Here is a 57,671-nt window from a genome sequence, read left to right on the forward strand (position 1 = left end):
TGGTAACCCACAGAACGCATTGACACGTGTCATTGTTGACCTAGGTGCAACTGCGCAGGATATGAGAACGGCCTTCATTGCTAAAAATGGGGTGTCGGGAAGCTGGGCCACGAATACAACGCTTCCGTTATATACCGCTGGTAGCTGCTTTGGTGTGATGTATTGGCAAGGGACAAGTAATAATGCTAACTTTAGCGGCCGGGTCATTCCCGGCTCTTATTGTGGCACGGTTCCACCGACCCCAGAAACCTGTGAAATTACTGGTGATGTCTATATCAATTATGGTTCACTTAATCAGCAAAACGTTGATGGTGCAATAAAAAGTGAGCCATTAAACATCAAATGTACGGTTAGAACATCGGTGATATTGACACTGGTAGGTGGCAAAAGTATCAACCTTGGACAAAATGGTAAACTGACCTCAACATTAAAAGTGTCAGGTCAAGATTTGTCCAGTGGTGTCACAGTCACCGCCCCCGTTGGGCAGACAGGTTTCCCGATTGAATCAACACTTCATTCGGTGGGATTACCTGATGCGGGCACCTTTAATGGTAGTGGAGTGGTGATTATGACCTACCTCTAAATACAAAATTATATGTACTCATTGTCTGAGTACATGATTATTGTGAATATAAAATAGCGTTTTAAATTCGCTAATTTTATATTTATAATTTGGGTGCCTTACTGTTATTTAATTATGGCAGCGGGCTCCCTTGGTATTTATATATTATTTTAAATTAAATAAATGTTATATTTTGGTTGTAATGCATTACGTTAATATAGTATAAATTCACTGCGTTAGATTAATGGGGTGTTAGCAATAAAACCTGAAATTCAAAACGCATACTTCAATGGGCTATTAGATAATAGGCTATAAATTTTTACTTTCCTTTAAGGACTTTTCTCATGAAAAAAATGAACATGGCTGAAGCAAATACAATCGTTGGCGGTACTGGTGTAACTTGTAAAGATACTTATGAGTGGCTGTCAGGTAGTACTACTTTGACTTGCCAGGCTGTTACTACTTGTACTGACAAGCACGGTAAAGTAACTAGCCGTACTGCTACAGCTAGCAATATTGCTAACTGCAAATAAGATATAAATTAAGTATTCGTTAATTTTTATCGATATTTAATAGTATCCCAGGCAAGTGCGGGAGGGATTTCTGTACTTGCCTGACTTATTTATTCAAATGTGTCATCGATGCTTAAATTCAAGAATTTTCGCATTAATTGAATGTTAGAAAGATTATTTCGTGGGCATAAATGTTATTTGATTCTGTTTATGTCTTACCTGAACTCTGATTGTGAATAGAACTGAATCTATGTCTACTGAAAAAAATATGTTTAGGAGTAAGGGATTTTTTATAGGCTATACACTGTTAGTTATCCTTATTTCTTCATTGATAACAACGGCCTATTTCCACTATTTCGTTCTTAATCAGGATGAACAGGAAACCCTATTCGCTGTCAGCAACAGTGAAGTTGAAAACAGCCCAATCAAAGACGATAAAACTATTATTGAGATCTTCTCTTATGGCTGCCATTACTGCGCCATCAATGAAGAGAATGTCACCCAATTAGAAAACCGCATGCCAGAAGGGACGCGTTTTGTTCGCCTGCATATCAGCAGTGATAAAACCACCGGCTTGGGGCGTTTTGCACCTATTTTCGCCACTTTATCCGTCATGGGTATTGAACCGCAGCATCGCCAAAGTGCCTACAAAGCGGTACTGGAAGACAACATTGACCTGAGTGATAACAGCCAACTCGAAACCTGGCTAAAAGCCAATGGCATTGATGTTGCCCAATATCAGCAAGTCAGCCAATCCGCTGAAGTGAAAGAGTTACTCGCCTATATGACGGCAGTGACTGCGCATTACAAGATAGACGCCACCCCGAGCTTTATTGTCGGCAAAAAATGGATAGCGTTACAGGACAGGGAATTCCCAGCGTTCTCAGATCATCTCTTGTCATTACTCGAGCACGATAAGGCGCTGGAGAAATAATGAGACTGTTAGCCGTATGGGGTTACTTTGCCTGGAGAAACCAGCTCGACAAGCTGGCTTTGAGTGGGCGGTTACTTGCCCGCGGGCAGGCCAGGCTGGCTTGCTGGCTGTTACGGCACGGTGATTATCGTTTCTTACTGATGCTCGGTGCTTTGCGCCGGGCTTTAGGCTTGATGCCAAAGCGACAGAAGAATCTGGCGCGAGTGGCGGCGGCGAACAGCCAGTGTTTATTGAATGGTGACAATAGTCCATCAGCACAGAATTTTATGCGTACCGCCCAGCGCCGTCAGGTATTGGAGCTGGCAGCGACTTATGGCCAAAACCGGCGGGTTTTAGCTCAGTTAGCAGCATGTACTCAGCAGTTAGATAGCCAGGTTCGTGCACTGCATGAGGCCGGCTCACCGGTTATTTTAGCGCCGCTGCATATGGTTTCTGATGTGCTCGCTGGCATGGTGGGGGCTAATGCTTATCCGGGGCAGGCGACCGTGGTGGTATCAGCCAGTGCCGAGGCGTATGAAGAGCAGGCGCGGCAGATGGGCGGGGTGAATATTTCCTATTGTTCCATCCATGCTGACAGCCGTGCAATCGCCGGTAACCTGATGGAAGCCATCATGGAAGCGGCCGAGCATAAGCGCAATATTATGATTTTCCCAGATATTACGCCGGATTACACCGTCAATAACCAGATGGCTGAAACGGCAAAAATACCCTGCCAATTATTCAACCGCCCAGCCAATTTACACAGTGGCATTATTCGCCTTGCCAGAGCACTTTCAGCGCAGGTGGTTTTTTATTATCTGTACTACGACAAAGAAATAAAAATAAATATTTATCCTGCACTTAGCGCGCGAGAAGTGAAAAGTAAATTACCCGAATTGATTGAAACATCAATGACGCAACATCCGCAAGATTGGCTGTTATGGCACTCACATTCGTTATTTTTTATTAACGAATAATGGCACTCATAAAGAATAGTAGAAAATGGAAAAGATAATCCCGACCCAGGTTTTTCAAAGCGAAACCAATGAATGCGGTTTAGCCTGTATTGCGATGCTGGCACAGACGCAAGGCATCAACGCGCCGTTGGAAAGCTTACGGGAGCGTTATCCTGCCTCGGCGCATGGCACCTCATTGGCTACGCTTTGTACTATTTTATCTGAATTGGCGATACCCGCTTACCCGGTGGTGTTTGAACATCAGGAGCTGTCTGCCTTACCGCTGCCCGCCATTCTGCATTATGGCGCGAACCACTACGTGTTACTTGCTTACCGTAAAGGCAACTATGTCTGTGTGATGAATCCGGCAATCGGTCAGCAATTGTTGCCAATGGATGCTTTGAAAGCGGAAATTAGCGGTTATGCCTTGGTGTTGGATCCAGAAACACCGGCAGACCCAGAGGCGGTGAAGAAAATTGAACACAGTACGCGATTGAGCGCACTGGACTGCATGAGCTTGAAAGAGACCGCCAGTGTTCGTGGCATCTACTGGCTGATGACGCTGGCATTTTTGATCTCGCTGACGCTGTTTATCATGCCGACCATGGTCAGTAGCGCCATTAATGACGTATTTTCTTCTGCAGGTGATAAAGACTTCCCCTATTTCTATTTCCTATTGGCTTTTGTGGTCTCAACGTCACTTGCTTTTTGCGTGCGATACATCACCGAGCGTTATATCAAACACTTTGTGGTGCTAAATAGTGTCGCCGGCTTCTCCCGTTTGCTCAGTCATTCACTTAACTTTTTTGATAAACGCGCACCGGGTGATATTTTCAGCCGCTTCTCCAACTGGCAAATGGCGGCTACGCAAAAAATAGAACTGGATAACGGCCTGCGTACCGACTGGATAATCGGTGCTATTGCGCTGGCGGTGATGTGCTATATGAGTCCGGTGCTGGCGATGGTTTCTGCCGTCGGCGTGATGCTGATGGGGCTTATCAGTATTTGGGCCATCTACCGTGACCGTTATTACACCCAACAGTTACAAGTAAAAGGTGCTGAGCAAAGTGATTTTATTCTGGAAACCATTCAGGGATTTTCCACTATTAAATCAGCCGGTTTGGCCAGTCAACGCCAAGGGGTGTTTGCCGGTCTGGCACTTTCATTATTCAGTGCGTTACAGAAGAAAAAAATTTACGATCAGGTCAAAAATAGTCTGTATCAACTGATCGGCAGCCTGGAAATGGTGTTCTTTATGCTGCTGGCGTTGCCGTTGTTGAAGCAGGGGACGCTGAGTTTGGGGGAATTCTTTGCCTATAGCTTTGTCCGTGAGATCTTTACCTCGTATATCACCAAGATCTTCTATGCGATTTTGCAGAAAAACCAACTGCATGTCATTGATATCCGTGCCCGTGATCTGTTCCCTGCTGGGGAGGCAACCCCCTCAAGCAGCGATTCACCGATCCCACCGGCGATCCCGGCATTTACCCGCCAATTGGTCTATCAGAATATCCGTTTTGCCTATGACGCCAGTCAGCCGGTATTGCGCAATTTGTCGCTGTCACTGACTCGTGGGCAAAGTGTGGCGATCATCGGGGAATCTGGTGCGGGCAAAAGTACTTTGTTGAAAGTGATGGCGGGGTTGATGCCACCACAGCAAGGGCAGGTATTGGTGGATGGGGAGCCGGTAGATTTTCAGCAGGCCCATGCCTTGTTCTTCCTGCAAAGCCAGGAAGATATCCTGTTTAATGCCTCGGTATTACAAAACATCACTTTGTTTGATGGGCATGTCGATGCTGAAAAACGTCAACGTATTGAACGTTCACTCCAAGGGCTGCAATTAACCCCGGTTATCGATAAGTTGCCCGGTGGCCTCAGCGCTTTGGTACGTGAAAGCCATGCCGCACTCTCTTTAGGCCAGCGTCAGCGGTTATTGCTGGCCAGAGCGATGTACAGCGATTGCCCGGTATTGGTGTTAGATGAACCTACTGCCAATCTGGATGAAGATACCGCCCATCAGGTGATGCAGACCTTATTGGCACATTGCCGGGAATATCAGAAAACACTGATCACCGTGACACACAGTGAAAGTGTCTTACCCATGTTTGACAGTGTTTTCCGCTTAAATGACGGTCAGTTGGCGCGTTTTGCGCAATCTGCGGCATTAAGCCGCCTGACACCGGTTGCAGGTTAATTATGCGTATAAACATAGTGAACAACAGACCACGGTTACTCCTGATCCTGCTTATTACACTGCTGTTAGTTATCGGCGGTGGGGTAGTGCTGTGGTTATCTAATAGCGAGCAGGACGTACCGCAATTAAGCGAAACTATTGGTCGCGGTGATATCGAACGAAACGTCATGGCAACCGGCAGCTTAAAACCCTCATTGCAGGTGAATGTCGGCGCGCAGGTCAACGGGCAGCTAACCAAACTCTATGTTAAACAGGGCGATCGCGTCACTCGTGGCCAATTGTTAGCTGAAATAGACCCGACCTTGCAGCAAAACGAGTTACGTAAATCGGAAGCTGAATTACAGAGCGCGCAGGCACAAAAGCAGGCAAGCCAAGCATTGTTACGCCAATATCTACTTGAATTTCGCCGTCAACAGACTTTGGCAACGGAAGGTTCTGGTGTGAAAAGTGCGCTAGAAAAAGCACAGGCGCAATACGACAGCCAGTTAGCACAATTGCACGTTAACGAAGCGCAAATTGTGCAAAGCCAAATGTCACTGGAAACCGCCAAAGCCAATCTGGGTTTTACCCGCATCATGGCGCCGATTGACGGCGAAGTACTGGGGATTGTCACCAAAGAGGGGCAAACCATTGTTTCCTCGCAAACCGTGCCGACAATTTTGGTGCTGGCGAATGTCGATACCATGACGGTTCACACCCGTATTTCAGAAACCGATATTCTCAAAGTCAGCGTTGGGCAGCCACTATGGTTCTATGTGGTCGCTGACCCCGAGCGCCGCTATGAGAGCCGGATGGATGCTATTCAGGAAGCGTCGGCAGAAAGCTTGCGCGAAGAGAGTTCCGTCACATCTAACAGTCAGCAACCTTCTGCCGTCTATTACAACGGCATATTCAGCATTGCCAACCGTGAGCGACTATTGCGCACATCAATGACGGCGCAGGTATTCATTATCACCGCGCAGGCGAAAAATGTGTTGCGAGTACCGCTATCAGCGCTGGGGAGTCAACAGTCAGATAAACGCTATCAGGTTCAGGTCATCCAAGGCAAACAAACGGTGGTTCGTGAGGTATTGCTCGGTCTGCGTAATGATCAATATGCCGAAGTAAAAGAAGGCTTACAGCCAGGTGATCAGGTGGTGCTAATGGGTGCACCTTCGGGAGTCACTAATGCGCGCTAATACCATTGATTCACCATGTCCGTTGATCGAACTTAATGGCATTTATCGCCATTTTGCGTCGGGTAGCCAATCGGTCGCGGTCCTTAAAGATATCTCGCTGTCTATTGGTAGCGGCGAAATGGTGGCGATCATCGGTGCTTCCGGGTCAGGTAAATCGACGCTAATGAATATCATTGGTTGCCTTGATAAGCCAACGCAGGGGGAGATGTCGATTCATAACATCTCTACCCGGCAGGCCAGCAGTGAGCAACTGGCGCAATTAAGAAGCCAGTACATCGGTTTTATTTTTCAGCGCTACCACCTGATGCCATATCTGACGGCAACGGAGAATGTGGTCATTCCGGCACTTTACACTGCTATGCCATCTGCTGAGCGTCAGGAGCGTGCGACCTATTTATTGCGCCGCTTAGGTCTTGGTCAGCACCTGTTACACAAACCAGCACAGCTCTCGGGCGGGCAACAGCAGCGTGTCAGTATTGCCCGCGCTCTGATGAATGGTGCCGGTATTATTTTGGCCGATGAGCCGACCGGTGCGCTCGACAGAGCCAGTGGGCAAGAGTTGATGGGAATATTGCATGGCCTGCATCAGTCCGGCCACACCATTATTATCGTGACCCATGATCGTAATATCGCTAATCAGGCCCAGCGCATTATTGAGATAAGCGACGGTGAAATCATTGCTGATCGCCATAATGAGGCGTCTGAGACGGAGGCTGTTCACGCCGCGTTACCCGCCACACTGGCAACGGGTCGGCCACACTGGTGGTTGAGTGTCAGGGAAGCTATCAAAATGGCCTGGCGCTCACTGCTCGGGCATCGTATCCGTGCTTTCTTATCGATGTTGGGCATCATTATCGGCATCTCATCGGTGGTCTCTTCCATGGCGGTGGGCGAAGGTGCGCGTCAAGAAATTCTAAGTGAAATCAGTCAACTGGGTACCAGTAATCTGGATATTCGTCCCGGATTGGGCTGGGATAAACCGCGCCCTGATTTTGAGCGCGCACTCACGCAGGCAGATGTGGCATTACTTAGCCAACAACCCTATGTCGATAGCGTGTCACCGGTGGTGAGCAAGATGGTTGCCGCGGTGCGTGGCGACAAACAAGTGATGATTTCGCTCTCTGGGGTCAGTAACGGTTTCTTTCAAGTAAAAGGGCTGAGTTTTACTGTGGGCGATGGTTTTACCCAGCACCACGTCAATGCGCGTGAGCCGGTGGTTATCTTGCAACCTGAACTCAGTGACACCCTGTTTGCTGTTGGGGAAAATCCGATTGGCGAAATTGTTCAACTCGATGGTATTCCTCTGCGGGTGATCGGGGTCGCCAAGCGTAATGGTTCGTCATTTGGCGGGTTATTGGCCGCTTGGATGCCTTATACCTCACTCACCGAGCGCATTTCAGGTGATATTCCACTCGAATCAATCACCGTGCGGGTACGTGAGGGTTACAACCTGAATGAGGTGCAGCGCGAGGTTGAAACGCTGCTGGATATGGCCCACGGCCAGCGGGACTTTTTCATTCTAAGCAATGACCAGATGAGCAAAGCGATTCAGAAAACCTCTGATTCGATGACATTGTTAATCACTTCCATTGCCGCGATTTCGTTGCTGGTGGGTGGGGTTGGGGTGATGAATATTATGCTGGTGTCAGTGACTGAACGGACCCATGAAATTGGTATTCGCTTGTCAGTTGGTGCTCGCCCCAGCGACATCATGATCCAGTTTCTGATTGAAGCGGTGGTTATCTGTACTCTCGGCGGCTTGATTGGGATTATCGGTTCGGCGCTGGCGGGGGTGATTTTCTCGTGGGTTACCCAAGAATTTACTATGATTTTTACCTGGCCGCCGTTAGTGCTGGCGTGCAGTTTCTCTGCGCTTATCGGGCTAGGGTTTGGTTTTTTCCCGGCGCGCAATGCCGCCCGTTTGCACCCAACCGAGGCACTGGCACGAGAATGAGCAGACTGATTAATGTAGGACTTATCATGCTGCTGTTAACCGGCTGCGGTTCATCACTGAAAAGCGATTATCAGCGCCCCATGCTGTCGGTTCCCGAGGAGTGGCGGGTTAAAGATACTGGCGGGGGTTACCTGCATCACAGTGTGCACTGGTGGGAAAATTTCGATGATCCACAACTGTCTGACAGCATCAGTCGGATGTTGGTCAGTAATAATGACTTAGCTGCTGCTGGCCTGAAGTTACAGCAGGCGCGCCTGACGGCAGGGCTGACCAATACCAATTTGACACCGGATATCACCATGACCGGTGCGGGCAGTAATACCCGTTCGCTGAATGAAAATACCCAGCCGCGAGAAAGCTATAGCACCTCGCTTGGTCTGAGTTACGAGCTGGATTTGTGGGGCAAACTGGCCCGCGCCCGTGAGCAATCCGCCTGGCTGGTCAATGCGACCGAACAAGATCGACAAGAAACTGCACTGTCACTGATTGGGACCACTGCGGATCTCTATTGGCAGATTGCTAAATTTAACCAGCAGTTGGGCTACCAACAGGCGGCGTTAGCTATTTCGCAAGATACGCTCAACATTGTGCGCTCGCGTCTGGCGGCGGGGGATGCCAGTGAAATTGAACTATTGCAGGCACAACAAGCCCTGCTGGATAGACAAAATCAGTATCAAAATCTCGAACAACTGCGGGAAGCTGCACGTAATGCCATGGCACTGCTGTTTAACCGCGCGCCTGATTATCGTCAGGCCGAACGCAAGTCATTGGATTTACAACAGCAAGTTGCGATAGCGGAAAGTTTACCGTTACAGGTGATTGCTCAACGGCCTGATGTGCAGGCTGCCGAATGGCGCTTGCGTGCAGCCTTGGCCGGATCTGATGTTGCCAAGCTGAATTTCTACCCGACCCTTTCGCTAGGAGCGAGTTTAGATGCCGGTAGCGCGGTGTTTTCACAATGGTTTAGCAACCCGAGCCGGACACTCAGTGTCAACAGCGCGCTGCCTTTCCTCCAGTGGAACACTGTGCAGCTCACCATCGAGCAGTCAAAGCTGGAAGTGAAATTGGCGGCTGTTGATTTTCGCAGCAGGGTTTATAGCGCCTTGAAAGATGTCGATGACGCGATGACGGCACGGCTGAGCTATCAGCAACAAAAACAGAATCAGTGGCAAAACCTGCAACTCAGCCAACGTCGGCTAATCCTGACTAACAGCCAATATCAAGCAGGTGCCGTCTCATTTCAGACCTTACTGGATGCGCAGGATGCCCTGCTGACCAGTGAAACCAATTTGCTCGAACTTCAATATAACTACCTAAATGCCACCATGAAACTGTGGTTGGCGCTAGGGGGGGGTGTTGATAACAGCAGGGAAAGTAAAGGAATTAAATCATGACAAATACAAATAAACAGCGCCGCGTGGTGGTAACCGGCTATGGCAGCGTGACCCCGATGGGCATGACGGCACAGCAGAGCTGGGCGGCGATTATGGACTATCAATTGGGTTATCGTTATTACGATAAATCTGAGCAGGGTATCAAGTCGCGCTTTTTTGGTTTGCTTGATGCTGAGCCGAATCTGAAATCAGTGCCTGCGGCTATCCGCCGCCGCCTACCGCGTTATGCCCGTTTGGTACTGGCGGCAGCGAAAGAGGCGATGGGGATGGCCTTCGCCGAGCAATCTCCTGAGGCTTATTATGACTTGTTGGACTGCGGAACCATCATTGGTAGCGGTTGGGCGGGGCAGGATGAAACACATGATAACTATGAAGGTTATCTGGCAACCGGGCTGGGTACGCCTTTTGGCTGCTTCCTCTCAATGCCTAATGCGGGCACTGCGGCGTGCAGCCTGTACTGGGGGTTACGCGGCTATCAGAACTCCCCGATTGCTGCCTGCGCTACCGGGACCATTGCCATCGGTGATGCATTTGAAATTATCCGTAGTGGTCGGGCGTCAATGATGCTGGCAGGGGCGGGTGAATCATTGCGCAGCGATGCCGCAGTATGGAATATCGATATTCTGGGTGCACTGGCGCGCGAGCAAGACGATATCACCAAAGCCAGTTGCCCGTTTAGTTTGGATCGCAACGGCTTTGTGCTGTCTGAAGGTGCGGCGGTACTGTGCTTGGAAGAACGAGAAGGTGCGATTGCACGCGGTGCGACCATCCTCGGTGAGATCAAAGGTTACGGTAACTACTCTGATGCATTTGATTTCACCGCACCGGCGGAAGATCGGGTGGCGCGGGTGAAGACTATCCGTCACGCCTTGCAACAGGCCGGTTTGAGTGCTGATGAGATTGATTATGTGAACTTGCACGGCACCTCGACCCAGCTTAACGATCTCAATGAGACTCAGGCCATTAAACAGGCCTTTGGCGAAGCGGCTTATACCACGCCACTGTCCAGTACCAAATCTTATTCCGGCCATCTGATTGCGGCGGCGGGCAGTTTTGAATCCATTATCTGTCTGCAAGCGCTTGAGCATCAGATAATGCCCGCCACCTGTAATTTGAAAAATGCTGATCCACAGTGCGACCTTGATTACATCAGCGAGGGGCATCGACCTAAAGCACTGCGCAATACCCTAAACCTGAGTTTCGGTTTTGGTGGCGCCAATGCCGCCTTGGTTATCGGGCTGGATTGAGCATGATATTCAACTACACCCTCAGTGATGCACAGCGTTGGGCTGCGTTTTCCGGCGATTACAATCCGATCCATTTTGATCTGCAACATGCACAACGGTTCGGCCAACAGGCACTTACCGTACATGGTATGCGTGCGATGTTAGATATCAAATATCAGCTCAGTGCTGGGTTATTACCCTGCTTGCCTGCAACGGATTTTCTGCGTTTTAACACCCGTTTACGTCAGCCGGTTCTGTGCAATACCCCCTACTACCTGCAACTCGAGCAAGGGGCTAGCCAGGCCAGTGGCAATCTGGTGGATATTGGCAGCGGCGAAAACTGTTTTAACAGCAAATTGCGCAGCGCACCGGCGTTGGTATTGTCAGAAAGCGAGCATTGGTCGGTCCTCTCGGCGGATAACCTTCATCAGTTAAGCCAACAGTATCCAGGAGATGCCACGCAACCTGCTGAATGTTGGGGTTTTTTCGATGCGTTGCTGTTTAAGTTATTAGTCGCCGCCCCACAAACACTAGCCACCGCAAAACAGGTGTTACCGGGCATTCAGGCTGACACCTTGATTGATGTCTTTAAGCATGTGCCAGTCATCCAGACTCACCATGACGTGCATTTCAGTGCTGAATTTATGGGCGTCAATAACCCAAATTTATTTGTCCGTGGCGCATTGCGCTACAGCATCGAGCCAACACTTATCGTCGGTAATGCCGATGATGGTTGGGTATTGCGCGCCGCTATTCAGGCCCGCTTAGATGCTGGGGCATTAATTACCACCGCTGTAACATTAAAAACGTGGCCATTAGCCGCGCACTAAATAAGGATAAGACCATGGAAAAGTATCAACACGTCTATGACACCGTTTGTGAAATGTTATCTGACGCCAAAGATCTGGAAATGTCGGCATTGTCGCCGGATATGCCGCTGCATCAGCTAAAACTCGACAGCCTTGATTATGTCGAGCTGATGGTGCTGGCAAAGCGCGAATTCGGGGCGACGCTGAATGCGGAAATGTTTATGGAAAATCCAGATATGACTTTAGGCGAGCTTTGCCAGAAGTTGGCAGAACAGAAGAAATAATATTATGAGTAGGCAATGGGTATTAATTACCGGTGGCAGTCGTGGTATTGGCCGTGCTTTGGTCGAAGAACTGGCCAAAGAGTGGAATGTGGTCTTTACCTGGCGCAGCGGTGAGCAACAGATTCACGATGTGATAGAAAGCTGTGCCGGCCTGCCTGGCTGGGTAACCCACTATCGTTGTGATGGTAGCGATGAAGCGGATGTCGACCACCTCGCGCCACAACTGCTGGAGAAGTATGGTGCGCCCGGCGCGGTAATCCATAATGCGGGTATTACTGGTGATGGCCTGCATATTCAGCAAAATGGCGATAACTGGCGCAATGTGATGAACACCAATTTGAACGCTATCTTCTATTGGAATAAGCACCTATTGCCGCCGATGATCATGCAGGGCGAGGGCGCAGTTTTGCTGATGTCGTCGGTAACCGCTATCAAAGGCAATGTCGGGCAGAGCGCATATGGTGCCAGTAAAGCCGCAATGATTGGCCTTGGTCGCTCATTGGCGCTGGAGATGGGGCGTTTTGGTATTCGGGTTAATTGCCTGCTGCCGGGGATAATCGACAGCGATATGACGCGCGCGATGCCTGCCGATGCCTTAAAAGGCTTACGTAAACAGATACCACTACGGCGTTTAGGTGATGCGCAAGAAGTCGCCCGTGTCAGTGCTTTTATGATAGGCAATGACAGCCGCTATATGACCGGGCAAACACTGGTATTGGACGGCGGATTGACCGCCTAATTCAGGTAGCCTGTTCAAATACACTTGGCCTGACCCCATCTTGAATTTCGTATGGATGGCGGGCAAAATCCCACTTTTCGCGGTGTTGTTATCAACGTGTTTGTTGGGTAATCGGGGGGCCAGCCCCCCTTTATATCGTAGGTCGACACAGGATAACGGCGGTTACACCCAACCCTGGGTGCGGAACATTTTTAGCACCGAGACAAAGGCCATCATCTCTTCCGGCGTCCCTAACGTGAGGCGGTTCCAACCCACAGCGGGGGGAAATTCACGCCCGACAAACACGTGATATTGTTTCATGCGGTTTTGATAGGTTTTCACATCCCCGTTCACCTGATGAAAAACAAAGTTTGCCTGCGACGGAACATAGGATAATTTCAGTTCGTCCAGGGTCTGAGTAACAATTCGACGCGCCTGATCGGCTGACTGGCGGCTGTATTGTACAAAGGCTTTGTCTTGCAACGAGGCTAAAGCCGCCGCTGCGCCGGCGGTATTGGTGTTATCCAGCGAAACAAAGTTTTCCACCGCGGCTATCAGTTCTGGATGCGCGATACCATAACCTACCCGAAGGCCCGCTAGCGCGTAAATTTTGGAGAATGTCCGGGTGACCAACAGATTTTTGTGGCCGGCTTGAACCAGCCCGATAGCACTGCGAAATGCAGGATCGCTGACAAACTCGGCATAAGCCTCGTCGATGATAAACAAGGTTTCCGGTGAGGCATTTTTAATCCAGGCTTCAATAAGGTTTGCCGGGGTAATGGTCGCGGTAGGGTTATTCGGATTACACAGATAGACGATTGAACGCCCTTTGAAGCTGGCGACTTTCTGCTGCATTACAGGCAGGTCAAATGCCATTTCTTTGGTCAGAACGACTTTCTCAATGGGAATGTCAAAAGGCTTGGCATAGAGTTCGGCGTAGTTAAATGTAGGGTCCGGCACCACGAGCTGGATTGGTGTATTCGCAAGTTCAGCTTGGCGGATAACCGCTTGAATGACGGCCTGAATCGTCTCTGATGAGCCATTCCCCAGCGAGATATTCTCGGTTTTGAGTTGGTATTCTGTGGCGATATTAGCAATCAATTGTTCGCGGGCAGCATCGGGGTAGCGAAATGCAGTAGGCAACGCGGCGATAATAGCCTGATGCGCTTTTGGTGACATTCCTAACGAGTTTTCATTAAAATTCAACAGCAGTGGCTGATGTTCAGTAGGGATCCGCGGTTGTGCGTTTATCTTAGAACTTTTGGCCTGAGCCGTTGAAATAAAGTTACCCAGTGTTAATCCGCCCAGTAATAGACCGGATGATTTTAACAGTGTACGACGATCCATGCTAACTTCCCCTGTATACCCCTTTACTTGTAGTTATAGGTGTATTAGCGACGTTCACTCACCCGAATGGCTTACTGACGTAAGTTGAACTGGATTAATGAGCCTTTTTGAGATTCACCCTACGGGCATGGCATACATGCTGTTCAAATCAGTTCATAACCGATTCTCCCTTCACCTACCGCTCACCTGCAACTACAACTTCTTTGGGTATAACGCTCTGTTACATTTTGTTATAAGTGGGATGAGCATAGCCTGAGGCCTTATTTTTAAGCAATACCTTTTATCATAAACTCATTTTTTACCAGTAACTTACAAGATTATTCTTATCACTATCGGCGAATTCAATTTAGTTTGGGTTATTGGCTATTCATGGCGAAGATATCCGTTACAAAATGGATAATAGCCCCTCAACATACCAACGGGTATTGCGGGGGTAATACTCGTTATTGACGCGGAATATATCCCCCTATCGGCCTTTTCCGACCCGTCATCGTGATGCTGCTCACAATAATTTGTGCAGTTGCCTAAAAAAACACGCCTTTATTGCCAATTTTGCAGCCAATCTCCTAATGACTAATGCAAGGTTATCTTCAATACTGGTAATGTGAAATGATATTCCATTTAAATAGATCCGATGTTTTATTATTTTAAGTGAGCTAAATCATCATAAAAAATAGGGGTTTACTGCGTTAACTGACCAGAGACTCAATGAATTATAAAGGCAGGTAATCAGGTGAAAATAATATCAGTAGATGTAACCGTTTTTTCTTATCCGACCCGGCGTGTTTCTGATACCGCAGGGCACTCGCATCCAGGCGCAGAGTCCTTAGCCAAAATGGCCATGCTGACGCTGACCACTGACGAAGGTGATTGCGGTTATGCATTTGCACCACCGGAAGTGATTCGCCCGCACATCGTCAATAGCTTCTTTAAAAAAGTTCTGATTGGGCAAAACCCGTTTGACCGCGAACGGTTATGGAATGATCTGGTGCATTGGCAGCGCGGCAGTGCCAATCAGTTAACCGACCGGGCGCTGGCCATTGCCGAGCAAGCTATTTGGGATTTGTTGGGGCGCAAACTGGGCCAGCCAGTCTATAAATTACTGGGCGGATATCGCGACAAAGTATTGGCTTACGGTAGCACCATGTGTGGTGATGAGTTAGCTGATGGATTGTCGACCCCGGATGAGTATGCGCGCTTTGCCGAGCAACTGGTCGCCCGTGGCTATAAGGGTATTAAGCTGCATACCTGGATGCCGCCAGTCTCTTTTGCGCCAAGTCCGCAGATGGATGTTCGTGCTTGTGCGGCGGTGCGTGAAGCCGTCGGCCCGGATATTGCTCTGATGCTGGATGGCTACCATTGGTACAGCCGCAGTGACGCCCTCTATATTGGTCGCGAACTGCAAAAACTTAATTTCAGTTGGTTCGAAGAGCCGATGGAAGAGCAGAGCATGGCCTCTTACTGCTGGCTGCGGGAAAACCTACAAATTGACATTATCGGACCTGAAAGTCTGGCCGGTAAATACTTTAGCCGCGCTGATTGGGTGAAGGCCGGTGCCTGCGATATTTTACGCGCTGGCGTCCAAGGCGTGGGTGGTATCACACCTTGTCTGAAAGTGGCTCATCTGGCGGAATCGTTCGGCATGGATTGTGAAATCCACGGCAATGGTGCGCCGAATCTGGCGGTAGTCGGTGCAATCCGTAACTGCCGTTGGTATGAGCGTGGGTTGTTGCATCCATTCCTGGATTATGACGAGCCTGCCGCTTATCTCAACAGCATCATTGACCCGATGGACAGTGATGGCTATGTCTCTCTGCCAACGAGAGCAGGCTTGGGCGAAGATATTAATTTCGATTATATCGCCGCCAATACCCTTAGTGCTTGAAGCCGCGGCGGTGCGAACTGCCTACCTGCGACTCCAATCACTTTGGGGATAACTCTATTGTATCGACCTATAAAAACAAGCATTCAGATCTAGCCTTTTCTTACCGGAGATGGTCCATGAACGCGATAATAATAGTAAGAACACTCCTCCTTACCCTACTGATCACCCTGACGTCGACCGGCGTCAGTGTCGCTAAAACACCTGATGACCAACTGATTGTTGGCATGAATATGAATAACCTGCTGTCGCTCGATCCGGCAGCCATGACCGGCAATGATGCTGTCGCTATCATTGTTAACCTGTACGACTCTTTGGTGGAACTGGATCCACACACTCCCAGTAAGGTGCTGCCCGGTGCTGCCACCGAGTGGAAAATCAGTGACGACGGCAAGTTGATCACCTTTACGTTGCGTGAGGGTATGAAGTTTCACTCCGGCAATCCCGTGACGGCGGCAGATTTTGCCTGGTCGATGAACCGCTTGATGCATCTGAATCTGGCACAGGCCACCACCTGGAAATCCTACGGTTTTACCGCCGATAACGTGGAGCAATTGATCCGCGCCAAAGATCCACTGACGGTAGAAATTGAGTTACCGAAACCCACCGATCCCAAGCTGGTAATTTATTCATTAGGTACCTTAGGTAGTGGGTCGATTCTTGATCGCGCCACCGTCATGCAGCATGAGAAAAACGGTGACTGGGGTAATGGCTGGCTAACCACCAATGAAGCTGGCTCCGGCCCATTCAAACTGGATGTTTGGCAGGCAAAAGATGTGTTACGTATCAGCCGGGTAGATAATTACTGGCAAGGTGACGCCAAAATGAAGCGGGTGATATTCCGCCACATGACTGAGTCGCAGGCGCTGCGCTTAATGATTGAAAAAGGCGATATCGATATCGCCAGCGGGATGTCGGTACCGGATATCAACGCGCTGAAAAGTAACCCGCAAATCCAGGTTGATGAGGTCCAGCGTGGCACTATTTATTATGTCGCGATGAGCCTGAAAGAGCCGCATTTTGCTAACCCTAAAGTACGAGAAGCTGTGCGCTATCTTGTTGATTATGATGGTATTAATAAAACGATTATGCCAGGTTATGGCATCTTCCATCAGCGGCCAATCCAGAAGGGTATGGATGTCACGCTACCGGATCCCGGCTACAAGTTGGATGTGGCTAAAGCTAAAGCATTGTTAGCGGAAGCCGGCTATCCCGACGGTTTCACCACCACCCTGCGGGTATTGTCTGATCCGCCGTTTATTAATGTCGCCACCTCGGTTCAATCGACACTGGCACAGGCAGGGATTCAGGCCAAAATTCTGACGGGCACCGGTAATCAGGTGTATGGCGCAATGCGTGATCGTCAGTTCGATATGCTGGTGGGTCGTGGTGGTGGTGGTGTCGATCCGCACCCGCACTCCAGTCTGCGTTCCATTGCTTATAACCCCGATAACAGCGATGCCGCCAAACTGACCAACTTCCAGGGTTGGCGCACTTCATTCTATGATCAACAACTCAACTCGCTGATCGACAACGCGTTAATCGAGAAAGATCCGGCTAAACAGAAGCAGATGTACATTGAAGTTCAGCAGCGTTATGACGCGCTATTCCCAGCCATTTTGCCGATTTCCCAAATGGTTGATTCGGTCGTCGTGCGTAAAGACGTGATGGATTATGTACCACATCCGTCGACCACAACCCGCCTGTTACAGGTGTATAAGCAGCGTTAAACCGCTGCATGTTGGGGGAGATAGCATGAATGTTTCAGATTGGATGGCTCCGCACGGGATCGTGCGGCGTTTATCGAAGCGCTTTTTGCAGGTGGCCGTAACCTTATTCGGTTTATTGATTCTTACTTTTATTATTGGTCGGGTGATGCCGATTGATCCGGTACTGGCGATTGTGGGTCAGGATGCGGATCAAAGTACCTATCAGCAGGTCTACCTGCAATTGGGGCTGGATAAACCGCTATGGTCACAGTTCTTTATCTATTTTAACTCACTGATCCACGGTGATTTGGGCAATGCCTTACTCACCGGCCGTCCGGTAGTGGATGACATTATCCGGGTCTTCCCAGCCACCATTGAGCTGGCAACCATGGCGATTCTGGTCGGGGCTGGTCTCGGTATCCCGTTGGGGGTCATGGCGGCAGCACGTCGCGGCAAGTTTGCCGACTATGTGGTGCGGTTTATTAGTCTGGCGGGTTACTCAACTCCGATTTTCTGGGTGGGCATGATGGGCCTGTTGGTGTTCTACGCCTGGCTAAACTGGGTGGGGGGGGCAGGTCGGGTAGATATGGCCTACGACGGTTTAGTTGATCGCCGCACTGGCTTATTGTTGATTGATTCGGCGCTGGCAGGGGAGTGGGAGGTGTTTCGCAGCGCGGTAAACCATCTGGTGCTGCCCGCTACCATTCTCGGTTTCCACTCGCTGGCCTATATCAGCCGTATGACCCGCAGTTTTATGCTGGCGCAGTTGTCACAGGAATACATCATTACCGCCAAAGTGAAAGGATTGTCAGAGTTTCAGGTGCTGTGGGGCCATGCATTCCGCAATATTCTGGTGCAATTGCTGACCGTGGTGGCACTGGCCTACGGCTCATTACTGGAAGGCGCAGTCTTGATCGAAACCGTCTTTTCATGGCCCGGTTTTGGCTCTTATCTGACGGGCAGTCTGTTATTGGGTGACATGAATGCGGTGATGGGCTGTGTATTACTGGTGGGGCTGATCTTTGTTTCACTGAATTTACTGTCTGACATGCTGTATCAGATCTTCGACCCGAGGACGAATCAATGATGCTTTCCTCCGAACCCGATAATGTCGTAGCGCGCCCTGAGATGAAACCTCAGGGATGGAAGCGCGGGCTACGGCGGGTAGTTAATTTCTTCCGTTTGTTAATGGGTAACCCGCTGACGGCTATTGGTGTCGCTATCATCGGTTTGCTGTTAGTGGTGGCATTCTTGGCTCCGTGGCTGGCGACCCATGATCCATTGGCGCAAGATCTCAATAACTCACTACAGGCACCCGGTAGCCAACATTGGTTTGGCACCGATGAGTTTGGCCGTGATCAGTACAGCCGGTTGATTTATGGTGCCCGTACCACGCTGTATATCGTGGCGCTGGTGTCAGTGACTGTGGGACCAATCGGCCTGTTATTGGGGGTGGTAGCGGGTTACTTCGGCGGTAAAGTCGACAGTATCCTGATGCGTATTACCGATATTTTTATCTCATTCCCGAGCCTGGTGTTGGCGCTGGCTTTTGTCGCGGCATTAGGCCCCGGTCTGGAGCATGTGGTTATTGCTATTACCCTGACGGCATGGCCGCCGATTGCCCGTCTGGCAAGGGCGGAAACCCTCTCTTTGCGTAATGCGGACTTTGTTTCTGCGGTGAAATTGCAGGGCGCGTCGCCACTGCGGATCTTGCTGCGTCACATTGTGCCGCTGTGCCTGCCGTCGGTAATCATCCGTATCACCATGAATATGGCCGGTATCATTCTGACTGCTGCTGGTCTGGGCTTCCTTGGTTTGGGGGCTCAGCCACCGGACCCTGAGTGGGGAGCGATGATCTCCAGTGGCCGCCGTTACATGATGGAGTGTTGGTGGCTGGTGACAATTCCTGGTCTGGCGATTCTGCTGAACAGCCTGGCATTCAACTTCCTAGGAGATGGCCTACGTGACATTCTTGACCCCAGAACAGAATAAATCAGTGCCTTTGCTGGAAGTGGATGACCTGCGGGTTAGCTTCGTCAATGGCAAACAGGTGACCGACGCGGTGCGTGGTGTTTCGTTTTCCCTTGGTAAGGAGAAACTGGCGATTGTCGGTGAGTCCGGTTCGGGTAAATCAACGGTTGGCAGGGCGCTGCTCAAGCTGCATCCGGCCAGCGCGCAGATCCACGCCAATAGGTTGCGCTTTGCCGAAGTAGATTTGCTGAACGCCAGTGAAGCCCACATGCGTGAAGTGCGTGGTAAGCGTATGTCGATGATTATGCAGGATCCAAAATACTCGCTCAATCCGGTGGTGTGCGTGGGTGATCAGGTGGCAGAGGCCTATCTGGCGCACCATAAAGTCTCGCGACAGGAAGCGCGCGAGCGCGTATTGGCGATGTTTGATGTGGTGCGTATCCGTCAGCCACAAAGGGTGTATCACCTCTATCCACACGAGGTATCCGGCGGGCAGGGGCAGCGCATCATGATAGCGATGATGCTGATAACCGGGCCGGAAATGGTGATCGCCGATGAGCCAACCTCGGCACTGGATGTCTCGGTGCGTTTGCAGGTATTGGCGATGCTGGATGATTTGGTGCAAGAGCGTGGCTTGGGGCTGATCTTTATTAGTCATGATATCAATCTGGTGCGCAGTTTCTGCGATCGGGTGCTGGTGATGTATGCCGGTCGGGTCGTGGAGTCGATCGCGGCCTGTGACCTTGATCAGGCGCAACACCCCTATACCCGTGGTTTGCTAAATGCATTACCGGATATCGGTAACCGCCGTGATCGCTTGCCGGTTATGGTGCGTGATCCGGCCTGGATGAATGGTTAAGGAGCCTGTTATGTCTGCAAATGCGATGATTGAAATCAATAACCTTAACCTTATTTTTGGTGAAGGCAGCCAGCAGAATCAGGTGTTGTTTGATGTTAATCTGACGGTGAATAACGGTGAGATTTTTGGCTTGGTTGGGGAGTCCGGTTCGGGTAAAACCACAGTGCTGAAATGCCTGGCGGGGCTGTTTAACCATTGGAGCGGTCAGCTAACCTTGAATCAGATCCCCTTGGCACACCGGATTGAGCGTGAGCGCTGCCGCCATGTTCAGATGGTGTTTCAGGATCCCTATGGTTCGCTGCACCCGCGTCATACCATCGAATACATTTTGTCTGAGCCACTGATTATCCATGGCATTGGTGATCGCGACCAACGGATCGACACTATTTTAGATAAAGTGGGCCTCAACCGGCAGTTTCGCCAGCGCTATCCCCATCAGCTCTCGGGTGGGCAGCGCCAGCGCGTCGCCATTGCGCGGGCATTGATTCTTGAGCCGCGGGTATTGCTGCTGGATGAACCGACCTCGGCTCTGGATGTGTCGGTGCAGGCTGAGATCCTAAATCTGCTGGCTGAGTTGCAACAGCGGGAGAAACTAACCTATCTGATGGTAACTCATGATTTGGGGGTCATTGCTCATCTTTGCCATCGGGTTGCGGTGATGCAACATGGCCGGATTCTGGAAACACTGAACACTGAGGATTTGACCACTGATTGCGAAAAAACCGCTTATACCCATATGCTGGTAGATGCCAGCCGCCACTATAGCCGTGATTTGGCGCAAAAAGCTGCCGAGATGTCGTAATCGCGTCAGGCGCTTCTGCGAGGGAGCGCCTGCGCCTCAGGACTCATCAGCCATCTTCTTAAGCCACTGAATAAAGGCGTTAATCTTCGGCCATTGCCGGTCGGATAATGTTGAAATGTAATAGCGTTGTTCACATCTGACTTCCATGTCGGGGAACGGCATAATCAACTCTTGGTTTTCCAACCGTTTATTGACCAGCTTTTTACGGCCCATCGCCACCCCAACATGATTTATGGCTGCGATAATCGCCAAATCGGAGCGATCAAACCCCATGCTGCGCTGGGTGGGATCAAGATCAAAACCGATTTGCTGACTCCAGCTATTCCACTCACTGCGATCGGAATCATAGCTCCAGGCTTGCCGATCGTGCAGTAAGGTGCACTGCCGCAGATTGATCAGATTGCCGTGTAACTGATGTTTTTCCGCATATTCCGGGCTGCACACGGGGACCATCGATTCATCCATCAGGTGCTGATATGACAGTTTCTCCGGCGTTTTATCATCGAAATAAATCGCTAAATCAATGCCGCCGCCCTGAAAGTTAACATTCTCATTGCCGGTCAGAATATTCAGGCTAATGGCCGGATAGCGATGGGCAAAGTCCGCCAATTTTGGTACCAGCCAACATTGGGCGATGGATGGCCGGGAATAGACGGTTAATGTACCGGACAACTCCTGATTTTTTATCTCCAAAATTTCCTGATTCAGGTACTCCAGCGACGATTTAAGTACCCAAAAGACGCGTTCCCCCTCGCTGGTGAGTTCCACTTTACGATGAAAACGCTGGAACAGTTTGAACCCCAACTCCTCTTCCAAACTATTGATCCGGTGGCTAACGGCACTGGGGCTGATGGATAACTCATCAGCCGCCAGCGCAAATGAGCTGTGCCGCGCGGCAATTTCAAAGGTATAGAGTTTGGATAGCTGATAACCATTAAGCAGCTTATTACGGGTGATATAGCTTTTTTCCGGGTACATGGCGGCGGCTCAGATAATCATTTTTGACTCAATAGCATATCGTATTTATTGCTGGAGCAGATATTTAGGGTTATCTAATGTGATGCAAACCTGAATAAATCATAAAACTTTGACTGATATTACCTATTTGGGTCAATCTAGCTCATCTTAAGCTGGATTTTCATCATTTGTCAGCCCCGGCTAATTCTTATTCAATAGTGATAGAACTTATTATTAGATGAGGTTGGCTATGGACTCACAAATATGGGTAGTGGGTACGTTATTATCAAGTATCATTATTATCATCTTCACCATTGTAAAACTGAAAATACATCCTTTTCTGGCGCTATTATTAGCCAGTTTTTATGTCGGGCTATTAATGGGCATGAATCCCATTGAGATGGTTAATTCCATTGAAAGTGGGATTGGCGGGACGCTGGGCTTTTTAGCCGCAGTGATCGGGCTGGGCACCATTTTAGGCAAAATGATGGAGATATCGGGTGCGGCAGAGCGTATCGGTATCACCTTACAACGTTGCCGCTGGCTATCACCTGATGTCACGATGGTGTTAGTTGGGTTGATCTGTGGCATTACGCTATTTGTTGAAGTGGGTGTGGTGTTATTGATTCCACTGGCTTTTTCCATCGCAAGAAAGACCAATACTTCGCTATTAAAACTGGCAATCCCGTTGTGTACGGCGCTAATGGCCGTTCACTGTGTGGTACCACCGCATCCGGCAGCCATGTATGTCACCAATGCCTTAGGGGCTGACATTGGCACTGTGATTGTCTACGGGCTGGTGGTTGGGCTGTCAGCATCATTAATTGGTGGGCCGTTATTCTTACGGCTAGTGGGTAATCGACTGCCCTTTAAAGCGGTACCGCAAGCGTTCTCTGAAATTAAAGTGCGCAATGAAGATGAATTACCCTCTCTGGGGGCAACTCTATTTACCGTATTACTGCCCATTATTCTGATGTTGGCGAAAACCGCCGCAGAACTGAATATGGAAAAAGGCACTCCGTTATATTCAGTATTATCGTTTATCGGTAACCCCATTACCGCCATGTTTATTGCCGCATTTGCGGCCTACTACATGCTGGGCATTCGCCAAAATATGGGTATGAGTGCGCTGCTGGCTAAAACCGAAGATGGTTTCTCCTCGATTGCTAATATCCTGTTGATTATCGGTGCCGGTGGGGCTTTTAACGGCATATTAAAAGCCAGTGGTTTGGCAGATACGCTGGCAGTGATTTTATCCAATCTGGATATGCACCCGATTCTACTGGCCTGGTTGGTGGCCTTGATTCTGCATGCGGCGGTTGGCTCGGCTACGGTAGCAATGATGGGGGCGACGGCGATAGTGGCACCGATATTACCAATGTATCCCAATGTCAGCCCAGAAATTATCACCTTAGCGATTGGCTCCGGTGCCATTGGTTTCACCATCGTCACTGACTCGCTATTCTGGTTGGTAAAGCAATACTGCGGTGCCACCCTTAATGAGACCTTTAAATATTACACCACCGCGACGTTCATCGCCTCGGTGATCGCATTAGGTACGACCTTCCTACTTTCTTACATTATATGACCGAAAAGAGACATACTATGAAACACACTGAAATTGATAAATTAATTACCGACTTTCCTTTGGTCAAAAAGCTTATCAATTTAGAGGAGGTCACTTGGTTTAACCCGTTATCGACCATATTGGCAGAGGGATTGCCATATGTTGGATTAACGCCGTGGGATGTGGCGGATGCCGAGGCACGGCTGCAACGCTTTGCGCCCTATCTGTGTCAGGCATTCCCTGAAACACAAAAAACTCACGGTATTATTGAATCTGATATCGTGGCGATTCCCACCATGAAAGAGACGTTGCAACAGCGATACGGCGTTGAAATTAGCGGTCGACTGCTATTAAAAAAAGATAGCCACCTGCCGATTTCTGGTTCGATTAAAGCGCGTGGCGGCATTTATGAAGTGTTAACCCATGCTGAAAAGTTGGCGCTACAGGCTGGGTTATTGGCCGAAACCGATGATTACAGCAAACTGTTCTCAGATGATTTCCGCCAATTTTTCAGCCAGTACAGTATTGCGGTGGGGTCTACCGGTAATCTGGGGATGTCGATTGGCATCATGAGTGCCAAGCTGGGGTTCAGTGTCAGTGTGCATATGTCTGCCGATGCGCGTGAATGGAAAAAACGCAAACTGCGGGAACACGGTGTAAATGTAGTTGAGTATGCACAGGACTACGGCGTGGCGGTGGCACAAGGGCGCAAAGAGGCAGAATCTGATCCGAATTGCTTCTTTATCGACGATGAGAACTCGCCAACACTCTTTTTGGGCTACTCGGTGGCAGGCAGCCGGCTGAAAAAACAGTTTGCCGAGCAGCAGATTGTGGTTGATGAAAACCATCCGCTGTTCGTTTATCTGCCTTGTGGGGTTGGTGGTGGCCCTGGCGGGGTTGCTTTCGGCCTGAAGCTAGCGTTTGGTGACCATGTGCACTGCATTTTTGCCGAACCGAGTCATTCGCCGTGCATGCTATTAGGTGTCTATACTGGCCGGCATGATGGTATCTCCGTGCAGGATATTGGTATCGACAACATCACCGCCGCAGATGGTTTGGCGGTAGGGCGGGCATCAGGATTTGTTGGCCGCGCTATGGAACATTTACTGGACGGTTTCTATACCTTAAGTGATGCTGAGATGTACGATCTGCTCGGCTTGCTAAATCGCGATGAAGGTATTCAGTTGGAGCCTTCGGCACTGGCTGGAATGCCGGGTGCGGCGCGGGTAAATCAGTGTTCTGACTATTTAAGTAATAACCACTTTAGTGCTGAGAAAATGCAGAATGCGACCCATCTGGTTTGGGCTACCGGCGGTGGGATGGTACCTGCCGAAGAGATGAAAAAGTATCTCGCAACAGCAAAGATTTGATTTCATGAGATGATAACAATATAAAAACGGGGTAAATGATTACCCCGTTTTTATATGGGGGATTATGTTATCGGCTGGGCGTCGCCAGCGATGGGAGATAGGTCAACATCGTTGCCGCCTTCTTACATCATAAAAGCAATTTGATCATGATAGCTCTCAGGGATCTGTTTGGTCGGTTATTGCGTTGCGGTAATGTGTGGTGCGACATCTTTATATCTATATTATTGATAGGGGAATTTAACTAAATCATCGCGCCATGGCGGATGAAAAGGTAAAGGGATGTCGCAATGGAAAGAATGGCGTTAGCTGCCGGTGGTGTCGCTGCTCAAAAATCGCCCGGTAGAATTATGCTCGCGGGCGGCGCGCTTGGCGTGGTTTTCGGCGATATCGGTACCAGCCCTCTCTATACACTGAAAACCGTCCTGTTGCTGTCAGGAAATAACCCGACACCTGCAGTGATAATGGGTTTGTTATCACTGATTATCTGGACACTGATTCTGGTTACCTCGGTAAAGTATGCCGTTTTCGCCATGCGTATTGATAACAATGGTGAAGGGGGCATTATGGCCTTAATGTCGCTGTTGGTACGTAAGGGGAAGGGGAACAAGTGGGTTATTTTTTCTGCTTTACTCGGAGCGGCATTAATTTACGGTGATGGTGCCATTACGCCAGCGATATCTGTACTCTCAGCCCTTGAAGGTCTGAAAATTGTTCTCCCAGACGCTCAACCCTATATTTTACCTGGGACAGTTATTATTTTGGTTGCGTTATTTGCTCTTCAGCCTTTTGGTACCGCAAAAATAGGCAAAGTTTTTGGCCCCATTATGGCACTGTGGTTTTTCGCTATTGCGGGGCTGGGAATATGGGGGATAGTTCAACACCCAGCAGTGTTGCTGGCTATTAATCCATACTATGGCATCAAGTTCTTGTTTTCCCATGGCTTTGCCAGCTTTCTGGTATTAGGCGGTATTTTCCTGTGTGTCACGGGGGCGGAAGCCTTATATGCGGACATGGGGCATTTTGGTAAAAAACCTATCTGGATGGCGTGGTTCGGTTTGGTTTTTCCCAGCCTGTTACTTAATTATGCCGGTCAGTCGGCGCTGATTTTAGCCGGTGCTGATATTTCACATAATATCTTCTTCCGCTTGTGCCCGCCGATAATGCAACTTCCGTTGGTGATTCTGGCGACACTCGCGACCATTATTGCCAGTCAGGCGATTATTACCGGCGCGTTTTCCATGACTCGCCAAGCGATTCAATTAGGGTGGCTACCTCGTTTGCGGATTAAGCAGACAGCCGCTGAGAGCTACGGGCAAATTTATATTGGCACGATCAATTGGCTATTAATGATAGTGACTATATTTCTGGCTGTATTCTTTAAATCCTCTGAAAACCTGGCCGCAGCTTACGGTATTGCAGTGTCGTTAACGATGTTGATGACGTCTGGTTTGTTATTTGTCGCTATGCGCAAGATATGGCGTTGGAATTTACCAACCAGTATGTTAGTGGCGGGGGGATTTCTGATTATCGATACCAGCTTTTTAATCGCTAATCTCATCAAAGTGTTGGACGGCGGTTATATCCCGCTGCTGCTGGCGACCGTGGTCTGTACAGTGATGTTGGTATGGCACCGAGGGGTTAAAGCAACCTCACTCGCTATCAGCGAGAAAGTGGTGGGAAGCGATGAATTCTTTAGTAAAATCCGCGATAAAAATATCCCTCGAGTATCGGGTTCTGCGGTGTTTTTGACCCGCACTCAGAATGAGATTCCCCCAGTCATGCGCTGGCATGTGGCCCGTAATCGCGCCCTACAACAGAAGGTGTTATCACTGACGATCACTATTTTGAATGTTCCACGGGCGGAGGCGGCAGAGCGGCTGGTGATGACCGAGCAAGCGCCAGATTATTGGCGCGGAACGGCACAATACGGTTTTATGGAGCGGCCGCATATACCGGCATTATTACAACGTATTGCCGATATGGATTGTCAGTTTGAGCTGGATGATGTGACCTATTATTTAGGCCATGAAACCATTGTGGGCCGTGAAGATGGCAGGGGATTACCGGCATGGCAACGAAGCAGCTTTGCTTTTATGGTCAGAAATTGCACTCATGTGACTGATTACTATCATTTACCCAGCGATCAGGTGGTAGAGATTAGCCGGCGGGTCGCTATCTAGCCAATTAAAAGCCGCCAGCGTAAAATTTTCCACTGGCGGCTGAGTATGTTACTGCGGTTTAACGTTTAGCCCTTACTGCCCCGGGCGGCAATAATCGTATCGGCGACATTACGTGGTGCTTCAGCATAGTGCTTGAACTCCATGGTATAGGTGGCACGGCCTTGCGACATGGAACGCAGCACGGTGGAGTAACCGAACATTTCGGATAACGGCACTTCTGCGCGGATAATCTTCCCGCCGCCAATCATCTCTTCCATGCCTTGTACCAAGCCACGGCGAGAAGAAAGGTCACCCATCACGTTACCGGCGTACTCTTCCGGTGTTTCTACTTCCACACTCATCACCGGTTCCAGAATCACTGGTGACGCCTGTTTGACCGCTTCTTTAAAACCAAAGATGGCGGCCATTTTAAACGCCAGTTCCGATGAATCCACTTCGTGATAGGAACCGAAAGTCAGTGTTACTTTCACATCCACTACCGGATAACCGGCCAATACACCGGTATTGGTGGCTTCGAGTACACCTTTCTCTACCGCACCGATATATTCACGCGGGACCACACCGCCTTTAGTTGCATCAACAAACGCAAAGCCGCTGCCCGCTTCCTGCGGTTCGAGGGTAAAGACCACATGGCCATATTGCCCCTTACCGCCAGACTGCCGCACAAATTTGCCTTCGACGTCAGTCACGGTTTTACGCACAGTTTCACGGTAGGTCACCTGTGGTTTACCGATATTGGCTTCCACACCGAACTCACGTTTCATCCGATCGACAATTATCTCCAGATGTAGCTCGCCCATACCGGAAATAATAGTCTGGCCTGATTCCTCGTCAGTACGGATACGGAACGACGGATCTTCTGATGCCAACCGTTGCAATGCGATCCCCATTTTCTCCTGATCGACTTTGGTCTTCGGTTCAATCGCTTGCGAAATCACTGGTTCGGGGAACTCCATCCGTACCAAGGTAATCACGGCATCCGGGTCACATAACGTCTCGCCGGTGGTGACATCTTTCAAACCGACACAGGCCGCAATATCACCGGCGCAGATTTCATCGACTTCAATGCGGTTGTTGGCATGCATCTGAACAATACGGCCAATACGCTCTTTCTTGCCGCGAATCGGGTTATAAACGCTATCACCTTTTCGCAACACACCGGAGTAAACCCGCACGAATGTTAACTGGCCGACGTAGGGGTCAGTCATCAGTTTAAATGCAAGTGCCGAGAATTTTTCATTATCATCGGCGCGGCGACTGACTTCATTGCCCTCTTCATCAGTGCCACTGACCGGTGGGATATCGACCGGTGACGGCATTAGTTCAACCACCGCATCCAGCATCCGCTGCACACCCTTGTTTTTAAAGGCACTGCCGCACATCATGGGCTGTATTTCGCCCGCAATGGTACGGATACGCAAACCTTGGGTGACCTCTTCCAGCGTCAGGTCACCGGTCTCCAGATACTCGGTCATTAGCGCCTCAGAGGCTTCAGCCGCTTCAGCGACCATCTTTTCGCGCCACTCATTGGCGGTTGCCAGCAAGTTTTCCGGGATCGGGGCGTAACTGAATGTCATACCCTGAGAGGCTTCATCCCAGATAATGGCCCGCATCAAACGAAGATCTACCACACCGATAAAGTGCTCTTCACTGCCGATCGGAATCACAATCGGCACTGGATTGGCCTTCAGGCGGTCAATCATCATCTGCCTAACGCGGAAGAAATCAGCACCTGGGCGGTCCATCTTATTGACGAAAGCCAATCGTGGCACGCGGTATTTGTTGGCCTGACGCCAGACCGTTTCTGATTGTGGCTGTACGCCACCGACCGCGTCATACACCATGACTGCACCGTCGAGTACCCGCATGGAGCGTTCCACCTCAATGGTGAAATCCACGTGCCCGGGGGTGTCGATAATATTAATACGGTGTTCCGGTAAGGTACGGTCCATACCTTTCCAGAAGCAGGTCACGGCAGCCGATGTAATGGTAATGCCACGTTCCTGCTCCTGAGCCATCCAGTCAGTTGTCGCGCCACCATCATGTACTTCACCCAGCTTATGACTGACGCCGGTGTAGAACAGAATACGCTCAGTGGTGGTTGTTTTACCGGCGTCGATGTGGGCGGAGATACCGATGTTGCGATAGCGCTCGATAGGAGTTTTACGTGCCATATTAAGTCCTTAAAAGATAATGGCAATTTCGGGGCGGGCGGTTTGCTGCTCTGCCGGGAAGTTGTTAAGTTATGATCTTGGTTGATCAATCAGTCGAGAGCAGTATAGTCCAATTGTACGAATATACACGTACAATTTGATTATTTGTTCTTAAAATATGCAATAATGGCGGCGTACAACGGCTGAGGTAGCTTTCAGCATGGCATGAGAATTAATTGTAGGGTCGACATGGCGTATAGGCTATATTGCGGCGCGCTAAGCTGTGTAGCGGTAGCCAAATCAGGCGTGCTGGCCTGTCACTTATCTATAGGAATACTATGATTGCAAATCACCCTGAGCGTGAGCAGATCCGGCTGGAAAATGTGCTGACGGCTTTAGGTAATCCGCTGCGGTTAGCGGTAGTACGTAGGTTGGCGGCTGGTGGGGAGCATGCATGTGGCACCTTAGTGCAAGGGTTGTCTAAATCCACCCTGACCCATCATTGGCGCGTATTGCGGGAAAGCGGTGTTATCTGGCAGCGGCCTTGCGGGCGCGAGAGTTTGCTATCACTGCGACGCGATGATATTGATGCCCGTTTCCCCGGTTTATTGGATGTGTTGTTGAGCGCGGTGGAGAATGATGCAACCACCGATGAATCAACGGCGAAGCATCTGCCGGAGTGAGTTGAGGGCGACAGTGGCTATTTGCCGCCCTCAGTCAAAAGGTTAAATCTCTTGGGCGTGCGCCAAAACAAAATCTTCCGCTTCTTTCGACCACAAACCGTCGGTTTTACGCAAAATAGCCTGGAGTTGCTGTAATAACGGCAGCTCTTGTGATTGGCTCATCAACTCACTCAATGACGTCAGCGGGATATTTTTACCGGTATAGACCAATTTCTTACCACCAATAATCTGCGGTAGATTTAAGGTGGTCTCTGCCGCGTCATTTAAACCCAGAATATGGGAGACCACTTTGCCGGCATTCACCTTCTTCGCTTCAATTAATTTTACTGCTTCGCGCATATCATCGGTATTACCGCCAGAGGTACCGACATAATGGGTAAATGAATAATGGATATCGTAGAAATTAACCGACGCCATAAAATTCTTATCCTGCGGGCCGGCAAAGAAATTAAAGCAGCCGTCCGGTGCCAATAAGCTTGAAGCCAAGGTGACTAATTCTGCGGAAGGTACGAAGACAAATATATCGTCGTAGCCTTTTCCGCCAGTCAAAGCCATTAAACGTTCAAACTGATCCTCTGTTTGTTTGGTATTGAGATAATGTACTGCTGTTGATGATTCGCTCGGATACAGGCGGGCGGCATAATCTAGTTTTTGCTGGTGACGGTCAGTTATCACCAGTAATTGTGGATTGACTGGCCCGTGCAGCGCGTAATCAATGGCCAATAATCCCATCGGACCAGTACCGCCGAGAATTAGCACATTCCCACCAGGTTTTATGCCCATCTTATGCTGGTATGTGCCGGGAATAAGATGGTAATTGGCGTTAAATGCGCCGATAACACAAGAAAGCGGTTCTACCAAGGATCCTTCGAAATAGCTTTCACCTTCATAAGGCAGCAGACAGTCTTGTTCCATCACCTCATTAGGGATAACCACATGGGTGGCTTCGCCGCCGACATAAGGGAATGAATAGCCTGGGCAGTCAGGGCGGTCGGGTAATTGCAAGTTGGCTTGAATCACATAACGGCTGCCGGGTTTAAATTTATGCTGCCATTTTTTACCCACTTGTAAAATATCGCCGCAAAATTCATGGCCGATAATAATCGGATTTTCTGCCACATTATCCGGCACCTTTTTATGCTCAGCCCCCAGATTGGCCTCTTTCCACGAAGAAAGACAAATACTGTCGGTCACTACCGTGGCCAGAATTTCATCATCATTTATTTCCGGTAAGGTGAAGCTTTCCAGTCGTAGGTCATTCTTACCATATAAACGCAATGCTTTGGTCTTCATTTGGAACCACCTCAATCATTTTTAAATATAAAAAAACAGCAGATCGAATAAAAAATCTCCCCGGCATAAATCAGGAAAGAATGCCAAGCCATGAGCCTAAAATACCAAGGCCAAACAAGGAGAAGATAAGCCAGATAGGGTTAATTTTACGTTTGAGTAATCGCATCATTAACAGGGTTAGTGCCAGTGCCAACAGGCCGGGACAGAGCTGATCCAGGATGTTTTGCACCGTCATGGTTACCGTGCTGCCGTCCTGTGCCGGTGTTTTCGAAATCACCAGTGGCACATTGATGCTGGTCCATTTGGTGACCAAAACCCCCATGATAAACAGGCCCAGAATGGACGCGCCTTCCGTCAGCTTTTGTAGCAGATTGCCGCCAAGGTCTTTGACGATATTGACCCCCTTGGTAAAGCCGTATTGCAGGCCGAACCATTTCAATGCCAGACGAACAGAGTTGAAGGATAAGAAGAACAGTATCGGGCCTAGTACATTGCCATTTAGCGCCAGCGAGGCCCCCAAGGCTGCGGTGATTGGGCGTAAGGTTCCCCAGATCAATGGGTCACCGACTCCGGCCAATGGCCCCATTAGCCCGACTTTCAGACTATTAATTGCCCCTTCATCAATGTCGGCCCCATTGGCTCGTGCTTCTTCCATCGCCGCCGTCACCCCGATAACCGGGCCACAGACGGCGGGAGTGGTGTTGAAGAACACTAAATGACGTTTTAAGGCAGCAACCTGATCTTCTTTCAGTGGGTACAAACGCTTGATTGCGGGCACCATGTCATAGCAAAAACCTAAGCCGTGGATACGTTCATAGTTAAAAGAGGCTTGTTGTAAGTTACTGCGTAAGAACATTTTAAACAGATCAGAGCGAGTTAATTGTTTGTGAGGTGTGCTCATTTCAGCGTCTCCTAATCTTCTAATTCATCAAGTTTGGCGTGGCTGGCTGACGTCGCAGGAGCCGCCGGTTTCTGATACAGAGGATTTAACTGGATATATAGCAAGGCAATAATCAGGCCGATGCCACCGAAGGCGAGCAGGCTGAAACCAAGGTAGCCACCGACAATAAAACCGAGGAAGAAGAAGGGCATAAGGTATTTCACGCCCATCATGTTGAGTACCATGGCATAACCGACCACCACAATAAATCCGCCCGCGATTTGTAACCCATGGGTGACTACGGTTGGAATCGCGCTGAGCATGTGACTGACGGTATCGGCACTGACAAAGATGGATACGATCAAAACCGGTATCGCCACGCGCAGAGCCTGAACCAGTAGGGCTGAGACATGCATTAAGTCGATCATGGCAAAGTTGGCTTTTTCTGCGGCCCTATCTGCTGCGTGCTGGAAAACCACGGTAATGGTACGGGCGAACACTGTCAGCACCTGACCGGCTGCCGCCACGGGTAGGGCGATAGCAATCCCGGTGGCAATGTTTTGATGGCCGACAATCACCAGAATGGTTGAGATAATACTGGCGAGGGCGGAATCGGGGGATTGCGCCGCACCGACGTTCATCCACCCGAGGGCGATCAATTCCAAGGTACCGCCGAGAATCACGCCGGTGGTCATATCACCGAGGATCAGGCCAGTAATGGTACAGGCGATTAATGGCCGATGAGTTTGAAATTCATCCAGCACACTGCCCATACCGGCGATGCATGAGAAAATAAAGATTAAGATTATCTGTACTAAACTTATTTCCATGGTGGACCCCTTTCGGCAATATACTCCTATTAACCCTGGCCACTATCGCCATGGATTATCATTAAATAGTTTCATTGCCCAGGTTGAGTAAGCGGATTTAAATGTTTAATAAAACCTGAGTTATTATTTGTCGGTTGTGTTAAATGTCGTTATTTAGACTCCAGTTCACGTATTTTTTTAATCACATCTACCTGAGGGTCGGAAGTGACTACCCGTAAATCCAAATGTACGCCACGTTCAGCTAATGCATAAAAGGCTTTAATATCCTCCTGGTCAACTGATACTGCTTTAGTTAATTGCCTTTTACCTTGTTTAAATGCCATGCCACCAATATTAATAACTTCAATCTTCACGCCTTGATCCACCAGGCGAAAAACATCGGTCGGATTGGTAAATAAATAAAAAACCGTATCATTACTGTAATTAGGATTGTGGTAAACCGCGACGGCTTTTTCTATATTAACCACGTTTACTTTTATTCCCGGAGGTGCTGCCTGTTTTAATAACGTTTTACGAATATCATCGTTATAGACTTCGTCGCTACAGATAATAATCCGCCCAGCTTTGGCCTCTTTCGCCCATACCGTGGTGACCTGACCGTGAATCAGCCGGTCGTCAATTCTTGCCAGATTGATTTTCATATAAAGTCGGCCTCTTCTTCTTCGACATTCTGTAAGTGATGGAATGACTGCACACACTGCGCGCCGATTTCCAGTAAGTAATCAGCCAGTTCTCTTACTGCCATCGAGTGCTGGTTATCGGCAATCTCCAGTGCCAGTGGTAGTGATAACCCACTGATAACTTGAATGTTGTGATTGTTGAATGCCAACCGTGCGGCAGCGTTGTATGGGCTGCCACCTTGCAAATCAACCGCAATCAGCCAAGAGCAACTGTCACTATGTGCCATCACATCCTGCATTTTTGTCACTAAATCTTCGGCATTTTCACCACGGTTAAATAACAGCGGGGTAATATTTTGTGTTTCGCCATACACCATATTGACGGAGTTAAGCATTGAAACCGCTAAATCACCATGAGCACAAAAAATGACACTAACCATCATACCTCCTGTTTAGCCTCGGGTTTTACCACCGGCAATGTTGTAGGTAACGCCGGTAATATAGCTGGCACGTTCGGATAATAAGTAAGTCACAAAATCAGCCACTTCTGATAGTTTTCCAGCCCGGCCAATTGGAATGGCATTCTTGGTATAACCGTCACGTAACTGCTCAACTGTTATATTACGGGTGTAGGCCAGTGCTTCTTCATAATCCAGGGTGCGCAAACCGGTTTTCTCCAAAATACCCGGCGCGACGCCCACCACACGAATACCGTATTTTCCCAGTTCTTTGGCCCAGGAGCGGGTAAAACTATATAGTGCGGCTTTAGTTGCGGCATAACAGCTTTGTCCTTCAGAGCCTTCTAATCCACTTTCCGACGTGAGATTAATAATGACACCGCGTTTGTTCTCAACCATATTGCGTGCCACGGCTTGTGACATCAGATACACCCCTTTCTGATTCACATTTACCATTTTTTCAAATTCGTTATCTTTCAGCTCATATTGGCTGTGGCTCTGTTTCGGATCGACCAGCAGACGGGGGAGATTAATCCCGGCATTATTAACTAATGCATCAATATGCCCATGTTGGGTTAGAATATTATCAATTGCAGTCTGTACACTGCTACGGTCTGAAATATCCAATTGAATAAAACTCAGCTGTGGATTATTTTTAATGTCACCGTCAAGTTTATTAACATCGGCTAATTGCACCTTGGCACCTGCCGCCAGTAACTCTTCCACAATAGCGTAGCCAATCCCTGATGCACCACCGGTTACAATGACAACTTTATCTTTTAAATTAAGCCAATCGTTCATAGAATTTCCCTGCTGTTCTGAATTTTGCTAATACTCAGCCATACACCCTAAGGCGCAATTAATTGAGTTTTTTGATATAAAGAGGAAAAGTTAATCATGACTGACAGTAAACTTTTCCTCATGGTATTTCTTTAGCTGAACTTTATGCCGTTAGTTTGAGTATCTCCTCGGCAGTTTCTTTCGTGGTCACCAGACTATTAATATACTTTCCTTTAATTGCTCCGATGATCCCGCTGATTTTTTCATGGGAATGCGCAATACCGATGGAATAACGGGCTTTTTTAATTTTCTCTAAGTCGATAGTGATCGTCTTATCGCTAATGTAGGTTTCCACCGGGTTGCCCTGCAAATCGTAAAAACGCGAACAAATATCGCCAGCAACCTGTCGGTCATTAAAGTGATCAATAACATCACTGCCATAAAAAGCGCGCCAGGTGGAATTCCCCGAGATATTGGGTGAACCAATACCGAATATAGCGATATCCAGCCGCTGCCAATAGTCAGCGATAGCCTGATAATGCTGAGATTGCACAATGCCATCACGGATAACACTTTTCTCCAGAATTGCCGGGAAATCGATCAACAATGACTCGCCTTTTAATTTCATTGCGGCGCTATAAACTAGGGTATTCACATGATAACGGCTTTCCAGCTTACCTGAGGGGCCACCCACCATCGGGATACAGGTTAACTGACGCGATACCGGTGATATATCCATTTGCTCAATCAGGGTGGCAATCGCACTGCCCCAAGAGAAGCCGAGGATATCGCCATTTTCAATAATTCGGTTTAACAATGCGGCACACTGTTTTGCCATTAATATCAACTGATGTTCTGGCGATTGATCATGCTCTGAAGAGACGACAATCGCCTCACGTAATTTAAAACGCGACTTCAACTGCTGTTCCAGTAACAGATTCTCGTTATAGTTATAATTGATTGAAATAGTAACAATGCCCTGTTCGCGTACTTTTTTTAGCATTCGGCTGATACTGGTGCGATAAATACCGAGCGCGCGTGCTATCTCCGCTTGCGTGAAGTTTTGCTCGTAATACATTTGTGCAATTTTCACCATCAGGCGCAGATCGTCGCTCTTTTCCATTTTCAACCTCTTGCACATTTGTGCAAATGTCATTAAGTTATCTATGGCTTGATATAATCACTTTCCATTTTTGAAGTCAAAAGCACAATATAACGAATAACTCTCAATATCTTCCATAAAAAACCAATTCAAGCGCTATTACCCACTTTAGTTATCGCACAGATGTGCATTCATATTTAATGAATTGATTTATATTAAATAAATTGAAATAGGGTTTTTGTGTGCCGCAACGATCTTGACGACAAAATTTGGATTGTGATCACATTTTTATTTTGTGTGATATGGTTGGTTTTGCACATATGTGCAGAATGGCGCGGTTATAGCACTAACCCCGGTAATACTTATCCGAGGTTAGTCAGGGAAAGGGACTAATTCAGTAACGGTTTGTAGTGATGGGGCTGGCGCATGGTGACCAGATCTTTACGGCGCACGACATTGGTTGGGTAGGGGCTGCCGGCGAGAGACGCGGTATTAATGGTTTGTGTTACGGCTTGCGTTTCTTGCCACAGCAGCCGCTCAAGACGTGGGAAAGTGAAGGTTTCCGGCCCGAATATTCCGCTATATCCTCCTTGCTGATTGAGGTCATCGACAGCATTGGCAAAGGCCAAATAAAGATTATTTTCCCCCGCGCGGGTTCTGAATAAGTGCCAGTGTAGCGGGTCGGCTCCCATTGGAATCGGATAATTTTGCACCACGACACTGCCCGCATGCGCAGCAGTGAACCCCGCAGGAAGTGCGGCGGAACAGGCGATAATATCGCATCCCATCAGGGCCAAAATACGCGCTGATTCGGGCAACAGTGCATCCTGGCCCAGTAGCAATCCGACCCTTCCGAGCGCAGTATCAAATACGCACCAGTGCTCCCCAGCGCTAGCCCACGCTTGATGTGCTCGAGACAGATGTATTTGCCGATAGGTGCCAATGACCCCCTCCGGCCCCAACATAATCTGGGTGTTGTAGCACTTATCTTGCTGTTTTTCGGCCATTCCTACTACCAGATATACCCGTAACTTTATAGCCAGACGAGCCAGCGCCTGCACCGCGGGACTTTCTGATGTTTGGGCCTGAACCGCACCCGCGAGATAACCGGTCAGGGATAACTCCGGGAACACGATAAGCTCACTGCCTTGCTGTAACACCGCCTCTTCTGTCAGGGCGGTAATTGCTGCCAAATTATCCTCCACCCGTTCTGTTGGGGAGAACTGCGCTACCGTGATCCGGCTCTGCTTACCGGGCGGCAACGGCCGTTGCCCGTAAAGCCCAAAGAAATCCTGTGGGTTCCACAAAAAACTGTCACTTAATAGCGCGTGATAATAGTCAGGGCGGCGCTGCTCAAACACTAACTCGCCTAACACTTGACGCTGACGGCTACGGCTGATGTCAATTTCGGCATAAGCAATCCCATCGCCGCCATCCACCACCGCAGCAATGTTGCCATCAGGCTCAATGATGCAACTGCCACCGCTAAATTGCACGCCGCGCTCTAATCCCCAGCGGTTGCTTTCCAACAGATAGCAGCCATTTTCCATGGCCCGGCTGATCCAGTAAGGGGCCGGAGTGCGCTCTGCCAGCCAGTTGCTGATATGGCAAATGACATCAACGCCATCCAGTGCCAGCAGACGGGCCGTTTCGGGAAAATGAATATCCATACACACCAGCATGCCAATACGTCCCAGCGGTGTATCAAACACTTGATGCCCGACGTCACCCGCAGCAGCCCATTTAGGCTCTGAAATATAGGGGTGGCTTTTGCGATGGCAGCCAATCACCCCCTGCGGCCCGATGAGTACTGCACTGTTGTAATACAGCGCTGTTTGCGGATCCACTTCTGGCATCCCTAAGACGATATAGCATTGATAACGCTGCGCCAGTTGCGCAAAGCGAGCGGTGCTCTCACCGGGGACGGTTTCGACCATGGGCGCAATCTCTTGTCGATCAAACCAACAGTAACCGGTGGTCGCCATTTCTGGCGTGGTAATCAGACGAGCACCTTTCTGTGCCGCCTGTTCTACCAATGCCAGTAACTGACGCAAATTCGCTTCTTTGGCAAACATTAAGGGTTCAAATTGAATTGCGGCTGCAAGAAAAGGCGTTATCGACATGATGATCCTCATAAATAATAAATTTTAGGTTCGGCATATAGCGGCAATTAAACTCAATTCTTCCGGTGATTGGCAGCCGCTGGTGTGGTCCAAGAGAAAATATCGTTGGCTTGAATCAATGCGCACGAGATCTCTTCGACGGTAATGCGCTTATCCATGGCCTGATGGCGCAGGATGTCGTAAGCCTGCTCTTCACCAATGCTGTGCATCCGCATCAGGATCGCTTTGGCCTCACTGACCTGGCGAACCCCTAGCACTTTCTTCTCCAGCCGTTCGATTCGATCACTCATCAGCCGCTGCTGTTGGGCATGGTGTAAAGCAAACACCATGGCTGACAATAAGCCTGAGGCGCGAATGGGAGTGGTTATCGAGGTGCCCGCGCCCATATTGAGTGCTTGATCAATAAATGTCGGATTTTCATAGGTAATAACTGCTATCAGGGCATGTTTGTTAGGGTTGAGCCATGACACATCTGGTTCCGGGTTATCTGACTGTAATGCATAGAAAATCAGATCTGTATCGGCGGGGAGTTGCTCAGGGATAGGCCAGAAAGCCTGAACCTTAAACCCCATTCGGCGTAAATGATTGGTGAGGGTGGCACCGTCTTCGTCGTCGGGATGTAACACCACACAACGGATCCCACGACTGAGTAATAGGGCGGTTGCACTGATTCTGCTATCGCTAGGTCGCATGTGGATACCCCACGGTCGTTAACTTCGTGACCCAATCGCCCTGAATCTGATTAGTCATATAGGGGTCGGGTTCGACGATACGGCGAGACTCCTGCACGACGGTAAATTGCCCATGCTCATTCGCCATACCAATGCGTGGATACAGTCCGGTATGTTGATTCAGCGGGTCAATACGAATGCGGCCTTGAGGGGCATCAAATTGGCTCCCACGCAGTGCGGCAGACAGCGGGAAGATATGGTCGCTGCCGCATTCTGCCATGGCTTTGGCAAACAGATGCACCTGGCTGTAAGTGGCTTCCCAATTCATGTCGGTGGTGAGTTCCGGCCCGAATTGTTGATGGAATTGTTTAAGTGCTGATTGATTTGCTTTGGTGCTAATGCTTTGGAAATAGGGAGCTGAACTGAAATGGCCCTGTGCCACTTGTGCCCCCATAATGGCAATCTCGGTTTCTGATGTATTCAAGCTGCCAATTGGCATGCGGCCAGGATCCAGCCCCGCAGCCTGATAAGCCTGATACAAAAAGGGGACTGTTTGACCTACCACGGTACTGAAGATGAAGTCGGGCTGCTTTTTGGTTATCTCCTCAATGATGGGCAGAAACGCCTCATAAGGTGCATTCAGATCTAAATAGCGCTCGCCAATAACCGCGCCATCGTGGCGTTGCAGAATTAACTCCTGCATGTTGCGATTACATTCATAAGGGTAAATATAACGGGAGCCAATCAAATAAACCCGCGCGCCAAACTGCCCGGTGAGATAGTCCGCCAGTTGTACACAGTTTTGATTAGGTGCCGCGCCGCCGTAAAAGATATTCTCCGAAAACTCAAAGCCTTCATACAGTTGTGAGTAGAACAGCAGCCGACGGTACTTTTCGACGATGGGTGACATGGCTTTACGGCTACTGGAGGTGTAGCCGCCAAAAATCACATTAACCTCATGTTCGACGATCAATTGTTCGGCCAAGGCACGGAACTGCGTATCGTCAGATTGTGGGTCAAAATGAATCGCATTCAGTGGCCTGCCGTTGATGCCGCCATTTTGGTTAATTTCGGCAATAGCCTGTGTTGCTCCCCGCCATTGCGACAGCTCTTGTGCCGCCGTCACACCGCTGAAGGAGTACAGTAAGCCAATGTTGACCGGTGTATCTGAACTCATAGGCACCTGCTTATCCAAACTCGATGAATACCCGTCATACTTCAAGCTGCAGGGGTGTTGGCTGCCCTCGTTACTGGGCCTCGCCTCTGCGAGGCCGCTGCAAACAGCGTTCAAATTGGTTCCTGACCGATTTGTCACTCACTTGCCGCCTTCCTGCAACTCGAATTATTTAGGGTCTAGAATTTTTACTGTGCTAGCTGTTTTTACTGCGCTAAAAGTTCTTTGTTAAGCATCGCGCCGACGGTGTATTTCGGGTCGACCATGTTGCCCAGCCGCACTTTGCCGCATTGGCTCAGTAACATGTAGGCATCCCACTGTTCGAAGCCAAAATCGGCCACCAGCCAGTAAATCAGGTCGCGATAAGCAATACGGGTGGCATCCTCTAACGGGCGCGCACTGCCGATACTCATGATGGTTTCGGCGTTCTCCATTCGTGGCCAGGAGAGTTGCCAGTTCTTAATCAAATCCACTTTGATGGTGGTGATTGAGGCGAACTCCACCGCGGTGCCGCAAATCTCCCCATCCCCCTGACAGGCATGAGCATCACCAATAAACAGGCGTCCTCCGGGGGCGCGCACCGGCAGATAAGTAATGCTCCCCGGCCCGATATCCGGGACATCCATATTCCCGCCGTGATTATCCGGCGTGAGTGAATTGATTGAGTCAATTTCTGGCGACACACTTAGGGTGCCAATGTGGGGTTTATAGGGCAGGGTATGGCGCTCGCTCCAGTAGACCTTTTCGCTATCGAGCTTAATCATGCGCACTTTTTCTGGTAGTGGGTCATTGAGCATGGCGGTTAGATCTGTTCCGGTCAGCCCGCCAAAATGGGGGATCATCGCACAGATGCCGTGCGGGTTAACGCCACGCGGCAACATGGATTCGATATAAACTGCGATCACATCCCCTTTCTCGGCACCATTGACCATGATCGGGCCATTTTGTGGGTTGAGAAAGGGCATTTTGAGCAGTTGGCTCGGAATATCTTGCTCTGAGCTAATGGCACCTTCAAAGGCATCGCGGGTATCGACAATCACCCGATCACCGGGTTCAATGGTCAGCACCGGTGTTGAGTAGGGGCCGATAGTATAGTGAAACTCTTTTTGCATCTCTTCGGTCAGATGATGGGTCACCGGTTTACGTCCAGCACCGACACCGCGTTTGACCATGATTGATTCTTCCAGCCATTTCATTAGCAATTCTCCACGTAATATACTCGTCATACTTCAAGCTGCATGTGCGCTGGCTGCCATCACTCACCCAATATATTGATTTATCTAAACTAATTGGGTTGGTTTCGTTGCCACTTTCCTGAAGCTCGAACTATTTAGGGTATAGCGGCATCCGGTTACAAAGCCAGATGACGGCGCATTAAAAGATCATCAGAAAGTTGTTGTTGGGTCAGGTTTTCTACTATTTGGCCTTTGTCCATCACTGCGCACCGTTGTGCGGCCCGCTGGATCATTGCGATATCCTGTTCAACCAGAATCACTGCCACATGCAGTTCGCGGGCAATGCGCACCAGAGTATCGGCAATGATATTGACGATAGAGGGCTGAACACCTTCCGAGGGTTCATCCAACAGTAATACTTTGGGTGAGCCGACCAAGGCTCTGGCGATAGCCAATTGTTGTTGCTCGCCGCCACTCATGGTGCCGGCTTTTTGTTTGAGTCTTTGGCGCAAGATGGGGAAGTAATCCAGCACCCGCTCCAGCAAGTCTTTAGCAAACTCACGGTGTTCTCGTACAAACTGCATGCCGACTTGCAGGTTCTCCGCCACCGTCAGACCAGCAAACACTTCACGTCCTTGCGGGACGTAACCAATCCCCAAGCGGGCACGGCGCTGCGGTGAGGCTAGGGTGATGTCAGTCTCGCCCAACAAAATGCTGCCTTGTTTCGTCGGTACCGCACCAATTAAAGTGCGCATCAGTGTGGTTTTCCCCACCCCATTGCGGCCAATCAAACCTAAGACTTCTGCGGCGTGCAGTTGCAGTGTTACGCCATTAAGCACTTGCCCACCGCCATAACCGCCGGTCAGCCCCTCTATTTGCAACACCACGTTATTCATACCGCTTTCCCCAAATAGATATCCGCCACATCCTCACGGGCCAGCACGTCGGCGGCATTGCCGTCAGCAAAAACCTGCCCGCCATGGAGGACCGTGACTTGTGAGGCAATCTGGCGCACGAATGTCATGTCGTGTTCCACGACCATCAGCGTCAGACCATCACTCTGCATCTGCTTAATCAGCTCACCAGTGAGATAGGTTTCATCAATAGATAAGCCTGCCACTGGCTCATCAAGCATTAGCAACGTCGGTTGCAGCGACACGGCCATCGCAATTTCCAGCCACTGTTTTTTGCCGTGAGACAAGTTACCGGCCAACTGATGGTATTCAGAGCTGAGCTTAAAGCGCTCGAGTAGCTCATCGACACTGACCGCTTGTGAGCGAACCTCTGGGCGTAAGTGGCTGAGTGATAATTGCAAATGTTGCTCAACGGTCAATTCAGGGAAAATACCGGGGATCTGAAACTTAATGCTCATGCCCATCCTGATGCGCTGGAAGGGGGCTAAAGTATTCAGCCGACGATTGAAGAAACGGATATCCCCATCACTTGGCGTATGTTCACCAGTCAGTAATTTGAAAAAGGTACTTTTACCGGCGCCATTCGGGCCAATGACACAGCGCACTTCACCGCGACGTATTTGCAAATCGACCTTATTGATAACCTGAATGCCACCGAAGCGCTTACTCAGCCCACGGGTTTCGAGGATCAGATCCTGTGATGCCTGATTCATAGCGATTCCCCTTTCTTCTGACGTGCGGCAGATAAGCGGGTGATTTTTTCTGCCAGCCAAGGTAATAGACCATTAGGGGCGGCCAGCACGACAAACAGCAGAATGGCCCCCAGCAGGATCATGGCGTATTCGCTGCCATAGATAGCCAACCATTGGGATAACCACACCAGCAGGGCTGTGATGACCACCGTGCCGAAAATGTTTTTACGCCCAGCGGTCGCTACCCAGATAACCGGCATCGCGGCGGCAGTTAGCCCCATGGAAGAGGGGGTAATGTAAGAACCCCACAGGGTATAAAGTGCGCCGGATAACCCGGAGAGCACGCCACCCAGCACGAACACCAGTAATTGGTAGCGGCGGATATCAATACCGAGCATTTCTGCCCGACGTGGGTTCTCACGAATAGAGGCCAGTGTCAGGCCAAAATCGGAGCGCAATAAGCGCCGAACAGCCCAATAAACCCCCGCGAGCAGCACGATAATCAGGTAGTAGAACGCATTGCCTTCCAGTGTCAGTAATTCGCCGCCAAACCACGGTAGGGAGAGTGGCGGCATACCTGACATACCATTAAACCCATTCAGTCGCGCGCTGCCGATAGCCCATTGCGGGCCTGCGGTCTGGGACATAAAGGTTTCCAATACCAGCGTGAAAGAGAGCGTCACAATGCCGATAAAAATACCGGTCACCCCGCCGTAAAACATCAGATAGCCCAGTGCCGCCGCCACGGTGGCAGCCACTAGCAGTGCCATGACCAGCCCCGACCAGGTGGAGAGTACCCCATCGCCAAAATTCAGCGTCATCACGCCATAGGTGTAACCGGCAAGGCCAAAGAAGGCGGTCTGCCCGAAAGATAAAATGCCGCCATGCCCCCACATTGCGGCCAATCCGATGGCACAGAAGGTCCAGAGTAGGAAGTAGGAGAAGTCGCCTATCATGGCGCTATCGACCACTAACGGCAGCGCGAGTGCGCCGGCCAGAATTAACATTGCCGCCAGCCGAGTGGTGGAGGGCGTGCGTTGCTTCACCGTCGATAAATTAACAGAGGTCATTGTCACATTAGGCTCCTAGCGGTTACGGGTAAACAGGCTGCCAATACCGTTAGGCAGTAAGCGGATAACCAAGACAGCGGTGACCAGTAAGCCAATTTGCCCCGCCAGTTGCCCATACCAGGAGTTCAGCCCGGTTTGTATCGCACCTAAGGCAATCGCTGCAGGAATGGTGCCAACAAGTACATTGGCGCCACCGACCACTACCGAAACAAAGGCTTGAACAATAAAGCTGCTGCCCATGGTGGGTACGGCGGTTAGCGTCGGGGCATAAATGGCCCCTGCGAGCCCCGCCAGCCCTGCGCCCAGCGCGAATGTCAGGGTATAAATACGATCAGTTTCTAACCCCAGGCAGGAGGCCATGCGGGCGTTTTGAATGGTAGCTCTGGCACAGACGCCGTAATTGGTGTGGAAGAACAGCCAATAGAGCACCATTAATATGGCAATGGCGAAAAAGGGCAGTAATGCGCGGTAAGTGGCAAACGAGTATTCGCCAAGGGTGAAAGAGCCGAAAGGCGTAGACAATCCCTCCAGTGATGGACCGGCGATCAGCAACATACTTTGCTGCACAATCAGGCTGATAGCCCACGTCGCCACCACCGAATCATACAAACGGCCATAGAGATGGCGCACCACAAGGCGCTCGACCACCCCGCCGAAGAACGCCGCCGCTAAGGTACCGGCGAGCATGGCAAAAGGCAGTGGCAAGCCTGCTTTGTTCATCAGGATGGTGACATAAGCACCACACATAATGAATTCGCCATGTGCCAGATTTATCACGCCCATCATGCCAAAAATAACCGCCAGCCCTAGTGCTGCCAGCACCAGATAGGCGAAGTTATCGCCAAACTGATAAATCACCGAATAGAGAAAGGATAGCGTTAACATCGTTTGGCAATCCCTGGTGTCCTGATTGACACTATTGAAAATGGATAACACAGGGAAGCCCGCTCAAGCGGCGACTTCCCTATAAAATAGCCCGTTCAAACTGCTGACAAAGTCAAATGAAGGGGAAACGTGCCGCTGGGATCGCTCTTAGTTTCAAATACAAGTGCGTAAGCCATCGGAGCGCCCCGAGGTGTGGTCCCCCCTTCACTCACCAAGCTATCAATAGCTTTGTCATTAGCGTGGTTTAGGCCTTTTTCGGCGGAGATGATGGTGTGTATTGGCTGTTATCCGGTTTCACCGGCAAGTTACAACCGGCCTCACCCAACCAATACGGTTTGATATCGGCCCACACTTTCGGGATCTCGATTGAGTGGTCATCTTTGACATGAGCCAGATAGATGGTGTGGCTCAAATGATGGCTTTTCGGATCGATACAGACTTTTCCTGAAGGGCCATCGGTACAGATATCACCACTTTCCAGTGATTTACGCACCGCGTCCATATCGGTGCTGCCCGCTTTTTCTACCGCCGCTTTGTACAGATAAACTGCGTCGTAGGCATTGGCCGCTTCCTGATTGATGTACGGTTCATTCGGGAATTTGGCGTGAAAACGCTGTTTGAAATCATTACTGGCGGGGCTATCCACCTCTTCAATGTAGTTAGCCGTGATATACATATCTTTCAGTGCCGGGGCTTTAAAGCGTTTGTGCTCATAAGCTTGGCCGACGTTAACTGAACTCCCCATCGGCAAGTTCAATTTTGCTGCGGCTTGTTGCTCGTAATAAGAAGATTGGTTCGCTCCGACCAGCAAAGTCATCACGAAATCAGGTTTGGCTTTCTGGATGTTCTGAATGGTTTGACCAAATTGCGAAACACTCAGCGGAATAAACTCCTCACCCACCATGGTGCCGCCATTCTCTTCCACAATTTTGCGTACCCATTCAGCTGAGATTTGCCCGAAGTTATAGTCGGCAGCAATGGTGTAAACTTTTTTGCCGTACTTCTCCATCATCCATGGGATCAGGGTTGAGAACTGCTGTTCAGGCACGGCGCCGGTGACGAAAACATTGGAGTCACACACGCCGCCTTCATACTGATTGTTATACCAGTAGAGCTGCTTTTCACGGTCCATTATCGGGCGGATAGCTTCGCGTGAGGCACTGGAAAACGCCCCGAATATCACATCTACTTTGTCATTTTTAATTAAGCGGCGAGCCATTTGTTGAAAGCGGGTGTTATCGGATTGCGTATCGTATTTGACCAACTCGATTGGGCGTCCGAGTATGCCGCCTTTGGCATTGATTTCTTCTACTGCCAGTTCTGTAGCATGAATTTTGGGAATAACCGGCAAAGCAAAGTTACCGGAAGCATCTTCCAATAAACCAATTTTCACCGGTTTTTCTGCCGCGATCGTCATACCTGAGTAGGTCACGGCAAATGCAGTTGCCAGCGCGATTGAGAGCGCAGCGTAATGACATTTTATTCTTGACCGTTTTATTCTGGACATAAGTATCCCTGATATTGGTTAAAAAAGTGGGTCTGAAAAAAAGCCAAAAAAAAAGCCCGGCAAAGTCAGATGACATTGCGAGGGCTCTATTGCCATAACCACAAGCCGACAACGTTGGCGTTCTTGCGGAGAAGTCAGGGTCACTATAAAAAGTAATCAGAGTTATTGTCAACGAAGAATTTCCAATAAAAATCAAATAGTAAAATTGAAATTCGTTGCACTAAATCAGGGCTTTACGTTGCACGTAAATGGTTCATTCGTTTGGGGCTGGTGGGGGGCGCTAACTGTGGATGATGAAAAGCAAAATGGCGAGATTATCCATGTAGAGCATAGTGAAGAGAATGGCGGAGGTTAATAAATTGCACCAGTGGGGTGCTTAAAAACCATTCGAAATTTTATCTGCTTTTTATTTGTAAACTTTTTATTTGTAATAAATCCAACCCCGGCGAAACCACCGAGGTTGGATTTTAATGTTAACCGCAGCGGTTACATCTTGATGCCTGGATCTGTTGGAAGAAATCATTACCTTTATCATCTACCAAGATAAAGGCTGGGAAGTCTTCCACTTCAATTTTCCAGATGGCTTCCATACCCAGTTCAGGATATTCCACACACTCCAGACTCTTAATGCTGTTTTGTGCCAATACTGCGGCTGGGCCGCCAATGCTGCCCAAATAGAAGCCTCCGTGTTTGTGACAGGCATCGGTCACTTGCTGGCTACGGTTGCCTTTTGCCAGCATGATCATACTGCCGCCGTGGGATTGCAGGAGGTCCACGTAGGAATCCATGCGGCCCGCGGTGGTTGGCCCGAGGGAGCCTGATGCATAACCTTCTGGCGTTTTGGCCGGCCCGGCGTAGTAGATCGGATGATCTTTAATGTATTGCGGCAAACCTTCACCGTTATCCAACCGTTCTTTTAATTTTGCATGGGCAATATCACGGCCAACAATAATCGTCCCACTCAGTGACAGGCGGGTTGATACCGGATACTGAGACAGCTCTTTTAAGATATCGGCCATTGGGCGGTTAAGGTCGATTTTAACCACTTTGCCTTCGGTGCTCTGGCGCAAATGCTCAGGAATATATTTCCCTGGGTTTTGCTCTAGCCTTTCCAGCCAAATCCCTTTGCGGTTAATCTTGCCTTTAATATTACGGTCGGCAGAGCAGGAGACCCCCATCCCGACAGGGCAGGATGCACCATGACGCGGCAAACGCACCACCCGCACATCATGAGCAAAGTATTTGCCGCCGAACTGCGCGCCTAAACCTAAGTCCTGTGCCGCTTCCAGTAGCTCTTGTTCCAGCGCGGTATCACGGAAAGCTTGCCCGTGCTCATTCCCTTCAGTCGGCAGACCATCATAATATTTGGTTGAGGCTAATTTGACGGTCTTGAGGGTACTTTCAGCCGACGTCCCACCAATCACAAAGGCGATATGGTATGGCGGGCAGGCCGCGGTACCCAAGGTGCGCATTTTCTCGACCAGATACTCTTTCAGCTTGCCCGGAGACAGCAGCGCCTTGGTTTCCTGATACAGATAGGTCTTGTTGGCTGAGCCACCACCTTTGGTGACGAACAGGAATTTGTAGTCCTCGCCTTCAGTGCTGTACAGGTCAATTTGTGCTGGCAGGTTGGTGCCGGTGTTCACTTCTTGGTACATATCCAGCGCCGCGTTTTGCGAGTAGCGCAGGTTATCTTCAATAAAGGTGTTATACACGCCGCGTGACAGGGCTTCTGCGTCATTGCCACCGGTCCAAACACGTTGGCCTTTTTTGCCGACGATAATTGCGGTGCCGGTATCCTGACAGGTCGGTAAAATCCCTTTGGCGGAAATTTCCGAATTACGCAGGAATTGCAGGGCAACATATTTGTCATTTTCGCTCGCTTCTGGGTCATCCAAAATAGCGGCAACTTGCTTTTGGTGAGCGGGGCGTAGCAGGAATGAGGCGTCGTGGAAAGCGTGTTGGGCGAGGAGGGTCAGGGCTTCTGGCTCGACTTTTAGCATGTCGTGGCCTTCAAACTGGGTAACCGAGACGTGATTATTACTGACAAGGTAATACTCAGTATCATCTTCCTTTAACGGGAAGGGATCCTGATAGTGGAACGGTTTGTTTGACATATTTTTCTCACATTCAACATCAGTTAGCGAAAGCGTTCGATAACAGAAACAAGCGTTAGTAAGCCAAGCCGATATATTTTTACTTTCCCCTTCGAACTTGAAGTAGCAAGATTGTTAGCGGCGCTCACTTGCCGCCTACCTACCACTCTAATCTCTTTGGGGACATGACTTTGGCGATGATCTTACTATAGATTGTCAGTGCGAGGCGACGGCCCCACCCTCTTTATAAAGGGTGGATCTCATTTTCCGCACTTATCGATGGTTCTGGCAGGATGATGGTGGGACACTATTATATCCTTCATACTTGAAGCTGCCGGAGTGTTAGCTACGTTCACTCACCCGAATCACTGACTTATGTCAGCTCATCGGGATTCGCTTTCTTGCTGCCTAGCTGTAACTCCAATTATTTTGGCTATAACTTGATGATGTTATTGTGTTTTTCACTAAATTCTGCCTGTGATGCAACTACATGACTCTGCTTAACGCCTCGGCAATGCACTTAAACTTGTCAAAACGCGCTCTCAATATCTGGTGTTTTTCAGCATTGGGTAGCAGGCGAGTGATAGGCGGCGGGCTGGCAGTGATGGCGTCCTCAAAACCGCGATAATAGCCGCTTCCCACTGCCGCACACAGGGCCGCAGCCCGGCAACCGGATTGCTGAATATCGACAATTTCTAATGGCAAATTACTGGCATCACAAAACATTTGCATCCAGATGGCCGAGTGAGTGGGGCCGCCGCTGAAACGGATGCAGTCGGTGTTATCGCCCAGCGCCAGAATCTGGTCCTGATGCAACAGATGCGAAAAAACAATCCCCTGATAAATCGCGTAAACAATATCCTGGCGAGTATGGTGCCCGCTCAGCCCTAACAGACCGCCGCTAAGATTGGCACTGTAATTGGAGCCGTATAGCCACGGGAAAAACAGCAAATCTTCCGACTTCGCATAACCCAACTCAGCCCATTGATTGAGTGTTTGATAGCTGTCGGGCAAATCTGGTAGGAATTGCTGTACAAACCACGCCAGATTACTGGCGGAGGTTGGGCTGCCTTCGTGAACAAAGTAGGTACCGGGGATGCAATATTTCCCCCACACATAAGGGTAGTCAGATGGCTGTACGCCTTCGAATACCCGGGTAGCTATTGACCAGGTTCCTGCCACAGCACTGAGCTGGTGGCTATCATGCAAGCCGGAGGTTAACGCCGCACCGACTACATCAAACATACCACCGTATACCGCAATACCGGGTCTTAAGCCACAGGCCTGTGCCGCCTGTTGACTGACATAGCCTGCCAGATCCGCAGAGCCAATAATCGGTGCGGTTTTCTCGGCGACTTCCTCAATGGCGAATATCTTCATCAGTTGCGGATCAAAATTGCCGCTGTATTGGTTATAAAGATTACTGCCAGAGATATTAGTCTCTTCAATGGTGAACTCGCCTGTCAGGCGATAGCGGATATAGTCATGTGCCATTAACACATAACCGCTGCGGTGATAGTTTTCCGGTTCGTTCTCTTTAAGCCAACGCAGTAGGGCTGCCGGATGGGATGGCCACAGTTGTTGTAGGCTGAGTGCATAAGCTTGGTTTGCTTTGCCTTCTTTTTGCCAGCGGCTAACCAAAGTTTGCGCGCGGGAATCGGAAGAAACAATGCCATGGCGCACCGGTTGGCCCTGTTTATCTACCAAATACAATCCTTTACCGTGAGCAGAGAAGCTGATGCCGTGAATTTGCTCGGCCGCCACACCAGCCACCGCCTGCGCATTATTGAGGGTCTGGCGGATAACCTGGCAAGTCGCCGCCCATAGTGCTTCCATATTGCGCTCACAAAACCCTACCTGTGGGCTAAGCACCGGCAAAGCCTGCTCTGTAACCGCAATTTCGCACCCTTCGGCGGTATAAATCCCGGCCTTGGTTACCGTGCCGCCAAGGTCAATGCCGAGAAAATAGTGGCTCATTATGGCTCCTTAGCATGCAGCCGGTAAGGTATCGTTACCCCAACCAGCCAGCCGCATTTTGTCTTCAATCCAGTGGCGGGCATGGATGATGTCTAGCAACGGTTCGGCTGATTTCTCGGTCCACATTTCAATCAGAAAGGTGCCGCGATAGTTCAGACGCCGCAGGGTTTTAAACAGACTAACAAAGTCGACACAGCCTTCACCGAAGGGCACATCACGAAACTGACCAGGGCAATCAGTGGTGACGGCAAAAGTATCTTTCAGATGGATAGCCGCAATTCGGTCAATGCCACTTGCCAGTTCAGTATCCACTTCATTGCCCCACGCGGTGAGGTTGCCAATGTCGGGATACACGGTAAACCACGGCGAGCCAATTTTGCGGTCCAACGCCTTCCACTTGCTGATGGAATTCATAAACTGTGTGTCCATGATCTCTACCGCACACATCACTTGTGCCGCTGCTGCCTGCTGTGCTGCCCATGCCATACCTTGTTCAAAACGGCGGATGGTTTCGCTGTCTTGTGGCTCGTAATAAACGTCATAACCCGCCAGTTGAATGGTGCGAATACCCAGATCTTGCGCCAGCCGGATGGCTTGCAACATGATAGTGTGTGCTTGCTCACGGGTGGCAGCATCACGGCTGCCAAAGGGATAGCGGCGATGTGCCGACAGGCACAGTGTTGGAATTCTCACCCCGGTTTGCTGGATAGCGCTAATAACTGCCATGCGCTCCTCGCGGCTCCAATTTAACCGGGCCAGCCGCTCGTCGCTTTCATCAACCGACATCTCGACAAAGTCGAAACCGCAGGACTTTGCTACCGCCAGCTTTTCAACCCAACTGGTGCCCACAGGCAGTGCTTTTTCATAGATTCCTAATGGGTGAATTCGCATTATTCTGTTTTCCCTATGGCCATCTTACTGAAATTTTTCAATCGGTTATTTTTCATGGCACGTTTGGCTTTCCATTTCTCTTTGAAGAACTTAAAGGCCAGCGCGAAGATAAGCGTGATCCCCCAAACCGCCAGATTGAAGTGCAGGCTGACACCCAGTAGGCTCAGGCCGGTGGCGATGACCTGCAATACCAGTAGCGCACAAAACACATGGCTAACTTTCCCTACTCCGCCGAACGGATTGGTCCCACCCAGCACGATAGCCAACACGGTCAGTAACAGATAAGAGTCGCCATATCCCATGCGTGCTGAGTTAAAACGCGACATCATAATCAGGCCGGCTAACACACATAACAGGCTGGAGATGGAGTAGATAGCAATCATCACGCGGTCAGTACGGATACCACTGAACCAGGTGGCGTTGATATTACTGCCGCACATATAGATAGTTTTACCTAGCCGTGTTTTACCTAATATCAGTGCCAACAGCAGTGAGGCGACGACAAAAATAATCATCGGGATAGGGATGCCCATCACCACCTCTGATCCCATGCTGCGAACAATGGGCGGCATACCACTGAGTGCGGCCCCTTTGGTCAGATAAACACCGATCCCGCTAATAATGGTCATGCTGCCCAATGTCACCAGAATCGGGTGCGCGCCGATGCGAGCGATCATCAGCCCGGTTAGCGTGCCGATAATGACGGCAATCAGCGCCGCCCCCAACAGGGCAATCACCAGCCACATCAATTGTGTCGCGGTGCTGGCATCCGCTGGAACATATTGAATAAGCAACCAGGCCATAAACAGGCCGGTGAGGTTAGCTGTGCCGATGATGGACAGATTTAGCCCGCCGCTGAGCATCGGCACAAACATGGCAAAGGTCAGCAGCCCTAACTCCGGCAATTGGAAAGCGATGCTCAAAAAGGTGTTCGTGGTAAAGAAGTGACCGGGCATAGCCAGACTGAAAGCCAGTGTTGCCAGACAGCAAATACTCAGTAAACCGGAGATGGTGCCGTCGATATGGAAAAACGTGTTCTTTTTCATAAAAAGCCCCTGTCAGACAAAGCCAACATCAGTTTCTTTGCGTTTCTTGTAATGGGTGACGCAAATGGCGGCGACGATCACCACGCCAATCACAATGTTGACGAAGTAACTGGAAACGCCGATCAGGTTGAGGCCATTTTTCAGAATACCAATGAGGAAGACGCCCATCAGTGTGCCAACCACCGAGCCGCGCCCACCGGACAAACTGGCACCCCCTAACACGGCTGCGGCCAGAACATCCAACTCGCCGCCCACCAGTGCACTTGGTACCACCTCACTCATTCGGTAGGTCTGCAACATGCCACCGATTGCTGCCGTTGCCCCTAAATAGCCATAGGCGAACAGATAAAGCAGTGACACGCGAATACCGATACGGCGCGCAGATTCAGGGCTACCGCCGACGGCATATAATTGACGACCAATATGAGTTTTATTCAGTAGCAGCCAGGTGAGTAGGGCAATAGCGAGCATAATGACCAGCGGCAAGCCAATTTGGTAACTCTCGCCATCAACGCTAAAGGGCAGAATGGATCGCTGGGTTATCCACCAGTCCGGCAAGTCATAAATACTGTGGCCGTTGGTTATCCACATCAGGATGCCAAACAGTACCGATTGCATACTGATGGTGATAATGATGGAAACGATATTTAGATAGTAAATCAGTATCGCATTAACGAAACCGAGCAACACGCCGATGGAGATAGCGATAACCAGGCACAATAGCGGGCTGGCAATCACGTCATTGAGTAGCAGTGATGCCACCACGTATTGCACCACCGAGGCCACGGCAGCAAAGGAAATATCGATACCGCCGGTCACCAGTACTACAAAAAGCCCGAGGGCAAAGACGCCGGTGACGGCATAGCTTTCCGTCAGATCCAGCAGGTTTTGAATGGACAGAAACTCACTGCTAAGCAGGGAGAACAGGGCCAGCATAATGACGATAACCCAGGCTAGCCACCCTTCAACGGATTGCGGTTTGAGTCTGCTGATATTAGGCATTGATGGCCTCCGCAAGCTGTTGCTCAGTCATTTGATTCGGGATCAATTCATTGACGATGCACCCCTGTTTCATATGCAGGATGCGATCACAGTTGTAATAGGCTTCTGGCACTTCGTCGGAGATAAGCAGTACCGAAATACCGACACCTGATAGGCGGTGAATTAGCTTGTAAATACTGTCTTTCGCACCGATATCGACGCCCACGGTAGGGGAGTCAAGAATCAGTACTTTCGGTTTGGTCAGAATCCATTTGGCCAGCACCACTTTTTGCTGATTACCGCCGGATAAGGTTGACAGTGGGTTATCGGGGTTGGTGACTTTAATGTCTAAATCTTTTACCCATTCCTGCACCAGCGCCGCTTTTTTCGTTTCATCAAGTAGGTAGAGCGGGGTGCGAATACGTTGCAATATTGACAGCATCATGTTGTCGGCGACCGATTGCGGTAGCACGGCGCCGAGTGTCAGGCGGTCTTCAGAGACGTAACCAATCCCCAGCTCGATGGCGCGGGTATTATCTTTGATGTGAACCGGTTTGCCATCAATAGCAATCTCGCCGCTATCAGGGTGGGTGATGCCAAATAGACTCAACGCCAGTTCTGTGCGCCCGGAACCGAGCAAGCCACAAAGCCCTAGCACCTCACCGCGATGCAGACTAAAGGAAATATTCTCAAACTGCCCTTTGCGGCTGAGCTTATCTAACTGCAATACCACTTTGCCCAGTTCGGCATTCGGTAATTTCTGCTCATGGGTAATGGTTAAACCGGTCATCAGCTCGGTAATCCGCCCCACGGAAAGAGTGCTTGCCGGCCAGGTTCCCACTTTCTCGCCATCACGAATGACGGTAATTCGGTCCGAAATCTCTTTCACTTCATCCAACCGGTGGCTGACAAACACCACGGTGATGTTCTTGTCGCGCAGGTAATTCACCGTGCGCAGCAACTGATTCACTTCTGTTCGGGTGAGAGACGCAGTTGGCTCATCCATAATCACCAAACGGGCATCAGCAACCAATGCGCGACAAATAGCAACCTGCTGACGTTGAGCAATAGGTAAGTTTTGTACCAGCGCATCGGGGTCGATGGTAAAGGCCAACTCTTGTAAAACCTGGCAAGCTTTCTGTTTGAGTTTGGTTTTGCTAAACCAACCGAAGTAACCTTTCAGGTTGTATTCGAAAGCAATGTTTTCCGCCACCGTCAGGTTAGGGAACAGCGACAAGTCTTGATAGATAACCTGCACCCCCAAATCGCGAGCGCGATCAGGGGTTAAACGCGGGTACGATTTATCGTCGATAATAATTTCACTACCGTCATCAGGGGCATACACACCACTGATGGTTTTTATCAGCGTACTTTTGCCACAGCCATTGGCCCCAGCTAAACAGTGCACTTCACCTTTATTCAACGTCAGAGTGATATTTTTGAGTGCCTGATGTCCGCCAAAGCTTTTTGATAGCTCTTTTAGCGTGATAAGCGGCACTCCTTTATCAGCATCAGAAATATTAGTCATAGTGCTGTTCCCCGGAAAACGGCCTCAATGCTGCAGGCCGAAATAAGCACCGAGCAGTGCCCGGCGCTGTTTTTTAGTTTGGATTGTGTTTACAGACCAAGTTTGACCAGACGCTTGGTGTTTTCTACATCCAGTTTTTCCGGGTTATCACTGAGGATGGTATTCCCCTTGGTTTTGATTTCACCCATATCGCCCAGTTTGACGCCGTCTTTAATTGGCTCGCCGTTCATCATGGCGGTGGCTACCTGCACGAATACCTTACCGGCCACCATTGGATTGGAAATATAACCGCCATCAATCGCACCTTTCTCTAACAGCTTGATACCTTGACCTGGAGTAAAGGTACCGAATACGCAGGTGGTGTCGTTTTTCTTACGTTTATCAATCGCGCGGCCAGCGCCAATCGGACCTTGTGAACCGAAGGACATAATACCTTTTAGATCTTTATGTTTAGAGAGCAAGTCATTGGCGGTACGCATGGAGTCATCCACCGACTCAGCAACGCCGAAACGGTCTTCAACCAGGAGCATTTTTGGATAATGTGCTTTTTGATAAGCAATCGCGGCATCGGCCCACTCATTCACCAGTGGCACAGTCAAACTACCGACAAACATGGCATATTTGCCTTCCTCATCCATGCATTGCGCCATATCTTTCATATGGTTAGCGCCCATGCTTTGGGTGTCTAATAGCTCAAAGTCCCAGTCGGCATTGATTTGGCCTGGTGATTCGTGAGTAATGACTTTAATGCCTGCTTCCTGCGCCCGTTTCAGCACTGGCTCCAGCACTTTGGCATCATTTGGCACCACACCAATCACATCGACTTTTTTGGCAATCAAGTCTTCAATAGCACGAACTTGCTCGGCGGGGTCTGCGGTGGTTGGCCCGACTTGCCAGGCATTGACGCCGAGAGCCTGACCTTCTGCTTTAATGCCCTGTTCCATCACATTGAACCAAGGAATACCCCCCACTTTAACCACTACTCCCATAGTGAATGGTTTATTGGCTTTTTGTGGCACTTTACTGTCATCCGCCCAAGCGGCATGGGAAGCAATTAATGTGGTTATTAAGCAGGGTAAGATTAACTTTTTCATTATTAAATCCTCTGAAAGAACAATTTTAGAAAGCATCAAGACGTCCTGCTTTGTATATATAAAGAGAGAAAACAAAGCAGCTTGGCTTATTCTTATTGTGTGACTGTTTCACTGGTGTTGACGCTATTATTCCGATGAATAATTTTGTTATTTATCTGATTCAATAATATTTAATTTTGGATTGTCACTGCGATAGTTTTGCGAACTTAATCTATTAGTAATAAGAATATCGACTTCATCTAACATGCATATTTTACAAAATGCATACTGGTCAAATTTACTAGAGTCGGCCAATAATATTTTTTGGCCCGAGACTTGTAACATAACTTGTTTTAACTTGGCGTTAATGTCGTTGCCATCACGCACCCCACTTTCCTGATTAATACCCTGGCAAGAGAAGAAAAAAGTATTGATCTGGAAATTGCGGATAGCATTCTCCGCCACCGGACCATGGAAGTCATCATGGCGGGCAGAATACTCACCGCCAATACCAATGATGCGCACTTTGTCACGGCAGGCCAGTGCCTGGATAATCTTCACTGAGTTGGTGACGACGGTAATCTCAATGTCTGGGATTTGGCGTGCCAGAAACCAGCAAGAGCTACTGTTATCCAGTAAAATACAGTCGCCTGGATGGATAAATTGTAATGCTGCTTTAGCAATTTTCATTTTAGTATCAGGGTGTTCCTCCGTACGTTTACGGAAGGATTCGGCCCGGTCAATAGCATTAAGGCTGTAGTGGGTCTCTTTAATATCAATGACGGAGAGATCAGGGCCATCCAGTGCCACCGCGCCACCAAAGCTACGGATCAGTTTTTGCTTTTTTTCCAGCACCGTCAGGTCACGGCGAATAGTTTCTTGCGAAACCTGGCATAATACCGATAACTCAGTTACCAGCGCCGAGCCTTGCTGCTGCACATGGCTACAGATGATTTTATAGCGTTCGGCTTGTAACATATTTACCTCAAAAATTGTCTTAGCGCTTAATGCTAAAAAGCACCCGTAGCACTCATGCTGCTATACCTGAAGTTGTTGGTATTGCAGGTAGCACGTCTGCGGCTTCAAATACGATGATGATATATTGGTATTTATCTGCTGTTTATACAGTGACTGAATTCAAGTATTGCTTTAAGGGGTGTTTTCCTCTGAGATTATGTGGTGAGAATCACATATATTAATATGTTATTCATTTAATTATCATAAATAATGTGATTCATGCCTCATGTTAAGGGCTTCTTTGCCTTACGAATGGTCAATACTGGTAATGAAAACACACATTCGGGCATGACAATAATGCCCGTTTGTGACCGAATTCAACCGATTCTTTTTGTTTGATGATTAACTCGCCTTTCATCCTCTTTAATTTAGCGATAAATAGAGTTAGGTTAGTTTGCAGCTAGATATTATTTTTGGGGATAGATAAAACCTGGGCTGAATAATAGATTTTGAATGACGGATTTAAGTTGGTTATTTTTAATTAACAGTTTTCTTATTTATTAAGCTAATTACCAATGATGGCTATTTATAGCGAGTTGCTTGTTTAATCACGGCCATTAAATAATCTAACGACATCATGTGCGTTATTGGTGATTGTTAATTGCCGTACTGAATATTATTTCATGAGGTAGCATCATGTTAGAACAGTTAAAACAACAGGTTTTTGACGCTAATTTAGCATTACCAAAATATAAACTCGTGACTTTT

At 49.3% G+C, this 57,671-nt stretch carries 50 protein-coding genes (2 of these 50 only partly in view); 23 read left to right on the plus strand and 27 right to left on the minus strand.

Translation table 11 applies throughout. The features are described 5' to 3' along the window. The 12 genes from Q2T72_RS04370 to Q2T72_RS04425 form a co-directional block, all read left to right on the plus strand. Window positions 1-583: the 3' portion of an exotoxin gene (locus Q2T72_RS04370; protein ID WP_372568709.1), read on the plus strand. It extends 251 nt beyond the left edge of the window; only the last 583 of its 834 coding nucleotides appear in the window; the start codon falls outside the window, past its left edge; the stop codon is at window positions 581-583. 323 nt (window positions 584-906) lie between these two features. Further along, on the plus strand, window positions 907-1,095 hold the full coding sequence (locus Q2T72_RS04375) for a DUF4762 family protein (RefSeq protein ID WP_032819197.1): 189 nt from the start codon (window positions 907-909) through the stop codon (window positions 1,093-1,095). Between the two features lie 229 nt (window positions 1,096-1,324). Continuing rightward, window positions 1,325-2,008, plus strand: coding sequence for a DsbA family protein (locus tag Q2T72_RS04380; RefSeq protein ID WP_372568710.1), 684 nt, complete (start codon window positions 1,325-1,327; stop codon window positions 2,006-2,008). Then, window positions 2,008-2,964 carry an ABC transporter gene (locus Q2T72_RS04385; protein WP_083160365.1) on the plus strand — a complete coding sequence of 319 codons (957 nt, stop codon included), beginning with the start codon at window positions 2,008-2,010 and terminating at the stop codon, window positions 2,962-2,964. The genes Q2T72_RS04380 and Q2T72_RS04385 overlap by 1 nt, the downstream gene beginning before the upstream one ends. 25 nt (window positions 2,965-2,989) lie before the next feature. After that, window positions 2,990-5,137: a peptidase domain-containing ABC transporter gene (locus tag Q2T72_RS04390; RefSeq protein ID WP_083160363.1), complete on the plus strand. Its 2,148-nt coding sequence runs from the start codon at window positions 2,990-2,992 to the stop codon at window positions 5,135-5,137. Between the two features lie 2 nt (window positions 5,138-5,139). Continuing rightward, entirely contained in the window at window positions 5,140-6,315 is a 1,176-nt protein-coding gene (locus Q2T72_RS04395; protein WP_083160361.1) for an efflux RND transporter periplasmic adaptor subunit, read from the plus strand. Continuing rightward, entirely contained in the window at window positions 6,305-8,269 is a 1,965-nt protein-coding gene (locus Q2T72_RS04400) for an ABC transporter permease (protein WP_372568711.1), read from the plus strand. The genes Q2T72_RS04395 and Q2T72_RS04400 overlap by 11 nt, the downstream gene beginning before the upstream one ends. Next, window positions 8,266-9,663 (plus strand): efflux transporter outer membrane subunit, encoded by a 1,398-nt coding sequence (locus tag Q2T72_RS04405; RefSeq protein ID WP_372568712.1) that lies wholly within the window; start codon window positions 8,266-8,268, stop codon window positions 9,661-9,663. Before Q2T72_RS04400 ends, Q2T72_RS04405 begins: the two co-directional genes overlap by 4 nt. After that, the gene (locus Q2T72_RS04410) at window positions 9,660-10,910 is read left to right on the plus strand and encodes a beta-ketoacyl-[acyl-carrier-protein] synthase family protein (protein WP_372568713.1); all 1,251 of its coding nucleotides are present in this window, start codon (window positions 9,660-9,662) and stop codon (window positions 10,908-10,910) included. Before Q2T72_RS04405 ends, Q2T72_RS04410 begins: the two co-directional genes overlap by 4 nt. A gap of 2 nt (window positions 10,911-10,912) precedes the next feature. After that, window positions 10,913-11,719 (plus strand): MaoC/PaaZ C-terminal domain-containing protein, encoded by an 807-nt coding sequence (locus Q2T72_RS04415; protein WP_083160355.1) that lies wholly within the window; start codon window positions 10,913-10,915, stop codon window positions 11,717-11,719. 14 nt (window positions 11,720-11,733) lie between these two features. Beyond that, the gene (locus tag Q2T72_RS04420; protein WP_042568505.1) at window positions 11,734-11,982 is read left to right on the plus strand and encodes an acyl carrier protein; all 249 of its coding nucleotides are present in this window, start codon (window positions 11,734-11,736) and stop codon (window positions 11,980-11,982) included. A gap of 4 nt (window positions 11,983-11,986) precedes the next feature. Continuing rightward, window positions 11,987-12,721, plus strand: a complete 735-nt coding sequence (locus Q2T72_RS04425; protein ID WP_372568714.1) for an SDR family NAD(P)-dependent oxidoreductase — start codon at window positions 11,987-11,989, stop codon at window positions 12,719-12,721. A 162-nt stretch (window positions 12,722-12,883) separates the two neighbouring features. Here the strand turns inward: Q2T72_RS04425 and Q2T72_RS04430 are convergent, their stop codons facing one another. Further along, window positions 12,884-14,047, minus strand: coding sequence for a histidinol-phosphate transaminase (locus Q2T72_RS04430; protein WP_372568715.1), 1,164 nt, complete (start codon window positions 14,045-14,047; stop codon window positions 12,884-12,886). Between the two features lie 733 nt (window positions 14,048-14,780). Here Q2T72_RS04430 and Q2T72_RS04435 point away from each other — a divergent pair. The 6 genes from Q2T72_RS04435 to Q2T72_RS04460 all read left to right on the plus strand — a co-directional run bounded on the left by Q2T72_RS04435 (window position 14,781) and on the right by Q2T72_RS04460 (window position 21,270). Beyond that, window positions 14,781-15,932, plus strand: coding sequence for a mandelate racemase family protein (locus Q2T72_RS04435; RefSeq protein WP_372558083.1), 1,152 nt, complete (start codon window positions 14,781-14,783; stop codon window positions 15,930-15,932). Window positions 15,933-16,156: 224 nt separating this feature from the next. Continuing rightward, window positions 16,157-17,659: an ABC transporter substrate-binding protein gene (locus Q2T72_RS04440; protein WP_372569854.1), complete on the plus strand. Its 1,503-nt coding sequence runs from the start codon at window positions 16,157-16,159 to the stop codon at window positions 17,657-17,659. 25 nt (window positions 17,660-17,684) lie between these two features. Next, the gene (locus tag Q2T72_RS04445) at window positions 17,685-18,725 is read left to right on the plus strand and encodes an ABC transporter permease (protein ID WP_050132832.1); all 1,041 of its coding nucleotides are present in this window, start codon (window positions 17,685-17,687) and stop codon (window positions 18,723-18,725) included. Between the two features lie 41 nt (window positions 18,726-18,766). Further along, on the plus strand, window positions 18,767-19,630 hold the full coding sequence (locus Q2T72_RS04450) for an ABC transporter permease (protein WP_072088690.1): 864 nt from the start codon (window positions 18,767-18,769) through the stop codon (window positions 19,628-19,630). Beyond that, window positions 19,593-20,468 carry an ABC transporter ATP-binding protein gene (locus Q2T72_RS04455; protein ID WP_372558084.1) on the plus strand — a complete coding sequence of 292 codons (876 nt, stop codon included), beginning with the start codon at window positions 19,593-19,595 and terminating at the stop codon, window positions 20,466-20,468. Before Q2T72_RS04450 ends, Q2T72_RS04455 begins: the two co-directional genes overlap by 38 nt. Before the next feature lie 25 nt (window positions 20,469-20,493). Continuing rightward, on the plus strand, window positions 20,494-21,270 hold the full coding sequence (locus tag Q2T72_RS04460) for an ABC transporter ATP-binding protein (RefSeq protein WP_083163844.1): 777 nt from the start codon (window positions 20,494-20,496) through the stop codon (window positions 21,268-21,270). 36 nt (window positions 21,271-21,306) lie between these two features. On the opposite strand, the gene dsdC is transcribed toward Q2T72_RS04460, so the two are convergent. Further along, window positions 21,307-22,248: a DNA-binding transcriptional regulator DsdC gene (dsdC, locus tag Q2T72_RS04465; protein WP_050089255.1), complete on the minus strand. Its 942-nt coding sequence runs from the start codon at window positions 22,246-22,248 to the stop codon at window positions 21,307-21,309. Window positions 22,249-22,477: 229 nt separating this feature from the next. On the opposite strand from dsdC, the gene dsdX reads away from it, so the two are divergent. The 3 genes from dsdX to Q2T72_RS04480 all read left to right on the plus strand — a co-directional run bounded on the left by dsdX (window position 22,478) and on the right by Q2T72_RS04480 (window position 27,344). Beyond that, window positions 22,478-23,815, plus strand: coding sequence for a D-serine transporter DsdX (gene dsdX, locus Q2T72_RS04470; RefSeq protein WP_372568716.1), 1,338 nt, complete (start codon window positions 22,478-22,480; stop codon window positions 23,813-23,815). 17 nt (window positions 23,816-23,832) lie between these two features. Next, on the plus strand, window positions 23,833-25,164 hold the full coding sequence (locus tag Q2T72_RS04475; protein WP_372568717.1) for a D-serine ammonia-lyase: 1,332 nt from the start codon (window positions 23,833-23,835) through the stop codon (window positions 25,162-25,164). Window positions 25,165-25,460: 296 nt separating this feature from the next. Beyond that, window positions 25,461-27,344: a potassium transporter Kup gene (locus tag Q2T72_RS04480; RefSeq protein ID WP_372569855.1), complete on the plus strand. Its 1,884-nt coding sequence runs from the start codon at window positions 25,461-25,463 to the stop codon at window positions 27,342-27,344. A gap of 65 nt (window positions 27,345-27,409) precedes the next feature. Here Q2T72_RS04480 and fusA read toward each other — a convergent pair whose 3' ends face one another. After that, the gene (gene fusA / locus Q2T72_RS04485; RefSeq protein ID WP_083160343.1) at window positions 27,410-29,518 is read right to left on the minus strand and encodes an elongation factor G; all 2,109 of its coding nucleotides are present in this window, start codon (window positions 29,516-29,518) and stop codon (window positions 27,410-27,412) included. A 317-nt stretch (window positions 29,519-29,835) separates the two neighbouring features. On the opposite strand from fusA, the gene Q2T72_RS04490 reads away from it, so the two are divergent. Next, window positions 29,836-30,180 (plus strand): helix-turn-helix transcriptional regulator, encoded by a 345-nt coding sequence (locus Q2T72_RS04490; RefSeq protein WP_005181869.1) that lies wholly within the window; start codon window positions 29,836-29,838, stop codon window positions 30,178-30,180. Between the two features lie 42 nt (window positions 30,181-30,222). On the opposite strand, the gene Q2T72_RS04495 is transcribed toward Q2T72_RS04490, so the two are convergent. From Q2T72_RS04495 to Q2T72_RS04610, 24 genes are all read right to left on the minus strand, one after another. Continuing rightward, on the minus strand, window positions 30,223-31,473 hold the full coding sequence (locus Q2T72_RS04495; RefSeq protein ID WP_083160341.1) for a zinc-binding dehydrogenase: 1,251 nt from the start codon (window positions 31,471-31,473) through the stop codon (window positions 30,223-30,225). 70 nt (window positions 31,474-31,543) lie between these two features. Next, window positions 31,544-32,374, minus strand: coding sequence for a PTS system mannose/fructose/sorbose family transporter subunit IID (locus tag Q2T72_RS04500; RefSeq protein WP_083160339.1), 831 nt, complete (start codon window positions 32,372-32,374; stop codon window positions 31,544-31,546). A gap of 11 nt (window positions 32,375-32,385) precedes the next feature. Continuing rightward, window positions 32,386-33,183, minus strand: a complete 798-nt coding sequence (locus tag Q2T72_RS04505) for a PTS mannose/fructose/sorbose transporter subunit IIC (RefSeq protein ID WP_193784718.1) — start codon at window positions 33,181-33,183, stop codon at window positions 32,386-32,388. Window positions 33,184-33,332: 149 nt separating this feature from the next. Next, the gene (locus Q2T72_RS04510; RefSeq protein WP_372568718.1) at window positions 33,333-33,824 is read right to left on the minus strand and encodes a mannose/fructose/sorbose PTS transporter subunit IIB; all 492 of its coding nucleotides are present in this window, start codon (window positions 33,822-33,824) and stop codon (window positions 33,333-33,335) included. Beyond that, on the minus strand, window positions 33,821-34,243 hold the full coding sequence (locus tag Q2T72_RS04515; protein ID WP_083160333.1) for a PTS sugar transporter subunit IIA: 423 nt from the start codon (window positions 34,241-34,243) through the stop codon (window positions 33,821-33,823). The genes Q2T72_RS04510 and Q2T72_RS04515 overlap by 4 nt, the downstream gene beginning before the upstream one ends. 12 nt (window positions 34,244-34,255) lie before the next feature. Further along, the gene (locus tag Q2T72_RS04520) at window positions 34,256-35,062 is read right to left on the minus strand and encodes an SDR family oxidoreductase (protein WP_083160331.1); all 807 of its coding nucleotides are present in this window, start codon (window positions 35,060-35,062) and stop codon (window positions 34,256-34,258) included. 142 nt (window positions 35,063-35,204) lie between these two features. Beyond that, complete coding sequence (locus Q2T72_RS04525) at window positions 35,205-36,164, minus strand: sugar-binding transcriptional regulator (RefSeq protein ID WP_083160323.1); 960 nt, start codon at window positions 36,162-36,164, stop codon at window positions 35,205-35,207. A gap of 368 nt (window positions 36,165-36,532) precedes the next feature. After that, complete coding sequence (locus Q2T72_RS04530) at window positions 36,533-38,266, minus strand: nitrilase-related carbon-nitrogen hydrolase (RefSeq protein WP_372568719.1); 1,734 nt, start codon at window positions 38,264-38,266, stop codon at window positions 36,533-36,535. Window positions 38,267-38,319: 53 nt separating this feature from the next. After that, window positions 38,320-38,958, minus strand: coding sequence for an ANTAR domain-containing response regulator (locus Q2T72_RS04535; RefSeq protein ID WP_083160319.1), 639 nt, complete (start codon window positions 38,956-38,958; stop codon window positions 38,320-38,322). After that, window positions 38,948-40,114 carry a transporter substrate-binding domain-containing protein gene (locus tag Q2T72_RS04540; RefSeq protein ID WP_372568720.1) on the minus strand — a complete coding sequence of 389 codons (1,167 nt, stop codon included), beginning with the start codon at window positions 40,112-40,114 and terminating at the stop codon, window positions 38,948-38,950. Before Q2T72_RS04540 ends, Q2T72_RS04535 begins: the two co-directional genes overlap by 11 nt. A 203-nt stretch (window positions 40,115-40,317) precedes the next feature. Further along, window positions 40,318-41,307, minus strand: coding sequence for an acetamidase/formamidase family protein (locus Q2T72_RS04545; protein ID WP_004389165.1), 990 nt, complete (start codon window positions 41,305-41,307; stop codon window positions 40,318-40,320). A gap of 155 nt (window positions 41,308-41,462) precedes the next feature. Continuing rightward, window positions 41,463-42,182: an ABC transporter ATP-binding protein gene (locus Q2T72_RS04550; protein ID WP_083160315.1), complete on the minus strand. Its 720-nt coding sequence runs from the start codon at window positions 42,180-42,182 to the stop codon at window positions 41,463-41,465. Next, entirely contained in the window at window positions 42,179-42,913 is a 735-nt protein-coding gene (locus Q2T72_RS04555; protein ID WP_083160313.1) for an ABC transporter ATP-binding protein, read from the minus strand. Before Q2T72_RS04555 ends, Q2T72_RS04550 begins: the two co-directional genes overlap by 4 nt. Continuing rightward, the gene (locus Q2T72_RS04560; protein WP_083160311.1) at window positions 42,910-43,968 is read right to left on the minus strand and encodes an ABC transporter permease; all 1,059 of its coding nucleotides are present in this window, start codon (window positions 43,966-43,968) and stop codon (window positions 42,910-42,912) included. Before Q2T72_RS04560 ends, Q2T72_RS04555 begins: the two co-directional genes overlap by 4 nt. Window positions 43,969-43,977: 9 nt before the next feature. Further along, window positions 43,978-44,847, minus strand: a complete 870-nt coding sequence (locus Q2T72_RS04565) for a branched-chain amino acid ABC transporter permease (RefSeq protein ID WP_005181910.1) — start codon at window positions 44,845-44,847, stop codon at window positions 43,978-43,980. A 244-nt stretch (window positions 44,848-45,091) separates the two neighbouring features. Then, window positions 45,092-46,258, minus strand: a complete 1,167-nt coding sequence (locus tag Q2T72_RS04570) for an urea ABC transporter substrate-binding protein (protein WP_019080392.1) — start codon at window positions 46,256-46,258, stop codon at window positions 45,092-45,094. 569 nt (window positions 46,259-46,827) lie between these two features. After that, window positions 46,828-48,471, minus strand: coding sequence for a class I fumarate hydratase FumA (gene fumA / locus Q2T72_RS04575; protein WP_083160309.1), 1,644 nt, complete (start codon window positions 48,469-48,471; stop codon window positions 46,828-46,830). A 465-nt stretch (window positions 48,472-48,936) separates the two neighbouring features. Next, window positions 48,937-50,427 (minus strand): FGGY-family carbohydrate kinase, encoded by a 1,491-nt coding sequence (locus tag Q2T72_RS04580; protein ID WP_372568721.1) that lies wholly within the window; start codon window positions 50,425-50,427, stop codon window positions 48,937-48,939. A 9-nt stretch (window positions 50,428-50,436) separates the two neighbouring features. Continuing rightward, complete coding sequence (locus Q2T72_RS04585) at window positions 50,437-51,318, minus strand: L-ribulose-5-phosphate 3-epimerase (RefSeq protein WP_083160305.1); 882 nt, start codon at window positions 51,316-51,318, stop codon at window positions 50,437-50,439. Further along, the gene (locus Q2T72_RS04590; RefSeq protein ID WP_083160303.1) at window positions 51,318-52,364 is read right to left on the minus strand and encodes an ABC transporter permease; all 1,047 of its coding nucleotides are present in this window, start codon (window positions 52,362-52,364) and stop codon (window positions 51,318-51,320) included. Before Q2T72_RS04590 ends, Q2T72_RS04585 begins: the two co-directional genes overlap by 1 nt. Before the next feature lie 12 nt (window positions 52,365-52,376). Further along, window positions 52,377-53,366, minus strand: a complete 990-nt coding sequence (locus Q2T72_RS04595; protein WP_083160301.1) for an ABC transporter permease — start codon at window positions 53,364-53,366, stop codon at window positions 52,377-52,379. After that, window positions 53,359-54,873, minus strand: a complete 1,515-nt coding sequence (locus Q2T72_RS04600; RefSeq protein WP_372568722.1) for a sugar ABC transporter ATP-binding protein — start codon at window positions 54,871-54,873, stop codon at window positions 53,359-53,361. The genes Q2T72_RS04595 and Q2T72_RS04600 overlap by 8 nt, the downstream gene beginning before the upstream one ends. Window positions 54,874-54,962: 89 nt before the next feature. Then, complete coding sequence (locus Q2T72_RS04605) at window positions 54,963-55,967, minus strand: substrate-binding domain-containing protein (RefSeq protein WP_372568723.1); 1,005 nt, start codon at window positions 55,965-55,967, stop codon at window positions 54,963-54,965. A 147-nt stretch (window positions 55,968-56,114) separates the two neighbouring features. Then, window positions 56,115-56,924: a DeoR/GlpR family DNA-binding transcription regulator gene (locus Q2T72_RS04610; protein WP_005181936.1), complete on the minus strand. Its 810-nt coding sequence runs from the start codon at window positions 56,922-56,924 to the stop codon at window positions 56,115-56,117. 675 nt (window positions 56,925-57,599) lie between these two features. Between Q2T72_RS04610 and Q2T72_RS04615 the strand changes: the two genes are divergently transcribed. After that, window positions 57,600-57,671 carry the 5' end (the start) of an L-ribulose-5-phosphate 4-epimerase gene (locus tag Q2T72_RS04615; RefSeq protein WP_372568724.1) on the plus strand. The gene runs 624 nt beyond the window's last position, so the window shows 72 of its 696 coding nt (coding positions 1-72); its start codon is at window positions 57,600-57,602; the stop codon falls past the right edge of the window.

This window comes from Yersinia sp. 2466 StPb PI (genome assembly GCF_041538325.1).
GTDB lineage: Bacteria > Pseudomonadota > Gammaproteobacteria > Enterobacterales > Enterobacteriaceae > Yersinia > Yersinia enterocolitica_E.

Excerpts from the sequence above, each read along its gene's own strand:
- Q2T72_RS04450 (WP_072088690.1), top strand. The coding sequence starts at position 18,767 with ATGAAACCTCAGGGATGGAAGCGCGGGCTACGGCGGGTAGTTAATTTC.
- Q2T72_RS04535 (WP_083160319.1), bottom strand. The coding sequence starts at position 38,958 with ATGCGACCTAGCGATAGCAGAATCAGTGCAACCGCCCTATTACTCAGT.
- Q2T72_RS04515 (WP_083160333.1), bottom strand. The coding sequence starts at position 34,243 with ATGGTTAGTGTCATTTTTTGTGCTCATGGTGATTTAGCGGTTTCAATG.
- Q2T72_RS04395 (WP_083160361.1), top strand. The coding sequence starts at position 5,140 with ATGCGTATAAACATAGTGAACAACAGACCACGGTTACTCCTGATCCTG.
- Q2T72_RS04480 (WP_372569855.1), top strand. The coding sequence starts at position 25,461 with ATGGCGTTAGCTGCCGGTGGTGTCGCTGCTCAAAAATCGCCCGGTAGA.
- Q2T72_RS04405 (WP_372568712.1), top strand. The coding sequence starts at position 8,266 with ATGAGCAGACTGATTAATGTAGGACTTATCATGCTGCTGTTAACCGGC.
- Q2T72_RS04380 (WP_372568710.1), top strand. The coding sequence starts at position 1,325 with ATGTCTACTGAAAAAAATATGTTTAGGAGTAAGGGATTTTTTATAGGC.
- Q2T72_RS04540 (WP_372568720.1), bottom strand. The coding sequence starts at position 40,114 with ATGAGTTCAGATACACCGGTCAACATTGGCTTACTGTACTCCTTCAGC.
- Q2T72_RS04580 (WP_372568721.1), bottom strand. The coding sequence starts at position 50,427 with ATGAGCCACTATTTTCTCGGCATTGACCTTGGCGGCACGGTAACCAAG.
- Q2T72_RS04600 (WP_372568722.1), bottom strand. The coding sequence starts at position 54,873 with ATGACTAATATTTCTGATGCTGATAAAGGAGTGCCGCTTATCACGCTA.
- dsdX (WP_372568716.1), top strand. The coding sequence starts at position 22,478 with ATGGACTCACAAATATGGGTAGTGGGTACGTTATTATCAAGTATCATT.
- Q2T72_RS04610 (WP_005181936.1), bottom strand. The coding sequence starts at position 56,924 with ATGTTACAAGCCGAACGCTATAAAATCATCTGTAGCCATGTGCAGCAG.
- Q2T72_RS04530 (WP_372568719.1), bottom strand. The coding sequence starts at position 38,266 with ATGTCGATAACGCCTTTTCTTGCAGCCGCAATTCAATTTGAACCCTTA.
- Q2T72_RS04490 (WP_005181869.1), top strand. The coding sequence starts at position 29,836 with ATGATTGCAAATCACCCTGAGCGTGAGCAGATCCGGCTGGAAAATGTG.
- Q2T72_RS04400 (WP_372568711.1), top strand. The coding sequence starts at position 6,305 with ATGCGCGCTAATACCATTGATTCACCATGTCCGTTGATCGAACTTAAT.
- Q2T72_RS04475 (WP_372568717.1), top strand. The coding sequence starts at position 23,833 with ATGAAACACACTGAAATTGATAAATTAATTACCGACTTTCCTTTGGTC.
- Q2T72_RS04595 (WP_083160301.1), bottom strand. The coding sequence starts at position 53,366 with ATGCCTAATATCAGCAGACTCAAACCGCAATCCGTTGAAGGGTGGCTA.
- Q2T72_RS04440 (WP_372569854.1), top strand. The coding sequence starts at position 16,157 with ATGAATATGAATAACCTGCTGTCGCTCGATCCGGCAGCCATGACCGGC.
- Q2T72_RS04460 (WP_083163844.1), top strand. The coding sequence starts at position 20,494 with ATGATTGAAATCAATAACCTTAACCTTATTTTTGGTGAAGGCAGCCAG.
- Q2T72_RS04510 (WP_372568718.1), bottom strand. The coding sequence starts at position 33,824 with ATGAAAATCAATCTGGCAAGAATTGACGACCGGCTGATTCACGGTCAG.
- Q2T72_RS04525 (WP_083160323.1), bottom strand. The coding sequence starts at position 36,164 with ATGGAAAAGAGCGACGATCTGCGCCTGATGGTGAAAATTGCACAAATG.
- Q2T72_RS04520 (WP_083160331.1), bottom strand. The coding sequence starts at position 35,062 with ATGAACGATTGGCTTAATTTAAAAGATAAAGTTGTCATTGTAACCGGT.
- fumA (WP_083160309.1), bottom strand. The coding sequence starts at position 48,471 with ATGTCAAACAAACCGTTCCACTATCAGGATCCCTTCCCGTTAAAGGAA.
- Q2T72_RS04500 (WP_083160339.1), bottom strand. The coding sequence starts at position 32,374 with ATGAGCACACCTCACAAACAATTAACTCGCTCTGATCTGTTTAAAATG.
- Q2T72_RS04390 (WP_083160363.1), top strand. The coding sequence starts at position 2,990 with ATGGAAAAGATAATCCCGACCCAGGTTTTTCAAAGCGAAACCAATGAA.
- dsdC (WP_050089255.1), bottom strand. The coding sequence starts at position 22,248 with ATGTACCCGGAAAAAAGCTATATCACCCGTAATAAGCTGCTTAATGGT.
- Q2T72_RS04425 (WP_372568714.1), top strand. The coding sequence starts at position 11,987 with ATGAGTAGGCAATGGGTATTAATTACCGGTGGCAGTCGTGGTATTGGC.
- Q2T72_RS04410 (WP_372568713.1), top strand. The coding sequence starts at position 9,660 with ATGACAAATACAAATAAACAGCGCCGCGTGGTGGTAACCGGCTATGGC.
- Q2T72_RS04375 (WP_032819197.1), top strand. The coding sequence starts at position 907 with ATGAAAAAAATGAACATGGCTGAAGCAAATACAATCGTTGGCGGTACT.
- Q2T72_RS04385 (WP_083160365.1), top strand. The coding sequence starts at position 2,008 with ATGAGACTGTTAGCCGTATGGGGTTACTTTGCCTGGAGAAACCAGCTC.
- Q2T72_RS04590 (WP_083160303.1), bottom strand. The coding sequence starts at position 52,364 with ATGAAAAAGAACACGTTTTTCCATATCGACGGCACCATCTCCGGTTTA.
- Q2T72_RS04445 (WP_050132832.1), top strand. The coding sequence starts at position 17,685 with ATGAATGTTTCAGATTGGATGGCTCCGCACGGGATCGTGCGGCGTTTA.
- Q2T72_RS04430 (WP_372568715.1), bottom strand. The coding sequence starts at position 14,047 with ATGGATCGTCGTACACTGTTAAAATCATCCGGTCTATTACTGGGCGGA.
- Q2T72_RS04565 (WP_005181910.1), bottom strand. The coding sequence starts at position 44,847 with ATGTTAACGCTATCCTTTCTCTATTCGGTGATTTATCAGTTTGGCGAT.
- Q2T72_RS04605 (WP_372568723.1), bottom strand. The coding sequence starts at position 55,967 with ATGAAAAAGTTAATCTTACCCTGCTTAATAACCACATTAATTGCTTCC.
- Q2T72_RS04455 (WP_372558084.1), top strand. The coding sequence starts at position 19,593 with ATGGCCTACGTGACATTCTTGACCCCAGAACAGAATAAATCAGTGCCT.
- Q2T72_RS04505 (WP_193784718.1), bottom strand. The coding sequence starts at position 33,183 with ATGGAAATAAGTTTAGTACAGATAATCTTAATCTTTATTTTCTCATGC.
- Q2T72_RS04420 (WP_042568505.1), top strand. The coding sequence starts at position 11,734 with ATGGAAAAGTATCAACACGTCTATGACACCGTTTGTGAAATGTTATCT.
- Q2T72_RS04550 (WP_083160315.1), bottom strand. The coding sequence starts at position 42,182 with ATGAATAACGTGGTGTTGCAAATAGAGGGGCTGACCGGCGGTTATGGC.
- fusA (WP_083160343.1), bottom strand. The coding sequence starts at position 29,518 with ATGGCACGTAAAACTCCTATCGAGCGCTATCGCAACATCGGTATCTCC.
- Q2T72_RS04555 (WP_083160313.1), bottom strand. The coding sequence starts at position 42,913 with ATGAATCAGGCATCACAGGATCTGATCCTCGAAACCCGTGGGCTGAGT.
- Q2T72_RS04495 (WP_083160341.1), bottom strand. The coding sequence starts at position 31,473 with ATGAAGACCAAAGCATTGCGTTTATATGGTAAGAATGACCTACGACTG.
- Q2T72_RS04415 (WP_083160355.1), top strand. The coding sequence starts at position 10,913 with ATGATATTCAACTACACCCTCAGTGATGCACAGCGTTGGGCTGCGTTT.
- Q2T72_RS04585 (WP_083160305.1), bottom strand. The coding sequence starts at position 51,318 with ATGCGAATTCACCCATTAGGAATCTATGAAAAAGCACTGCCTGTGGGC.
- Q2T72_RS04545 (WP_004389165.1), bottom strand. The coding sequence starts at position 41,307 with ATGAAATGGCTGGAAGAATCAATCATGGTCAAACGCGGTGTCGGTGCT.